Genomic DNA, 53,739 nt, shown 5'->3' with positions numbered 1-53,739 from the left:
CTGCTGGCCGGCGACCCAGCGCAGGCTCAGGCGGTCACGCTGCTGTTCGAACAGTTCGCGCGCGGTGATGCTGGTATTCATGCGGCACTCGCCGGCGGGGGAAATTCGATGACCCGACGCAGCTCGTCGCCGTCGCGCGCTTCGCGCAGCGCCTGGCGGATGGCCGGCTCGGAGAACAGCTCGGCCAGCTCGGAGAGCAGCATCAGGTGTTGATGGGTGTAGTGCGCGGGCACGGCAATCGCGAAAACCAGGTCGACCGGTTCATCGCCGCCGAATTCCACCGGCGATTCCAGCCGCAGCAGGGCGCCGCGGGGGCGTTCAAGCAGGGGGGCACGGCCGTGTGGAATGGCGATGCCGTGGCCGATGGCGGTGCTGCCCAGCGTCTCGCGCTGGCACAGGTTCTGGTACAGCAGCTCGGCGTTGGCTTCGCGGCAGGCCAGCAGACGGGCTGCGGCCTTCAGCACGCTGTCGCGATCGGCGGCCGGCAGCACTTGCGTGCGGACGGCCGCCAGAAGATCAGTCAGAGGCATGTCGGGGTGGAAACGAGGGCATCAGCCCTCATTGTCGCCCACCGGCAGCGGTTGCGGTGCGTGCTGCTGCTTTTTCTCTTTGTGCTTGATGACCAGGCGGTCGAGCTTGTCGGCCAGGATGTCGATCGCGGCATACATGGTGGGGCCGCTGGCGTCCGCGTGCAGAGTCTGCCCGGGAACATTCACACTCGCATCGGCATGGTGCTCCGGCTTGCGGATCGACAGTTGCACGCGAACCTCGCAGTGCTGGTCGAAGTGCTTCCTCAGCCGTTCCAGCTTGGTCTCCACGTACTCGTTCAGAGCCGGGGTGATCTCAAGGTGGTCCTTGCCAAACGTCTCGATGTGCATCGGGTTTCTCCTTTGTTCGGATGTGCCAATGAACCTTCCCGCCGGGCGCGGTGGAGCGTCAGACGATTCTTACCCTTTCGTGCGAGGCGGAAATGTTCATGGCTTCACGATACTTCGCCACGGTGCGTCGCGCCACCGGTATTCCCGAGGTTTTGAGCAGGTCAGCCAGCTTGGCGTCAGAAAGCGGCTTGCGCGGGTTCTCGTCATCGATCAGCCGGCGCAGCATCGCCTGGATGGCGGTGCTGGAGGCTTCGCCGCCGCTGTCGGTATCGATGCCGGAGGCGAAGAACGCGCGCAGCGGCAGGGTGCCGCGCGGGGTGCGCACGTACTTGCGGGCGATCGCGCGTGAAATGGTGGATTCGTGCAGGCCGAGCTCACCGGCCACTTCACGCAGGGTCAGTGGGCGCAGCGCCTGTTCGCCGAACTCCAGGAAGGCGGCCTGCTGGTCGAGCAGGCAGCGCATCACCCGCAGCAGGGTCTCGCCGCGGGCCTCCAGGCCCTTGAGCAGCCAGCGTGCTTCCTGCAGGTGGGCGCGCATGTAGCCGGCGTCGGCCTCCCCGCAGCGGCGGATCAGCTGCTCGTAGCCGCGGTGGATGACAACCTTGGGCCCGGCATGGCCGGCCAGGGCGGCACGCCAGACGCCGTTCTGGCGCCAGACCACGCAGTCGGGCACCACATAGCTGTCGTGGGAGAGCTCGCCGATCTGGGCGCCCGGGCGCGGGTCCAGCGAGCGCAGCAGCTGCACCGCGACCTCGACCTCGGCCAGTGGCTCGCGCAGCTCGTGGGCGATGCCGGCCACACCGCTGCGAGGCAGGCGCTCCAGCGGGCCATCGGCGATGCGCCGGGCCAGCGCCAGTCCCGGGGTCTGCGCGGGCAGTACCAGCAACTGCAGGTCCAGGCATTCGCCCAGGGAGCGCGCACCGACCCCGACCGGGTCGAAGCGCTGGATCTGGTGCAGCACGGTGAGGATTTCAGCCTCGTCGGCCTGGATGGCCGGGCGGAGGGTCTCGGCGATGGTCGCCAAGGGCTCGCGCAGGTAACCGTCTTCTTCGAAGGCATCGATCAGGGCCGCGCCGATGCTGCGGTCACGGGCCGACAAGTGCGACAGATGCAGCTGCCAGAGCAGATGGTCAGCCAACGATTCGGTCTCGGCCACGCGTTCGGCGGCGCTGCCGTTGTCGTCATCGTCGAAGGAGCCGCCACTGCTGCCGCTGGTCCAGTCGCCTTCGCCGGGCGACCAGTCATCGCTCGCCGAGACCTGATGCTCGCCATCGGCATGGGTATCGGTGGGGGCGGGCGGGGGCGTGTCCTCGCCGGGACCGGCCTCGAGCGCCGGTTCAGCGTTCTCGGCCCAGTCCAGCAGCGGGTTGGTCTCCACCGCCTCGTTGATTTCCAGCTCCAGTTCGGCGCTGGACATCTGCAACAGCTTGATCGCCTGACGCAGCTGCGGCGTCATGACCAGGTGTTGCCCCATCGATGTCTGCAGCCGTGCTTTCATGCCTGTGCCGAACGGAAGGAAGGCGTTGCGGCGGCCGCTGGATCAGAGCTTGAAGGTTTCCCCAAGGTAGACGCGGCGGACGTCGGCGTTGGCCAGGATCTCGTCCGGCGCGCCCTGTGCCAGCACGCTGCCCTCGTTGAGGATATACGCGCGGTCGCAGATTCCCAAGGTTTCGCGGACATTGTGGTCGGTGATCAGCACCCCGATCCCGCGCTGCTTGAGATGGGTGACGATGCGCTGGATTTCACCGACCGAGATCGGGTCGACACCGGCGAACGGTTCATCGAGCAGGATCAGGCGCGGTTTGGCGGCCAGCGCGCGGGCGATTTCACAGCGGCGGCGCTCACCACCGGAGAGGCTGGCACCGAGCTGGTCGGCCACGTGGTTGATCTGCAGTTCGTCCAGCAGGCTGGCCAGTTCCTTTTCGCGGCCGGCCTTGTCCAGATCGTCGCGCAGCTCCAGCACCAGGCGCAGGTTGTCGGCCACGGTCAGCTTGCGGAACACCGAGGGTTCCTGCGGCAGGTAGCCCACGCCCTGCTTGGCGCGGGTGTACATCGGGTCGCTGGTGATGTCCTTGCCGTCCAGCACGATGCTGCCCGCATCGGTCTCGACCAGGCCGACGATCATGTAGAAGCAGGTGGTCTTGCCGGCTCCGTTGGGGCCGAGCAGGCCGACCACTTCACCGGCCTCCAGGGTCAGCCCGAAATCCTTGACGACTTCACGCTGCTTGTAGCGCTTGCGCAGGCCTTTGGCGACGAGCATTACTTCTTGCTCCCGGCGGCGGGCTTGGCCGCAGGCGCCGCCGGCTTGGCGGCCGGGGTGGCCGGTGCTGCGCCCTTGGCCTTGGGCTGGATCACCGTGCGCACGCGCGTGCCGTCACCACCGCTCTGCATGTTGCCGGTGCGCGTGTTGTAGGTCATCTTCTGGCCGCTGTTGGTGCCGCGCGGCGACTCGACCTTGTAGTTGCCGGTGAGGATGATCACTTCGCTGTTGACGTTGTAATCCATGTTGTCGGCCCAGGCATTCATCTTGGAGCCGTCATCCATTTCCTGTTCCAGCGTGGCCTGCTTGCCGGTCAGCACGACGCGTTCGATATCGCCGTTCTTGCGGAACAGATCGGCGTTGGCGGCGTGGATCACCAGGGTGCCCTGGGTGATCACCACGTTGCCGGTGAACGTGCACTTGCCCGCATCATCGGTCAGGTTGCAGTCGTTGCTGTTGGATTCCAGATTCATCGGCTGGTTGCGGTCGGATGACTTGGCCAGCGCCATGCCGGGCAGCAGCAGGGCGAGCAGCGCGAGCTTAGCGGGCAGCGTTCGGTTCATAGCGGGTCTTGACCTGTGAAAGGAGTTTGTACTGCCGGGTTTTCATGTCGGCTTCGAAGCCGACCCCTGTCTGCGACAGGCCCGGGCGGGTCATGGTGACCCGGGCATCGGTCTTGGCACGGTTCTCTTTCGGGAACACGTCCAGGTGATCGGTGCGGAAGGTGGTGGGTGGTGCACCGGCGACCTTGGGGCTGTCGCCGCTGACGTTGCCGATGAGCTTGAGCTGGTCACCCGTGGCGCTGACCCAGCCGCTGTCGCCACGCATTTCCCAGTGATTGCCGTCCTGGTCGGGCAGCAGGAATACCGGTGTGGTCAGGGTCATCGTTTCATCGCTGCGCGCACGCTCCAGCAGCGGGGCGCGCAGGGTGGTGGATTCCTTGCCCTGTTCGTCCAACGCCACGATCTGGAAATCATGCAGCACGTAATCCTTGGTGGCATCCTCGCCTTCGGCCGCGGGGGCCTTGTCGCGATGGTGCAGGGCCAGCCAGCCGGTCAACAGTGCGGCGACCAGCAGCAGGCCCCCGATGGCGGTACGTACGTTCATGCGCCGAACCTCGCCAGCACCGCATCCACATGTCCCTGCGCGGCCAGCAGCACGTCGCACAGCTCCCGCGCCGCGCCCTTGCCGCCGTCACTGCGGGTCTGCCAGTGCACGCGCTCGGCGATCCAGGGGTGGGCATTGGCCGGCGCAACCGCCAGGCCGACCGCGCACAGCGGGCCGAGATCGGGCAGGTCGTCACCCATGAAGGCCACCTGGTCCAGGCCGATGCCGTGCTGACCGCACAGTGCCTTGACGCTGGCCAGCTTGTCGCCGACCGCGATCTGGGTATCGATGCCCAGGTCCGCGCCGCGCTTGAGCGCGGATTGGCTGTTGCGTGCGGTGATCAGCACCGGGTGGATACCGTGGTGTTGCAGCAGTTTCAGGCCGAGTCCGTCCTGCACGTAATACGCCTTGCTCTCGTTGCCGTCCTTGTCGTAGTAGAGCCGACCGTCGGTGAGCGTGCCGTCCACGTCGAAGCAGGCCAGCCGGATACGGCCGGCGGCGGCATGCAGGTGGGACGGGAAACCGGGCAACGGGGAGTAGGGCATCGTCTGGGGCAGCTCAACTGAATGGAGGAAGGCAACTGTGGTTTAAACCACCCGGGCCCGCAACAGGTCATGAATGTTGAGCGCGCCGACGAGATGTCCTTCGGCATCGACCACCATCAAGCCATTGATCTTGTGGGCTTCCATCAGCTGCGCCGCTTCGGCCGCGAGCTGATCGGCACCGATGGTGCGCGGGCCATGGGTCATCACATCGGCGATCCGCGCGCTGCGCACGTCCAGATCGGTATCCAGGGCGCGGCGCAGATCGCCGTCGGTGAACAGACCGATCAGGTGGTTGTCGGCATCCACGACGGCGGTCATGCCCAGGCGCTTGCGGCTCATCTCCACCAGGGCCTCGCTCAGGCTGGCGTTGACATCCACGCGCGGCAGTTCATCGCCGCTGTGCATCACATCGGTGATGTGCAGCAGCAGGCGGCGGCCCAGGCTGCCGGCCGGGTGCGAACGGGCGAAATCGTCGGCGGTGAAGCCGCGGGCATCGAGCAGGGCCACGGCCAGTGCGTCGCCCATGGCCAACGAGGCGGTGGTGCTGGAGGTCGGGGCCAGCGCCAGCGGGCAGGCCTCGGCCGGCACGCTGACATCCAGATGAACGTCGGCGGCGGTGGCCAGGCTGGACTGCGGGCGGCCGGTCATGGCGATCAGGCGGTTGCCCTGCCGCTTGAGCACCGGCAGCAGCATCAGCAGCTCATCGGACTCACCTGAATAGGACAGCGCCAGCACCACGTCGGCCTCGGTGATCATGCCCAGATCGCCATGCCCGGCTTCACCGGGGTGCACGTAGAAGGCCGGGGTGCCGGTCGAGGCCAGGGTGGCGGCGATCTTGCGGGCGACATGGCCGGACTTGCCCATGCCGGTGGCGACCACGCGGCCCTTGCTCTGCAGGACCAGCTGGCAGGCCTGGCTGAACGCTTCGCCCAGCCGCTCGGCGACCGCGCCCAGCGCATCGCGCTCGATCTCGAACACGCGGCGGCCGCTGGCGACCAGTGCCGCAGCGTCGGCCGGATGGGGGAGTTGGGGCGAGACAGCCATGCGAGCGCCACGTGGAAGAGTAGAATGAGCGCTCATTTTATTAGGAAAGCCCGTTGGACGCCGAGACCATCCGCAATCTGATCGAAACCGGCCTGCCTGGCGCCCGCGCGGACGTGCAGGGTGACGACGGCGTGCACTTCGAGGCCACCGTGGTCTGCGACGCCTTTGCCGGCAAAATGCCGCTGGCGCGCCACCGCATGGTCTATGCGACCCTGGGCGATCTGATGGGCGGGGCGATCCACGCGCTGGCGCTGAAGACCGTCACCCCGGCCGAAGCGGGTTAGTCAGCCCAATGATTGGATCAGCCGACCCACGGTCGGTTCTACCCCCGATTACATCCGCCGACCGACGGTCGGCTCTACCTCATTCCAAGTAGATTCCATGGCCAAGATCGTAGTGACCGGCGGCAAGCCGCTGCACGGTGAAGTGAACATTTCCGGCGCCAAGAACGCTGTCCTCCCCATCCTGTGCGCGACCCTGCTGGCCGATGCGCCGGTGGAGATCACCAACGTGCCGCACCTGCACGACGTGGTCACCACCGTGAAGCTGCTCGGTGAGCTGGGCGCCAAGGTCACCATCGACCAGGGCACCCTCTCGCGCGGCAGCGCGATCGTGGTCGACCCGCGTCCGGTCAATCAGCACGTGGCCCCGTACGAGCTGGTCAAGACCATGCGCGCCTCGATCCTGGTGCTCGGCCCGCTGCTGGCCCGCTTCGGTGCGGCTGAAGTGTCGCTGCCGGGCGGCTGCGCGATCGGCTCGCGTCCGGTCGACCAGCACATCAAGGGGCTGCAGGCCCTCGGGGCGGAAATCACCGTCGAGAACGGCTTCATCAAGGCCCAGGCCAAGCGCCTGAAGGGTGCCCACTTCACCTTCGACATGGTCAGCGTCACCGGCACCGAGAACGTGCTGATGGCCGCCGTGCTGGCCGAAGGCACCACCGTGCTGGACAACGCCGCAATGGAGCCGGAAGTCACCGACCTGGCGCACTGCCTGATCGCGCTCGGCGCGAAGATCGAAGGGCTGGGCACTGCCCGCCTGGTGATCGAAGGCGTGGAGAAGCTGTCCGGTGGCCGTCATGAAGTGCTGCCCGACCGCATCGAGACCGGCACCTTCCTGGTCGCCGCGGCGATGACCGGCGGCAAGGTCACGGTCAACCGTGCCCGCCCGAACACCATGGATGCGGTGCTGGCCAAGCTGGTGGAGGCCGGTGCGCACATCGAGACCACCGAAGACAGCATCACCCTGGACATGGGCGGCAAGCGCCCGCGCGCGGTCAACCTGACCACCGCGCCGTACCCGGCATTCCCCACCGACATGCAGGCGCAGTTCATGGCGCTCAACTGCGTGGCCGACGGCGTGGGCGTGATCAACGAAACGATCTTCGAGAACCGTTTCATGCACGTCAACGAGCTGCTGCGCCTGGGCGCGGACATCCAGGTCGAAGGCCACACCGCGATCGTGCGTGGTGCCGAGCAGCTCAGCGGCGCGCCGGTGATGGCGACCGATCTGCGCGCGTCGGCCTCGCTGATCCTGGCCGGCCTGATGGCCGAGGGTGACACCACCATCGACCGCATCTACCACCTGGACCGCGGCTACGAGAACATCGAAGAGAAGCTGTCCTCGCTGGGCGCCACCATCCGGCGTATCGCCGCATGATCCTGCGCGGCCGGTTCACCCGCCGCCGCAAGGCGCTGCTGGTGCTGGTACTGATCGTGCTGGCGTGGCTGGGCTACGCCTGGTACGCCGGCATCGCGATCACCCAGGGCATCCAGCAGGAAGACATGGACTGGAATGCGGACGGCACTGTCAGCCGGACCGAAGTGTTCCAGTCGTTCTATGCGGTCGGCGTGGACAAGACCGTCGACGGCAACCGGCATTGCAGCACGTACTACTGGCGCGACACGCGCCAGCAGATCCGGGTGGACTGCAAGACGGTATTCGGCGACGCCAAGCCGGAATGAAAAAACGCCCGCGGAAGCGGGCGTTTTTTTGGGTCAATTCATCCCTTTGATCGTCAGATCCAGCGCATCCTTGCCGCTCTCACGCTGCAGCAGACGCGCCGGCACCGGGAACTCCGGCACGATCCAGGCGATCAGCTCCTTGTTGCCGTCCACGCGCGAGACCTTGGTCGCGTCGTAGGACTTGCCCGCCACGGTGATCTTTTCCTTGCCGACCACCTTGTAGGACATCGGCTTGATCCGGCCTTCGTCGACCATGCGGTAGTTCAGCGGCTTGCCGGCGGCCAGATCACGCGCGATCGCCAGGTTGATCAGCAGGGCATCCATGTCGCCGGGCTTGAGCGCCACCGGGCCACGGCGGTCCGGCTTGACGTCGCCGGTCCAGGTGGCCTGGTTGCTGCTCCAGTTGTAGTTGGCATCCACGTTGCGCTTCTTGACCAGCAGCACCGAGCGGTCGTTGCTCGTCAGCGGCCGCAGGCGGCCGTTGGCTTCTTCGAACACGGTGGTCTGGCTGAGATCGGCCAGCTGGTTCTTCACGTTCAGGCTGTAGCGCCATTTGTTGGCGCCTTCGCTGGCCAGGGTCATGGTCCCGTTGGCCTGCATGCCCATGTAGCTGGCCTGGTAATCGGCCTTGAACGGCTGCAGGGCCATGGCGGGCAGGCTCACCACGGCAAGGGCGCCGGCGGCGATCCAGGTCAGCGGACGGTTCAGTGTGGTCATGCTCAGACTCCTTGATATTCGATCAGGCGCAGATCAATTCGATCTTCGCCGTCTTCGCGTTGCAGGATGCGCACCGGCGTGGGGACACCGTTGGCGATCCAGAGGATGGTTTCGTCATTGCCGCCGTTGGTGCGATACACCCGCAGCGCGTTGTAGGACAGATCGCCGACGGGCACGTTCTCGGTGTCCGGTGCGGCCTGGTAGTCGTGCTGGCGGACGCGGCCCACGTCCACGTAGCGGTAGTGCATCTGCCCGCCGGGGCGGGCGTCGCGCATGATCGCCAGGTTCAGCAGCAGCGCGCTCTGGTCGCCGGGCTGCAGCGGGATGGGCTGGCGGCGCTCCTTCTTCAGATCGCCCAGCCACTGCGCGGTGCCGGCCTGCCAGTCGTAGGTGCCGGTGACCTTCTTGCCGAGGAACAGCCCCTTGCGGACTGTGCTCTGGCTCAACGGCACATAGGTGCCGTTGCGGTTCTCGAACACCGTGCTCTGCTCCAGGTTCAGGCCAAGCACGCTGGCAAAACCGCTGCGCCCGATCACCTGCATGTCCACGCGCCACTGGTCACCGCCGGTATGGGTGACACGCATGGTCGCGTCGCCAGCCTGTTTGCCCTTGTAGAGGGCCTGGTAGGTCGCGGTGAACGGCTGCAGCGGCGGCGCTTCCCAGCTCATGGCAGGCAACGCGGGCAGCGGTGGGGTGACCGTCTCCTGCGCGTGGGCAAGGGCGGCGGTGCACAGCAGGGATGCCATCAGCAGCACGGGCTTGAACAAAGGCGTTCTCATGCGGGCCGGTCGGTAGAGGAGGGGAAAGGATGCCAGCGCCGGGATCAGCGGCGTGTGTGCGCGGCGCTTATCGGTTCAGCTGTCCGGCGCAATCTAGGCGCAGCGGGCTAAACAGGGGGTGACCATCGAGCTGGAGCTGACCTGCCTGTTCAGTTACGCGGCCGCTGACCAGCAGCGCCAGGCTGGCGATCAGCAGCGGATGCTCCACGGCCAGCACCCGCAGGGCCAGGGCTTCGGGGGTGTCGCCGGCCTGCACCGGCACCCGGGCCTGGGCCAGCACCGTGCCGGCATCCAGTTCGGACACCACGAAGTGCACGCTGGCGCCGTGCTCGGCATCGCCGGCCTGCAGTGCGCGCGCATGCGTGTGCAGCCCTTTGTAGAGCGGCAGCAGCGAGGGATGGATGTTGACCAGGCGGCCATCGAACCGGGCCACGAAGGCCGGGCCGAGGATGCGCATGTAACCGGCGCAGACGATCCAGTCCGGCGCGAAGGCATCCAGCGCATCGGCCATCGCTGCATCGAACGCGGCGCGGTCCGGGTAGCCCTTGGGCGAGCGTGCCCAGCGCTGTGCCGGGCTCACCTTGAGCAGGGCCGAGGCATCGGGCTTGTCCGAGAGCACGGCCACGACCTGCGCATCCAGCTGCTGCGCGGCGATGGCATCGAGGATGGCCTGCAGATTACTGCCCCGGCCAGAAGCGAGTACGGCGATACGGCTGCTCATGCGGTCTGGAAGGCCGCCTTGACCGCGGGGCGCGACAGCACCACCAGGGTGAACACCCCCAACGCAGTACCGAACGGCATGAAGATGCAGGCGATGCCGGCCACCACCATGCACAGCAGGTAACGCCGGCGCTGCGCCAGGCACCGCCCGGCATAGGCCATGTAACCGGCCAGCACCAGCCCGGCAGCGCAGCCCAGCCCGCCGATCAGCACGAACACCCAGCCGAGCAGGCGCGGATCGAACGGGGGCGGTGCCTCACCCGGCGCCAGCGGCGCCGGCGCGGCGAAGATCACCGCCACGCCCATCAGCAGGTAGATCAGCGGGAACAGCGAGAACAGGGCGGTCAGGCCAGCCACCACGTAGTGGAAGACCGACAGCAATTGCAGCTGCGAGGTATCCACCGCCGCGGCCGGTACGACCGGCGCCGCTGCGGTGGGCAGCGACGGCGGTTGGGCAGGGAACTCCGGGCCGGGCTCCGTCACCTGGCTCAACCGATCTTGACGCGTTCGGCGCCGTCGGCGCGGGTCACTTCACCGATGGTCCAGTGCTCCAGGCCCTGCGCGGTCACCGCGGCACCGACCGAGGCGGCTTCGTTGGCAGCCACGATCAGTACGAAGCCGATGCCGCAGTTGAAGGTGCGCCACATCTCGCTGTCGGCCACGGCGCCTTCCTTCTGCAGCCACTGGAACACCGGCGGCAGGGTCCAGGCGTCGGCCTTGATGTCCAGGCCCAGGCCGTCGGGTACCACGCGGATGATGTTTTCCGTCAGGCCGCCACCGGTGATGTGGGCCATGCCGTGGATCGCCGCGCCGTGGGTCTTCAACAGCGCCAGGATCGGCTTGACGTACAGGCGGGTCGGCGCCATCAGCGCATCGACCAGCTTGACCCCGCCGTCCAGCTCCAGATCGGCCGGCTGCCCGGCGCGGTCATAGATGCGGCGCACCAGCGAGTAGCCGTTGGAATGCGGGCCGGAGGAGGCGATGCCGATCAGCACGTCGCCGGCGGCCACGCTGGCGCCGTCCTTCATGTCACTCTTCTCGACACCGGCAACGGTGAAGCCGGCCAGGTCGTACTCGCCCGGGGCATACATGTCGGGCATTTCAGCGGTTTCACCGCCGATCAGCGCGCAACCGGCCTCGGTGCAGCCGTTGGCGATGCCGCCCACGACCGCCGCAGCGGTATCGATGTCCAGCTTGCCGGTGGCGAAATAATCCAGGAAGAACAGCGGCTCGGCACCCTGGACCAGCACGTCGTTCACGCACATGGCGACCAGATCGATGCCGATCGTGTCGTGGCGGCCCAGCTGTTGTGCGAGCTTCAGCTTGGTGCCCACGCCGTCCGTGCCCGAGACCAGGACCGGCTCGCGGTACTTGTTGGAGAGGTCGAACAGGGCGCCGAAGCCACCCAGTCCGCCCATGACTTCCGGGCGGAAACTGCGCTTCACCAGCGGCTTGATGCGCTCGACCAGCTCATTGCCCGCGTCGATATCGACACCGGCGTCGCGGTAGGTCAGGGGAGAGGGGTTGGACGGGGAATTGGTCACGGGCGTCGGCGCTGCGCTGGGGTGAAAGCGCGATTTTAACAGGCCACGTTGGCGCGCAGGCCCTATTCGGGCAACAATTCCCCCCGGATACGCTCAATGGAAGTCCTGATGCGCCGCAGCCTCTTTTTCATGATGTTCCTCGCGCTTTGCCTGCCGGTGGCCTCGATGGCCCAGAGCGGCCTGCGCACCGAAGGCGATGTGGCCAGTGCCAGTGGCGCTTACGAGGCCGAGGTCCCGGTCAACAGCCAGGCCGATTCGGACCGCAACGGTGCCCTGGCCAGGGCGCTGGGCAATGTGCTGGCCAAGCTCTCGGGCGACCGCAGCGTGATGAGCCGCCCCGGCGTGATGCAGGCCCTGCGCAATGCCAAGGATTACGTGGCCAGCTATGACTACCGCCAGGACCAGAGCACCTCGGCCGGTGGCGCGCCGAGCTACCGCACCATCCTGGTGGCGCGCTTCCGCGAGGATGACGTCGATGGCCTGATCTCGGCCCTCGGTCTGCCGCTGTGGCCGCAGCCCCGCCCGAAGCCGGTGATCTGGCTGGCCATCGACGATGGTTCCGGCCCGCGCCTGGTGACCGTCCAGCAGGCCAATGCGGCCCGCCCGCTGCTCAACCGCGCCATCGAACGTGGCTACAAGCTGGGCCTGCCCTCGGGCAGCGCCGCCGAGCAGGCACTGGTGGGCGCGATCTGGCGCCAGGACACGGCCGCCGTGGCGCGAGCCTCCGCGCGCTATGCCCCGCCGATGCAGCTGATCGGCAAGCTCTACCGCGATGGCAGCGGCTGGGTGGCCGATTGGGTGTTCGTCGATGGCGGCAAAGAACTGAACAAGTGGACCACCAAGGACAGCGACGCCCGCCGCGCGATGGCCAGCGGTGCCGATGGTGCCGCCGATGCGCTGGTGCGCCGGTACGCCAAGGCCGGGGCCGCCACCGGTGCCGCCGGGACCTACACGATCGTGGTGCTGGGCCTGAACAGTGCCGAGGATTACATGCGCCTGGCCGCCGGCCTGCGTGAGACTGCCGTGGTCCGCAACGTCACTCCGGTGCGTGCTTCGGGCGACCGCCTGGAGCTGTCGCTGGAGATGACTACCGGGCTGGCCGGCCTGAACCGCATGCTCGGCGACAACGGCGTGATCGCGCCGACCGCGCCGCTGGCACTGCCGGTGCCGATCGATGAAACCAACCCCTCGGCCCTCCCGCCGCCCGCCAGCAACGAGTACCGCCTGCGATGATCCTCACCCCCGAAGCGGAAATCGCACAGTTCCTCAGGCGGTTGAAATACGTCCTGGTGGCGCTCGCCGCCGGCTGGGTGATCTGGCTGCTCGGCCCGATCCTGACCCCGTTCGTGCTGGCCCTGGCACTGGCCTGGCTGGGCGACCCGCTGGTCGACCGGATCGAGGCCACCGGCCGCTCGCGCAACACCGGCGTGGTGCTGGTGTTCGTGGCGATGATCCTGTTGATCACTGCCGCGCTGCTGATCCTGGTGCCGATGATCGAGCGTCAGGTCGCCACCCTGGTGGCGGCGATCCCGCAGGCACAGCAGTGGCTGATGGAAAAAGGCATCCCGTGGTTCGAGCAGAAGACCGGGCTGGAGATCATGCAGTGGATGGACCCGGACCGCTTGATTGAATGGGTGCGCAGCCACTGGCAGCAGGCCGGCGGCTTCGCCAAGACCTTCTTCGGCTACGTGCAGCGCTCGGGCTTCACCATGGTGACCTGGGTGGTCAACATCCTGCTGCTGCCGATCCTGGCGTTCTACTTCCTGCGCGACTGGGACAAGCTGGTCGAGCGCGTGGCCTCGATGATTCCGCGCAACCACGTCGGCACCATCACCAAGCTGGCGCGTGAATCGGACGAAGTGCTCGGTGCGTTCATCCGTGGCCAGTTCCTGGTGATGATCGCGCTGGGCGTGGTGTACGCCGCCGGCCTGTCGCTGGTCGGCCTGAAGCTGGGCCTGTTGATCGGCCTGGTGGCTGGCCTGATCAGCTTCATTCCGTACCTCGGCGCGACCACCGGCATCGTCATGGCGGTCGCAGCGGCGCTGGTGCAGGCGCAGGGCTTCGATCTGAAGCTGTTGATCCTGGTCGGCATCGTGTTCACCGTGGGCCAGCTGCTGGAAAGCTACGTGCTGACCCCGCGCATCGTCGGCGACAAGATCGGCCTGCACCCGGTGGCGGTGATCTTCGCGGTGATGGCCGGTGGCCAGCTGTTCGGCTTCCTCGGCATGCTGCTGGCCCTGCCGGTGGCGGCGGTCAGCAACGTGCTGCTGCGCTATGCGCATCAGCGCTATCGCCAGAGCGACCTGTATGCCGGTGAGAAATCGGCGATCGTTCTCGATGCCTACGTCGACACGCCCGGGATCGTGGTCGTGGGCAATCCGAAGGGGCCGGACGCGCAGTGAGTGTCGTTCCGCAGTTGCCGCTTGCCCTGCGCTACCCGCAGGACGAGCGGTTGGAGACGTTCATCGGTGCGCCGGATGGCGCGCTGGCGCAGCTGCGCGCCATTGCCGTGGGCGCCGCGCACGACTGGGTGTATCTGGAGGGCGCGCCGGGCACCGGCAAGACCCATCAGGCGCTGGCGATGTGCTCGCTGGCCGAACAGGCCGGCCGCCAGCCGACCTACCTGCCGCTGAAGGCGGTGGTGGGGCGCACGCGCGCCGCGCTGGAATCGCTGGAAGGCCGCGACCTGGTCGCGCTGGATGGGCTGGACGCCGTGGCCGGGCAGCGCGAAGACGAAGTGGCGCTGTTCGATTTCCACAACCGTGCGCGCGCGGCGGGCATCACCCTGCTGTACACCGCGCAGCACGCACCGGACCAGCTCGGGCTGGTGTTGCCGGACCTGCGCTCCCGCCTGCAGCAGTGCGTGCGCGTGGTGCTGCAGCCGCTGGACGATGAAGGCCGCGCGGCGGTGCTGCGCGAACGCGCGGCGCGACGCGGCCTGGCGATCGATGAAGCGGCGATCGAATGGTTGCTGACCCGTACCGGCCGTGAGCTGGGCAATCTGGTCAGCCTGCTGGACTGGCTGGACCGCGAATCGCTGGCGGCACAGCGCCGCATCACCGTGCCGTTCCTGCGCCAGGTCCTGGAAGACGGCCCCCACCTGTTGTAGAGCCGACCGTTGGTCGGCTGCTCTGGTGGGCTCGGGCGGAGAGCAGCCGACCAACGGTCGGCTCTACCACCGGGTCGCCCAAGGGGGGCGCGGTGTTTTATCCGTGCGGGGATTGCAACTGGGCGTCCAGCTGCGCCAGACGCTCCGGCGTGCCTACATCGGTCCATCGCCCGCGATGGTGCTGGCCGGTCACGCGGCCCTGCGCCATCGCATGCCGCAGCAGCGGGGCGAGACCGAACTGTGGCGGTGTCGCGCTGGCACCGTCGGTTTCGCCGATCACCGCGCGCCAACCGTCGATGATCGCCGGGCGGTACACGCCGATACCGGCATAGGTGAGCCGCGCGCTGTCACCGTCATCGCTGACGCGACCATCGGCGTGCAGGATGAAATCGCCACGCGGGTGCTGCGCCGGATTGTCCACCAGCACCAGATGCGCATCGCCGGTGGGTGTGCGTGGCAGGGTAGCGACATCCGCATCCGTCCACACATCGCCGTTGATCACCAGGAACGGTGCCTCGCCAAGGATCGGCAGCGCGTTGAGAATGCCGCCGCCGGTTTCCAGCGGCACGTCGCCTTCGTGGATGAAGTGCAGCCGCAGCCCCCAGCGCGCACCGTCGCCGAGTGCGGGCGCGAACTGATCGCCGAGCCAGGCGGTGTTGATCACCACCTCATCGATACCGGCGGCGGCCAGCCGTTCCAGATGCCACACGATCAGCGGCCTGCCACCGGCGACCAGCAGCGGCTTGGGCGTGTGCAGGGTCAGCGGGCGCATGCGCTCGCCTTTGCCGGCCGAGAAAATCATCGCCTTCATGGGCGGGCCAGGACCGGTTCGGCGATACGGGCCAGGGCCGGTTTGATGCGCAGCTCGAACAGATCGTGCAGGGGGGCCAGCGCGGGATGGCGCGGCAGCACTTCATCCAGATAGCGGATGAAGCGCGGCGCATCCTCGAAGTAGTGTCCCTTGCCGTCGCGGTCGCGCAGGCGCACGAACAGGCCGAGGATTTTCAGGTGGCGCTGCACGCCCATCCAGTCCGCGTCGCGCAGGAACTGCGGCCATGGCCGTACCGGCAGACCGGCCGCCAGCGCTTGTGCGTGATAGCGCGCCAACCAGGTATCCACGCGCTCGATCGGCCAGCTCAGGAACGCATCCTTGAACAGGCTGACCGGGTCGTAGGCGATCGGTCCACGCACCAGGTCCTGGAAATCCAGCACGGCCGGCCCGCCGTCGATCGGCATCAGGTTGCGCGGCATGAAATCGCGGTGGGTCAGCACCTGCGGCTGCTGCAGTGCGTTGTCCATCAGCAGGCGATGCATGCGCTGCAGGTTCTCGATCTCGCCACAGTCCAGTTCAAGGCCGAGGTGACGTTGCAGGAACCATTCCTCGAACAGCCCGGCATCGCGCTGCAGCAGTGCCTCGCCGAAGCTGCCCATGCCTTCGGGCACCGGGATGGACTGCAGCCGGATCAGCTGCGCGAAGGCAGCGTCGAACCAGGCATCGGCGTTGTCGGTGTCGATATGGCGGGCCAAGGTCGGGCCGCCCAGGTCTTCCAGCAGCAGGAAGCCGTTGTCTTCATCGCGCGCCAGCACCTGCGGCACGCGCACGCCGTTGGGCTCGAGCAGGTCATGCATGCGCAGCCACGGCCGCACATCCTCCAGCCCGGGCGGGGAGTCCATCACGATGTGGCTGCCGCGCGCGCTGGTGGCGCGCCAGTAGCTGCGGAAACCGGCATCGACCGAGGCACGGTCGAGGGCGGTGGCCGGATCGCCGAGGGCGGCGCAGGTCCACTGCCGGCGGTGTTCGGCGCGCAGCGGATCGGAAGCAGGATCGTTCATGGACGGGTACGTCGAAGCGGCGCCGGACGGCGCGCGGGAAAGAAAAGAGCGGCGATGCTCAGCGCTTGCTGCTGAACAGCCGAAGCACGGCCAGGACCGCGACCGCACCGAGGATCGCGCCGATGAACCCAGCGGGCTCGCCGCGGGCATACCAGCCCATGTACTGGCCGAACCAGCCGGCCAGCAGGGCACCGACGATGCCGAGCACGATGGTCAGCAGACAGCCCATGCGGTTGTTGCCGGGCATGAAGAAGCGCCCGAGCAGACCGACGACGAAGCCGACCAGGATGATGTAGAGCCAGCTGGTGCTGCCAAACAGTCCGTTCATGCCAAAGACGTCAGTAGAGGGTGGACGCAGCCTAGCAAGGCCAGGCTGCGTCCGCCAACGTCAGCAGCAGCCGTGGCCGCCGTGACGGGTGCCGCTGTCGGCGGCGACCGGCGACCCGCTGGTCTCGCCGCGCAGGCTGGCGGCGTAGTGCTCGCTGATCACCTTGGACACGCACGAGGTCACGCGCTTGCCCATCGGGATGTGGAGGAACTCGTTCGGGCCGTGTGCATTGGAGTGCGGGCCGAGCACGCCGGTGATCATGAACTGCGCGCCCGGGAACTTCTCGCCGAGCATGCCCATGAACGGGATCGAGCCGCCTTCGCCCATGTACATCGCCGGCTTGCCGAAGAAGGTCTGGCTGGCATCGTCGATCGCCTGGGTCAGCCACGGCGCCATCGCCGGGGCATTCCAGCCGCTGGAGGCTTTTTCCAGGTCCAGCTTCACTTCCGCACCGTTCGGCGGATCGCGCAGCAGGGCTTCCTTCAGCAGCTCGCCACAGGCTTTGCCGTCAGCGGTCGGGGGCAGGCGCAGCGACAGCTTCACCGCGGTATGCGGGCGCAGCACGTTGCCGGCCGAGGCCAGCGGCGGCAGGCCGTCCACGCCGGTGACCGACAGCGCCGGGCGCCAGGTGCGGTTGAGCACCAGTTCGGCCAGGTCGTCGTTCATCGGGCGCAGGCCGTCGACCATCGGGAATTTCTCGAAGATCGCGGTGTCCACCACTTCGGCGGCACGCTTGGCCTGCTCCTGGCGCTCGGCCGGGATCTCGACATTCATGCCGTCGATCAGGATGCGGCCGGTGTTCTCGTCCTCGATGCGCGAGATCAGCTGGCGCAGCAGGCGGAAGCTGGACGGGATCACGCCGGAGGCATCGCCGGAATGCACGCCTTCGTTGAGTACCTTGACCGAGAAGTTGCCGCCGGTCAGGCCGCGCAGCGAGGTGGTGCACCACAGCTGGTCGTAGTTGGCGCAGCCCGAATCCAGGCACACCACCAGCGAGGGCTTGCCGATGCGGTCGGCCAGGTGGTCGACATAGGCGGGCAGGTCGTAGCTGCCGGATTCTTCGCAGGCCTCGATCAGGATCACGCAGCGCGCGTGCGGCAGGCCCTGTTCCTGCAGCGCCAGCACGGCGGCCAGCGAACCGAACATCGCATAGCCGTCATCGGCGCCGCCGCGGCCGTACAGCTTGTCGCCGCGCAGCACCGGGATCCACGGGCCCAGATCATCGTCCCAGCCGGTCATTTCCGGCTGCTTGTCCAGGTGGCCGTAGAGCAGGATGGTGTCGTCGCCGGTCTCGGCGCCGGAGGCCGGAACTTCCAGCAGCAGCAGCGGGGTGCGGCCCTCCAGGCGCACGACCTCGACGGTCAGGCCGGGCAGGTTCTGCGCCTTGGCCCAGGTTTCCATCAGGGTGACGGCCTGTTCCATGTAGCCGTTGGCGACCCAATCGGCGTCGAACATCGGCGATTTGTTGGGGATACGGATGTAATCGACCAATTGCGGGACGATTTCGTTGTCCCACTTTTCACTGACGAATTGGCCGAGCTTGGCGCTGTCCATCTGAACTCCGGAGTGCTTTTGACAAGTCCCGCCATTCTACGCCTGCGCTGGGGTAGGTATTTCCCTACACCACGTCGGGTGTTAGGCCTGCTGTGTGAAGGTGCCGTGGACGATAGGCTGTGTGTATGTGGCGAGGGACGCTGGAACCTTCGACAGGATTGCCGGCAGGGGCCGGTTCCGAGCCACAAGGAGTGACACAGTGGGACCTTGGTTTTCGTGCAGGGCGCTGGTGCTGGGACTGCTGTTGAGCGGAATGGCCTTCGCGGCCGATCGGATCAACATCAATACGGCGGACGCGTCGACGCTGCAGCAGGGATTGGCGAACGTGGGGCCGATGAAGGCCGAAGCGATCGTCGCGTACCGGCGACAACACGGCCCCTTCGAACACGTCGAGGATCTGGCGCGGGTGAAGGGGATAGGGACAGCTACCGTCGAACGGAATCGACAACGGATGACGACCGGGGCCAGGCAGGCGCCGGCCGAGGCACCGCCCAGGAGGGCAGCGCCGGCCTCCGTACCAAGGCGCTGAACAACAGGACAGGTCGGGACCGGCAGGAGGCCAGTCACTGGTTGCCACGGCAGGATGCCGTGGCGGCACCGACAGCTGCAGGAGGCAGCACGCACGGAAGCGGCGCGGAAGGATTGGCGCGGACCCACCATTACGGTGGCATCCAGACCCCGGGAAGGGCTGAGATGGCGGAAGCATATACGGCCGAGTGCAGGATGCATGGCCGGCACCCAGACTGGGCAGGATGCACAGGGGGAAGGCGGGATGCCGACAAGGATGTATCGATTGCCCGGTTCGCACAGGATGTGTGGCCGGGCAATTACTTTTTGGGGCGGACGAAAACCGGCAGCAGGGCTGCGCGTGGTTTTCGCGAACGCATGCAGGCAGTTCGTGTAGCGTGGCGGCATCTCTTCGAATGGATGCACGACATGGCAGTACGCAGCACGCTGTTGAGTCTGGCACTCGGGACGCTGCTGGCGACCGGGATGCTTCCCGCCACCGCCGCCAACAGTGCGCCGACGGCCAACAAGACGACCGAGGCCCCGCGTGGCCCGACCGATCTCAAGCCCGGTGAATTCCTCTGGCATCCGGAGATCTCCCCCGCCGGCCCGATCGTGCTGGTGGTCAGCCTCGATGAGCAGCGCGCCTACGTGTACCGAAACGGCATCGCGATCGGCATGAGCACGATCAGCTCGGGCAAGACCGGGCATGAAACCCCGACGGGTGTGTTCACGATCCTGCAGAAGGACAAGGACCACAAGTCCAACCTCTACAACAGCGCGCCGATGCCCTACATGCAGCGCCTGACCTGGGATGGCATCGCGCTGCACGGCGGCAGCCTGCCGGGCCACCCGGCCTCGCACGGTTGCGTGCGGCTGCCACAGGCGTTCGCGCAGAAGCTGTTCGGTGAAACCCACCGTGGCGATACCGTGGTGGTGGCCGATGCCAAGAGCGCGCCGATGACGCTGGCCTATCCGGCCGTGCTGGCGCCGGTCAGCAGCACCGGCACGCCGCTGGTGGAGAGCACCGACGCACCCGCGCACTACTGGAATGATGCGGCGGCACCGGCCGGCCAGGTCGGCATCCTGGTCAGCCTGCACGACCAGCGCCTGTACGTGCTGCGCGATGGCGTGCTGATCGGCGAGTCGCGGTTGGAGGCCAAGGCCTTGCCGGCGTTCGAGGGCACCACGTTGTTCGTGATGGGCCAGGGCTACCAGGACAACCCCAGCCCGCTGGACCCGCACCGCCCGCTGCACCGCTGGACCGCCTACCCGCTGCTGGGCCAGACTGCCGCCAATGCCACCCCGGACCTGCTCGCCACGCCGAGCCTGCCGATGGCGCTGCCGCCGGAATTCGCCGAACAGCTGTACAGCGTGCTGGTGCCCGGCACCACGCTGCTGGTGACCAGCCTGCCGGCCGTTCGCCCGGTGGCCGATGAACAGAACCTGCAGCCTGTCTTGGAATCCGATGCCGGTGGGTCCACGTTGTAAGGGTTGCCTGCGCCTGGTGAGCTGCCCATGCCCGTTGTGAAATTGCTGCCTGCCGCCTTCTGCGGCCTGATCGCGTCCGCCACGGCGGGCGCGGCCAGCCCCGCGCCGGCCCCGGAGGCGAGTCCGGTGCAGATGGCCGAGATGCTGGCCAAAGCCGCCCCTGCGGCGGACAAGCACGTCCTGCAGCTGGCGGCCCGCGCGATGCGCTGTGCGTTGCGCCGGCCGGAGCTTGGCGTGGACCCGGGCAAGTTGAGCGTGATCGATTACTCGCGGCCGTCGACCGAACCGCGCATGTGGATTTTCGATCTCACGCGCCAGCGGCTGCTGTTCGAAGAGTGGGTCGCGCATGGCCGCAACAGCGGTGACAACCGCACCCAGCATTTCTCCAACAAGGACGGCAGCTTCATGTCCAGCCTGGGCGCGTTCACCGCCAAGGAAACCTACATGGGCGGCAACGGCTATTCGCTGCGCCTGGAAGGGCTGGAGCCGGGTTTCAACGACCATGCCCGCGACCGCGCGATCGTGATCCACGGTGCGCCCTACGTCAATCCGGCGATCGCGCGCCTGCAGGGCCGGCTGGGCCGCAGCCTGGGGTGCCCCGCCGTGCGGCTGTCCGTGGCGCGGCCCCTGATCGACAGCCTGCGCGGCGGCACGATGGTGTTCGCGTATTACCCCGACAAGGACTGGCTGGCGCGTTCGCGCCTGCTGGAACCCGATTGCGGCGGCGTGTCCTGACAGGACTGCGGTACGTCGGCTCAGGCACACTAGCGCCATGTCGACCGATACTGTCCTGAGCGCGACCAGCCGCGTCATTCCGTCCTTCCAATACCGCCGCGAACGCTGGCGAAACGGCCTGGGCTGGACCCGCGAGATCCTGCGGCTGCCCGACAACGACGACTGGCAGGTGCGCCTGTCGATCGCCGAGATCGAGCAGGACGCCGCGTTCTCGGCCTTTCCCGGCATCGACCGCGAACTGGTGCTGCTGCGTGGCGAAGGCCTGCACCTGCGCTTCGCCGATGGCACGCTGCATACGCTGATGCCGCCGCACGACCGCCTGGGGTTTGCGGGCGAAGCGCAGGTGACCGGCGAACTGATCGACGGGGTGACCCACGATTTCAATCTGATGTGGCGGCGCGATGCCGTGCAGGCCGAGCTGCTGCACCGGCCGCTGGTGGGCAGCATGTTCTTCTTCACCGAACCTGCGGCGGCGTGGGCGATTCACCTGCTGGCCGGCCAAGCCGAGTTTGAGGGCGAGCCGTCGCTGGCACCGCTGGCCGCCGGTGATACCGCCTGGTTGGCGGCCGGTGAGCGCCGCCGGTTCGCGTTGCACGGCGGCGGCGAGTTGCTGGCGATCCGTATCAGTGCGGGTGGCCGCACCGCCTGAGGGCCTGCAGGCAACCCTCAGTACACGTCGCGCCGGTAGCGCCCGGCCACGATCAACGCTTCTTTTCCGTCGCGTCCCAGCGCCTGCTCGATCACCGCATCCACCGCCGGGGCCATCCCCTGCAGGCTGCCGCAGACCAGGATCGTGGCACCGTCGTGCACCCACTGCTGCAGCGTGTGGATCTGCGCCTGCAGCCGGTCCTGCACGTAATGGTGTTGGCCACCGTCTCGACTGAACACCGTATCCAGGCGCGCGATCCAGCCGTCGCGCTGCCAGGCGCGCAGGTCGTCGCCGAAGAAGAAATCGTGCGCGGCCGTGCGCTCGCCGAACAGCAGCCAGTTGCGGCGCGCCCCGGCGCTGATGCGCTCGCGCAGGTGGGCACGCAGGCCGCCGATGCCGGTGCCGTTGCCGATCAGGATCAGCGGCGTTGCCGGCGGCACACCGTGGAAATTGGGATTGCTGCGGAAGCGCAGATCGATGCGGCCCTCCAGCGCAGCGTGATCGCACAGCCAACCACTGCCCAGCCCCGGGGTGCCATCAGGACGCAGCTGCCGGCGCAGCAGCAACTGTACCTGGCCTTCGGCAGGCAGGCTGGCGATGGAGTACTCGCGGTGCGGCAGCGGACGTAACGCGGCGACCAGTGCGTCTGCGTCGGCAAACGTCGGGAGTTCCCCATCACCGGGCAGATGCGCCCGCGCGAGATGTGCGCGCAGCGGCCGTCCATCGATGAGCATATCGCCCTTCCACGGGGTATTTCGCAGCCACGCCTCGACGTCGGCCGGTGCATGCTGCGGCCCGATCTCGACCACGTCGCCGGCCTGCCACGCCGGGAGCACGCCATCGGAGGGCACCAGCGTGATGCGGTACGTCGGTGCGCCCGGGCTGCCCGGGTTTTCCAGATGCCGCGCCTGCAGTTGCCACGGCAGATACTCGGCCGGGGCCCAGTCCGGCAGTTCGGTGGCGTCACCGCCGAGCTGGCCGAGCAGCTGCTGCCAGTGGCGCAGTGCGCCGGGGTCGGCGTTGTCTGCCTCCACGGTATCGAACAGCGGATGCGCGCCGTGCTGGCGGAGCCAGGCATCCAGCTGGTGACCGAAGGCGCAGAAATGCCCGTAGCTGCGATCCCCCAGCGCCAGCACGCCGTACTGCAGTTGTGGCAGTTCCAGCGCCTGTGGCATCACCTTGCGCAGGAAGGGCAGGGCATGATCCGGCGCATCGCCTTCGCCGGTGGTGCTGACCATGAACAGCACCTGCCCGCTGCGCTGCAGAAGCTCGGCGGTCACCGCATGCAGCGCGCGGATGCGGACCGGCAAGCCGGCAGCGCGCAACGCCTCCGCACTGCGTTCGCACAGCTGCTGGGCGAAGCCGGTCTGGCTCGCCCAGACCAGCAGGATCGGTGCGGATCCGGGATCGGCGACGTGGTCTTCGCGCGCGCGCCCGCGCCACCAGATCAGCGTGCAGAACGCCGCATACAGCACCAGGCTGCCGGCGGCCCAGCGCCACTGCGAGGCCAAGGGGGCGCTTTGCCACCACGCCTCACCCAGATGCAGGCGCAGCAGCGCCCAGGCGATGACCGCCAGCAACAGCATGACCGCCAGGTTGCCCAGCCACGCACGGGAAGGACGCAGGCTCATGCCGCGCCCACGCGGTCATCGGCAAGCAACTGCTCGAATGCGGGACTCATCTGTTCCTCGATACCGTGCGCACCCCGGCTGACAACGCGGGCGGCCAGTGCATGGGTGCGCGCAAATGCGATGCCCTCGCCGGGGCCCATCACCGTCAATGCGGTGGCCCAGGCATCGGCCTGCATGGCGCTGGCGGCGACCACGGTGACCGCGGCCGCAGCGCGCGTGACCGGTGCACCGGTGCGCGGATCCAGCGTGTGGCTGAACTGCTCGCCGCCCTGTTCGAAGTGATGCCAGCGATCACCGGAGGTGGCCACCGCCCGATCCCTCAGCGCGAGCACGCGCGGCGGATGCTCTGCCTGTGCATCGTCTTCCGGGGCCGATTCCACCAGCACGCGCCACGGCTGACCGTCGGGCTTTTGGCCGAACCCGTGCAGCTCGCCGCCGACTTCCACCAGCGCTGCGCGCACGCCGTTCTGGCGCAGCCACGCGCTGACCTGGTCGACACCAAATCCCTTGGCGATCGCCGAGAGATCCAGCGCCAACCCGCCGGGTTGCAGCAGGCGGCCGGGCTGCCACTGCAGCCGTTCCCAGCCACACCGCGCACGGGTCGCGGCGAGGGCGGCCGCATCGGGAATGCGCCGGGCCTGCGCCTGCGCGCCGAATCCCCACAAGGCCACCAACGGGCCGATGGTCGGATCGAAGGCGCCGCCGCTGCGCTGTGCGATGTCCAGCGCGCACTGCATCACGGTGTCGAACAATGGCGGCAGCGCCTGCCACTCACCGGCGGAGGCGCGGTTGAACCGCGCGATATCGCTGTCGGCTTCCCACGTGCTCATCTGCGCCACGATGGCGTCCAGCTGCGTCTGGATGCCGGCGTGCAGCGGGTGCAGGTCGCGGCTGCGCGCCACGGCCAGCCTTACCTGCCAGGTGGTGCCCATGGTGTGGCCGCCGAGGCTGGCGATGTCGAGATCCGGGTTGTTCATGGGGGTGGGCACGTCGGGCCTAGTAAGCCCGATGGCCGGACTGCGTCGGGTGAAAAGCCCCCGTCGTGTCGACGGGGGCGCGATGAGGTGGACGGCGCGTGCAGCGGCCGCGCCGAAGGCCGTTACTCGGGCAGCACTTCCAGCGTGGCCACGTAGCTCAGGCGACGCTTCTTGGCCTCCTTGATCGAGGTCCTGCTGTCTTCGGTGCCGGTTTCCAGCCAGTACATGCCCGCTTCCGGCCAGGTGACGGCGAACTCGCCCTTGGCATCGGTGCTGACCTTGATCTCGTCCTGCGCGTTGCGGTACCGGGTGCCGCCGCGGGTGATCTCGAACGCCAGGCCGGCGGTCGGCTTGCCGTCGACCAGCACGCGGAAGCGCGCGGCTTCACCGGCGACCAGATCGTTCGGGTGGGCCAGCGCGATCATCTCGATGCCCTGGTTGGTCGGCTTGAGCGCGGTGTCGTTCGGCGTGCCGTTGGTGACGAAGGTTTCCACGCGACCGACCGACTGCGAGACCTGCAGGTTCCTGGCGTTCTTCGGCACTTCGGTGGCGAAGGTGGCGGGGGTGCCGCGCCAGCGCTTGGGCTTGCCGTCTTCTTCCCAGCTGGCCGACAGGCCGTTGTTGATCGTGGCCAGGCGGTAGGTGCCCTGCTGGGTCAGCTCGACATCGAACACGCTGCGGAACTTGCCGGTCGCCGCGTTCTGCGGCTGCACGGTGCTGCCGTCCGGCGCGGTGATGACCAGATTGTCCAGGCGCAGCGGCACGTGGTTGAAGTAGAACAGGTCGTTGGAGACCGCAGCATCGACGGTGATCCACGGGTTGGTACCCGCGATCACGGTCTGCGAGGGCTGCAGCCAGGCCTTGTGGGCCAGGGCGGAGAACGGAAGTGCGGCGGCCATGGCGGCGGCGAGGACGAGCGTGCGCTTCATCGAAAAACTCCAGGTGGATGGGGGGATCAGGGCTTGGCGGACAGGGTGACCAGACCGAGTTCGGTCGCGCCCTGGGCCTTGCCGGACTGGGCGGACGTGGCCGGCCAGGTGAAGGGGATCTTGAGCAGTTCGCGGCCGCCGACTTCGCGCACCGCTTCCACCACGAGGGTGTAGTTGCCCGGGGCGAGCGCCTTGAGCGCCGGCTGCTTGTCGCTGAAGGAGAGCGCGTGCTTGCCGACCGGGCGGGTCGGGCCGGTGACGCCGTCCACCGGCACCTCCAGCGTACGGCCGCTCTTGCGCCACCACTGGCGCAGGTCGGGCAGCCACTTGGTGCCATGGCCTTCGGCGTTGCCGGTCTGCTGGTACCAGACGGAGAGGTTGGCGGCGACCTTCTGGTCGGCCCCTTCCAGCCACACGGCCACATACGGGCGGTGGTACTCGGCCACGTTGAGCTTGGGCACCTCGACGTTGATGTCCAGGGTGGTGGCATAGGCCGGCGAGGTGGCCAGCAGGCCGCTCAGGGCGATGGTCAGGGTGACGCGCATGGTGCGGCTCCGGAAGGGACGGTCAGTGGATGAGGATCAGGGCGATCAGCAGCGGGATCAGCAGGCCCAGGCCGACCAGCGGCCAGGTCATGCGGCGCTGGCGGGCATGCAGGTGCAGCAGGAACAGGCCGGTGATGCAGAACACCAGGCAGGCCACGGCGAAGATATCCAGGAACCAGCCCCAGGCTGGCCCGGCGTTGCGCCCTTTGTGCAGATCGTTGAAATAGGACACCCAGCCGCGCGCGGTGGATTCGTACTCCACGTCGCCCGTTTCGCGGTCGATGCTCAGCCAGGCGTCGGCCCCCGGGCTGGGCATGGAGAGATAGATTTCGCCATCGGACCATTCGGCCGGGCGGCGACCGATCGAGATGCCCAGCTGCGCATCCAGCCAGCGGCTGGCCACGCGGGGCAGGGGGGCATTGCCGTCGGCGCGGTCGCCGAGCTTGCCGAGCAGCTCGGCAGGCAGCGCCAGCTGGCGGCTGACCACCTCCGGCTTGGCTTCGATCCTGGCCGCGTGGTTCAAGGTGATGCCGGTCGCGGCAAACAGCAGCATGCCGATCAGGCACACCGCCGAGCTGATCCAGTGCCACTGGTGCAGCGTGCGCAGCCAGAAGCCGCGGCGTTGTTGTTGCACGCTGGAAGAGGGAGCGCTGGTGGCCACGGTCGGGAGAGAGAGAGTACCGAGGGGCGAATTACACCATTGATGAGAATGATTCGCAATTTGTGCAAAAAGAAGGCAGCGTTCCGTTGCCGGCGCGCTGCCCGAGGTCAAGGCCAGCGGCGGCGTCACCAGGACGCCGCCGCGGTGTGCCTCAGAACTTGGCGTTCAATGAGATCCAGTAGCTGCGGCGCTGATCCTTGGTGGAATAGTCATCCACACAGCTGTAGTCGCTCTCGCTGATCAGCACGCAGGACTGCGAGACGAAGTTCTTGTCGAACAGGTTGTTGACCCGCGCGTTGACGGTCAGCCACTTGTTGATATCCCAGCTGCCGCCGAGGTGGAAGATGGTGTAGTCCTCGTAATAGCGGGTCTGCGAGCTGCTCACGCCGCCCACGTTGCTGACCAGCGTGTCGCGGTAGCGGTCGTAGCGGCCTTCGCCGATCAGCGACAGGCTCACCGCCTCGCTGATCTGCCAGTTCAGGCTGGCATTGGCCATGTGCCTGGCCGGGTTGCCGGTGATCGGCAGGCCCTTGCCGGTGCCACTGGTCTGCTCGCTCTTGGTCCAGGTGTAGTTGCCGCGCAGTTGCAGGTTGTCCAGCAGATCCACCTGGGCCGCCGCTTCCACGCCGCGGGTCTCGGCCTTGTCGATGTTCACGCTCTGGCCGAAGGTGCTGTAGCCCAGCTCGGCCCAGCCCGGGCCGATATCCACGCAGTAGCTGCCATCGTTCGGAGCGACTTCGCAGTTGGCGAAGGTGCCGCCGCTGGCGATCTTGTCGTCGAACTTGTTGAGGAAGCCGGTGAGGTTGAAGCCCCAGCGATCACCTTCGTAGTACGCGGCGATTTCGTAGTTGGTGCTGGTCTCCGGCTTGAGATTCGGCGAGCCGACCAGCGGGATCACGCCCTGGCCGCCGAAGCCGACGATGCCGGGGAACAGCTGGTCCGGACGCGGGGTCTTGTAGCCCGTGCTGACGCCGCCCTTGACGGTCCAGGCATCGTTGGCATTCCACACCAGGTAGGCGCGCGGGCTGACGTGACTGCCGAAGATGTTGTGGTCGTCATAGCGCACGCCGACCGTGGCGGTCAGGGTGTCGGTCAGCGACCAGTTGTCCTCGGCGAACAGCGCCCACATGCGGTGCTGCTGCTTCACGTTGTTCTTGTAGCCGGCGCCGTCCATGCCGAACACGCCGTCGATCATGTCGGTATCGTTGTACTGGCCGCCGACGGTCAGCTTGTGCGCGCCGAAGGTGAGATCGAGCATGGTGTCCAGCACGTTGCCCTTCAGTTCCATCGTGCGCAGCGGGCGCGGCAGGAAGGCCTGCAGGCGCGCCATCTCGGCCGGGTTCAGCGCAGCCAGACCGTTGCGTGCGCTGGCGGCGCAGTTGGCGGCGGCGCCGGTGCGGCGGCAGACGTCGTTCCACAGGCCCTGCAGATCGGCGCGCTCATCCAGCGTCAGCGGCAGCGAGCGGCCGAGGTTGTTGCTGGTGATGTGGGTCAGCGTGGTCTGCCAGGTGCCGAATTCATAGCGGCCCTGGTGGGTCAGTGCCAGCTGGTCGCGCTCATAGCGCTGGTAGGCGGTGTAACCCACGCGCGGCTGCACCACGCGGCGGGTAACGTTGCCGGTGCCGTTCGGGTTGGGGATAGTGGCATTGCCCACGCGCCACAGGCTGGCCAGGCTGTCCAGGGTGCCGGTCTGGCCTTCGCTGTTGTCGTACTTCTGGCGCGACACGTCGTAGTCCAGCCACAGCTCGTGGTCGTCATTGACGATGAAGTTCAGGCGCAGGCCGGTGTTCCAGTTGGTGTTGGCCACCGCCTTGCCGCCGGCACCGAAGCCGATGCTGCGCGACCATAGCGTGCCGTCCGGCAGCGGCAGATCGTCCCATTCAGGGTTGGAGGCTTTGGCGTCGTAGTAGCTGCCGCGCACCGACAGGCCCAGGCGGTCCTTGATCAGCGGGCCGCTCAGGTAGACATCGGTGCTGCGTGCATCACCGAACTGGTCGTCCTGCTGCACCGTGAAACCCTGGGTGACCGCGCCATGCCACTCGGTCTGGTTGCGGCGGGTGATGATGTTGATCACCCCGCCCATCGCATCGGAGCCGTACAGCGTGGACATCGGGCCGCGCACCACCTCGATGCGTTCGATCGCATCCAGTGGCGGCATGTAGGAGAACTGGCCACCGCCGAAGTTGTTCGGGTACAGGTTGCCGGCGTTGCTCTGGCGGCGACCGTCGATCAGCACCAAGGTGTAGTCCGACGGCATGCCGCGCATGGAAATGGTGGCGCGGCCGTTCTTGTCGGTCGGCTCCATGCCCACGTCGATGCCTTCCACGTCGCGCAGCGCATCCACCAGGCTGGTGTACGGGCGCTTGCTCAGCTCTTCGCGGCTGATCACGCTGATGCTGGCCGGGGCATCGGCGATCTTCTGCTCGAAGCCGGCGGCCGTGACGACCACCTTGTCCAGCGTGGTCGGGCCGGCCGCGTCGCCGTGGGCGAAGGCCGGGGCGCTCAGCGCACCGAGCAGGGCGATGGACAGGGTGCAGCGGGACAGGGACGTGCGACGACGATGGCGCTGGGCCATGGGGGTAACCTCGAAAAGGAGAACGCGGACGCGACATGGCAGGCCGCAGGGCGGCAGCACGCGCAGGAATCAGGAAGGCCCGGAACGGGCAGAACGTGCGTGACCAGGCGGGGCGCAATGGCGCCGCCGGCCGTGTGGATCAGCCCTGCGGTGGGGCTTGGCCGCGCTGGACGCGCAGGCCGGGTGCGGCAGGCAGCGGCGTGGCCGGTGCCGAATCAATGGCGGGCACGACCCGCGGCGGCTGTGCCACCAGGGTGGCCATCAGCGCATCCAGCGATTCCACGACCGGTGGCAGCGACGGCTGCGGCGGTGGCGTGGAAGCAGGGCGTGCGCTGGCGACCCGGCGCGGCTTGGCCGGGGCTTCTTCCTGCGGGGTGGTCTCGCCACCGCCGGCCGGGCGCTCGTCCATCGGCATCTGCAGGACCATCACGGTGCTGCCGGGGGCAACGCGCTCCAGTACCGGCAGGCCGGCCAGCAGCAGCGACAACAGGCCCAACCACGCCAGCACGGTCGACAACGCCTGCTGCCGCCCGCGCATGGCGGGAGCAAAGCTGCGATGGCGGTGTGGATGGCGCAAGACGAGCCCCTGTCGAAGCGGCCAGTCGATCAGCCGACCGGCAACGCGGCGGGATTGTAGGTGAGATTCGTTAGCGGACGCAAATGAGAATGATTAATGATTCTGCGCCTGCAGGTACGTCAGCCTTTGCAATCAGGCAACCAGCGCCCGGATCGAGGGATGGGGCGAGGCCGCCAAGGTGGGGCGCAGGTGAGCCAGAAACGACGGACTGCCGTGGGCAAGTGCGCGTCGCAGCCACTGCGCCGCAGCGTCGATATCCCCGGCGGCGAGCAGCAACGAGGCATGGCTGGCCTGGCCGCGGAAGTCGCCGGCCTCGGCCGCGCGCCGATACCAGGCCGGTGCCGCAGCCGGATCGGCCGCCACGCCGATCCCGTCCTCCAGGCAGCGACCGACCAGATTCATCGATTTGGCATGGCCGAGCCGCGCGGCGCGCAGGTACAGCGCGAACGCGGCGCGTTCATCGCGTGGTACCCCACGGCCGGTGCCCAGCAGGTTGGCCAGGTTGTACAGGCCCCAGTCCAGCCCGGCATCGGCCGCCTTGCGATACCAGACCGCGGCCAGGGCCAGGTTGACCGGCGTCCCGGTGCCGAGCTCGTGGCAACGGCCAAGCATGTTCATGGCGATGGCCAGGCCACCATTGGCGGCGCGCTCGAACCAGAGCACGGCGGCGGCGGCATCGGGCGCGATCCCGCGTCCTTCCATCCGCGCCTGGCCGAGCAGGCACTGCGCCTGCGGATCGCCGCGCTGTGCGGTAGCTTCCAGGGTGGCGAGTGCGGCGGCCGGATCGTGCCGCAGCTGCTCGGCCAGTGCCGCCACGTCGAGCGCAGCCAAGGGGGCCTCAGACATCGGCCCACTGCCGCAGCAGGTTGTGATACACGCCGGTCAGGTTCACCAGCGCGGGGTGTTCGGGGTGGTCATGGGTGAGACGGCGGATCGAGACATCCAGATCCCACATCAGGCGCCGCTGGCCGTCATCGCGCAGCATGCTCTGGATCCAGAAGAACGAGGCCAGCCGCGTGCCGGCGGTGACCGGGGTGACCTGGTGCAGGCTGGTGCCCGGGTACAGCACCATGTGGCCGGCTGGCAGTTTGACCCGCTGGTTGCCGTAGGTGTCTTCGATCACCAGTTCGCCGCCCTCGTACTCGTCCGGATCGCTCAGGAACAACGTGGCCGAGAGATCGGTGCGCACCGGCTGCGGTTGGCCCGGGGCGGTGTAGTCGTAGCGCACTGCATTGTCGACATGGAACCCGAAGGTCTGCCCCGGCTGATAGCAGTTGAACAGCGGCGGGAAGATGCGACGCGGCAGCGCGGCCGAGAAGAAGGTGCTGTTGCGGCCCAGCGCATCGAGGATGGCCGAGCCGACCGCACGTGCGGCCGGATCCGATTCGGGCAACTGCAGGTTGTGCTTGGCCTGCGCGGACTGGTAGCCCGCGGTCAGGCGGCCGTCGGTCCAGCCGGCCGTGGCCAGCTGCTGGCGGGCCTGGGTGACCTGCTCGGCGGTGAGGACGTCGGGGATGTGCAGCAGCATGGAGGGCTCCAGCCCCTCCCGCACGAGCGCGCGGGAAGGGGTGTATCGGTTAGAACGTGAAGTTGAAGGCCAGCGTGGCCGAACGACCCGGCGCGATGGCGGCGTAGTGCGAAGCGTACGCCTTGGTGAAGTAGGTTTTGTTGGTCAGGTTCTGCACGTTCAACTGCAGGCTGTAGCGCTCGCTGAAGGCGTAGCCGACCATCGCATCCCAACGGGTGTAGGAGGGCACCCACTTGGTGTTGTTGACGTTGCCGTAGACCTTGTCCACGTAGTTGGCACCCGCGCCCAGGCTCAGGCCCGGCACGAACGACGGCGCCCACGTGGTCCACAGGCTGGCGCTGTGCTTGGCGGTGTTGGGGAACGCGTTGCCGTTGAACGGCGAGGGCACGTAGACGCCGTTGACCAGCGCGAAGCCGTTGTCCTCGACCACCGCATCCAGGTAGGTGTAACCCCCGAAGACCTGCCAACCCTCCACGATCGTGCCGCTGAAGCCCAGCTCGGCGCCCTTGACCTTCTTGGTGCCTGCGTTCTGCGTGGTGCCTGCATCGCTGGTCACGCGCGCGTTGCTCATTTCGGTCTGGAAGATCGCACCGGTCAGCGACAGGCGGGCATCGAACAGATCCCACTTGGTGCCCAGCTCGATGTTGCGGCTGCGCTGCGGCTTGAGATCCTGGATGGTGGCACTGATGCCGTCGGCGCCGTCGCCGCCGTCCACGCCGACCGGGGTGGAGGAGGTGCCCCAGGAGACGTAGATGCTGCCGTTTTCCACCGGCTTGAACACCAGGCCGGCCTGGCCGTTCCAGAACGAGGTGTCGTTGCGCAGGTGCTGCAGGTTGGCCGCCGCAGTGGGGTTGAACTGGTGGGTGTTGTAGTCGTCCAAGCGCGCGCCCAGGTTCAGCATCCATTGCTCGCTGAAGCTGATCGTGTCGAACACATACGCCGATTTGGTGCGGGTGGTCTGGCGCACATCGCGGGCCGGATCGCTGCGGGTGACGGTATGGGTGGCCGACCACGGATCGTTCGGATTCGGATTGGTCAGATCGGTGCAGTTGTAGCCGGTGGCGGCGCCGGTGGTCGGGCAGCTCTGGTTGCCGGTCAGCGGATTGTTGGTGCCTGCGGTGGTCTGGCCATTGGGGCGGCGCACATCGGCGATCGCGTAGGTGCCGCGCACGGTCTTTTCGCTGCTGTACTCGACGCCGGCGTTGAAGCTGTGGCGCAGCGGGCCGGTTTCCAGCTCACCGGTCACGCTGGTCTGGTTGACGAAGCTGTCGGTCTGCGTGGCGCGTGCATTGGTACGGCGCCAGACGGTGCCGAACAGGTTCGGGTTGCCCTTGCTGTCGTCCGGCTGGGTCCACAGGTAATCGTTGCGGGTATCGCCGTAGCGGATGATGTTGCGCAGCACGATGCCGCCAAAATCATGCGACAGATTCAAGGTGGTGATGTCCGCCTTGGTTTTCTGGAAGTCGCGGTCGACCAGGCCATAGAACGCATCGCGGTTGGTCACGATCGGGCTGCCGTCACCGTTGAGGGCCACGTTGGGGCCGCTGGTGAACGGGTTGTTGTACGGGAAGCCGCCGGCATCGGGCAGGTCGTCGGTTTCCATGTGGTAGTGGCTGATCACCGCCTGGGTCGGGCCGTTCAGGCCGAATGCCAGCGACGGCGCGATGCCCCAACGGCTGCTGTTCACTTCATCGCGGCCGGCCACGTCGGCATCGTGCTTCATGATGTTCAAACGGGCGGCGATGCCGTCGCCGATCACCTGGTTCGCATCCAGCGTGCCGCGGCGGTAGCTGTCGGTGCCGGCGGCCAGGCTGCCGGACACGAAGTCCTCCAGCTTGGGCGTCTTGCTGACCAGGCTGATGGTGCCGCCGGCCGAACCGCGGCCGGAGTAGGCCGAGCTCGGGCCCTTGACCACATCGATCTGCTCGATGGCGAACACTTCACGGGTCTGGCTGCCGGCATCGCGGATGCCATCCACATAGATGTCCGAGGCCGAATCGAAGCCGCGGATGAAGGGCCGGTCGCCGGTCGGGTTGCCGCCTTCGCCGGCACCGAAGGTGATGCCCGGCACGGTGCGCAGCGCATCGAGCAGGGTGGTGGCCGCGGTCTGCTCGATCACCTGCTGGGAGATCACGCTGACCGACTTGGGCGTATCCAGCAGCGGTGCGGTGAACTTGGAAGACTGCGCGCGGACGCGCTCGCCGTGGACATCCACGCCGTCCAGTTCGGTGGCGCGCTGCGGATCGGCGGCAGCGTCGGTCTCTGCATGGGCGATGGCGGGGGCGGCGATGGCCAGCAGCAGGGCGGACGACAACGGAGTCGGGCGGACGGTCATGGTGATTCCTGGGAAGACGGACGAAGGCCGGACGGCACGCGGCGGTCACGGCGGAGCGGAGGCAGGTGGGGAAAACGGACAGGCGGCCGACGGCGGCGCGGTGACGCAGGCGTGGCGGGCATCGACGCGCAGCAGCGTCGACGCCGGGATCAGGCGTAGGGAGGCGCGTGGCCGGGGTTGAGCCGCAGCGAGGGTTCCAGCCGCTGCCAACGCAGCGCGTCGGCGCGCCACAGCGGCACCCGCGCGACCCACGGCCCGCGGCTCAGGCGAGGCAGCACCGCCGGGTGGCCGGCCTCGGGGTCTGGGCCGGTCTCGGCTGTCAGGCTGGGCTCGGCGAACGGCAGCTCCGGCGCAGGCGCGGTGGGCGCGGTGACCCGAAGCGTGCTGCCGGCGTCCACTATCGCCGGGGTCTGGCCCTTCGCCGGGGAGCGCCCGGCGTTACCGGAACTGCCGGCGCTCAGCCAGCCGCAGGCCAGCAGCACCACGCAGAACGTGGCCCACAGGGCGGCGATACCAAGGACGGAGCGGTTGGCGGACACGGCTTACCGGGCAGGAGCGGCCGGGTGGCCGCAATGCCTATGGTAATAGGAACAATTCGCGTTTTCAAAACGCCGGCGTTCAGCCCGGGTCAGTCGCGGTCGTCGCGGGCCCAGACGGCGTCGTGTTCCCGCTTGACCGGGAACTTCGCGACCGGCGAGTAGGCCGGGGCGCACAGCGCGGCCCCGTCGCGGATGTCGAAGCGGGCCCCGTGCAGGACGCACTCGATGCTGGCCTCGGTGGTATCGAAGGTGCCCGAGGACAGCTCGAACTCGTCGTGGGTGCACTGGTCTTCCAGCGCGTACAGCTCGCCGTCCAGGTTGAACACCACGATCGGCGTGCCGGTCACCTCATCGAAAGTGCTCTTCATCTCGCCGGGCAGCAGCTCGGCGCTGGCGCAGACGAAGGTCCAGGTGTCGCTCACGCCGGCACCGCCAGCGGCTTTTCCAGGATCTCGAAGCGCAGATCGTCGCGTTTGGGGATGCCGAAGCGTTCATCGCCGTACGGGAAGGGCTTTTTGATGCCGGTGCGCTGGTAGCCGCGGCGCTCGTAGAAGGCGATCAGCTCGTCGCGGATGTCGATCACCGTCATCTGCATGACCGGCACGCCCCACTCGCGCGCGGCGTGGGCTTCGGCGGCCAGCATCACCTGCTTGCCGATGCCGCCGCCCTGCTGGGTCGGGTCCACCGAGAACATGCCGAAGTAGCCTTTGCCCTGGTCATCGGCGATATGGGCGCAGGCCAGCAGCTGACCCTCGCGCTCGGCCAGCAGGATGGTACTGCGCGGGCGCTCGATGTCGGCCTGAAGACCCTGCGGGTCGATGCGGGCGCCATCGAGGATGTCGGCCTCGGTGGTCCAGCCGGCGCGGCTGGCATCGCCCCGATAGGCGGAGGTGACCAGGGTGACGAGGGCGGGGATGTCGGCCAACGTGGCGGCGCGGTAGGTGAGTGTGCTCATGCGGCCATTTTAGGCTGGCCGGGGCCGGGACGGAAACGACCGCAGCCGGGAACGAAAAACGCCGTGGCAGGCCACGGCGTTCCGGTGAGGCACAGACGGGGGCGGACTCAGCCCAGCAGCTTGCGCACCTTGTTCAGCGCCACGATGAAGCGCTCGATTTCGTCATGCGTGTTGTAGAACGCCAGCGAGGCGCGGCAGGTCGCGGCGACGCCGTAGTACTGCAGCAGCGGGTGCGCGCAATGCTGGCCCGAGCGGACGGCGACGCCTTCCAGGTCGAGCAGGGTGGCCAGATCGTGCGAATGCGCGCCGTCCACCAGGAAGGAGACCACCGCCGCCTTGTCCGGCGTGGTGCCGAAGATGCGCAGGCCGTCGATCTTGTTCAGCTCTTCGGTGAAGTGCGCCAACAGCTCGCCTTCGCGGGCTTCCACGTGCTCCAGGCCCAATGACTCGAGGTAATCCACCGCCACGCCCAGGCCGATGAAGCCGGCGATGTTCGGGGTGCCGGCCTCGAACTTGTGCGGGGCATCGTTGAACACGGTGCCCTCGAAGCTGACTTCCTTGATCATCTCGCCTCCGCCGAGGAACGGCGGCATGGCATCGAGATGCTCGCGCCTGGCCCACAGCGCGCCGGTGCCGGTCGGGCCGCACATCTTGTGGCCGGTGATGGCATAGAAGTCGCAGCCGATCGCGGGGATGTCGACCTTGCGGTGCGGCACCGCCTGCGAGCCGTCCACCACGGTGATGATGCCGCGCTTGCGGGCTTCGCGGCAGATCTCGCGGACCGGGTTGACCGTGCCCAGCACGTTGGAGACGTGGGCAACCGCGAGCAGCTTGACCTCGGGGGTCATGGCCGCGCGCAGCGCATCCAGATCCAATGCGCCCTCCGGGGTGATCTCGGCCACGCGGATCGTCGCGCCGGTGCGCTGGGCGACCAGCTGCCACGGCACGATGTTGGCGTGGTGTTCCATGCGCGAGACCAGGATGACATCGCCGGCCTTCAGCCGCGGCAGTGCCCACGAATAGGCGACCAGGTTGATCGCGAAGGTGGTGCCGCTGCACAGCACCAGCTCGCTGGCGCGCACGTTGAGGAAGCGCGCCAGTTTGTTGCGTGCGCCTTCGTAGGCATCGGTCGCTTCGGTGCCGAGCGCATGCACCGCACGGCTGACGTTGGCGTTGTAGCGGCGGTAGAACTCGTCCACCGCGCCGATCACCTGCACCGGCTTCTGCCCGGTGTTGGCGTTGTCGAAATACACCAGCGGCTTGCCGTGCACTTCGCGCATCAACAGCGGGAAGTCCAGGCGCACGCGGTCCCAATCGGGTGCGGCGCCGGTATCGGCGACCGGGCGCGGCGTGGACAGGTTCATGCCACGCCCGCCAAGGCCAGCGCACGGTCGAGCTGGGCGGTGAGCTGCTCGGTCAGGCGCGCGTCGAGGGCGTTCAGTGGTTCATGGCAGAACGCCGCGCTCAGCAGCTGCTGCGCGCGATCGGCCGGCAGGCCACGCGAGCGCAGGTAGAACAGCGCGTTGGCATCGAGCTGACCGACCGTGGCACCGTGGGCGGCCTTCACTTCGTCGGCATCGATCACCAGCGTGGGCTGGGTATCGATCTCGGCATCGGCGGAGAGCAGCAGGTTCTTGTTGGACAGGTTGGCGTCAGTGCCATCGGCGCCTTCGCGGATGTGGATGCCACCGTGGAAGACCACGCGGCTGCGGTTGGCCGCCACGCCTCGCCAGACCATTTCCGAGGCGGTATCACGCGCGATGTGCTCGATGCCCAGGCGGGTATCGATATGGCGGCGGCCGTTGCCAAGCAGCACGCCGTTGGCGGTCAGCAGGGCGTTGTCGCCTTCCAGGCGGACGTTGAGCTCATGGCGGCTCAGCGCGGCGCCCAGCTCCAGATCGATGCGGCGGTACTGCGCGTTACGGGCCAGCACGGCGTCGGTGCGCAGCAGCGAGGTGGCGCGGGTGGCATCGGCCTGCACGCGGGCGTGCGAGAGCACCGCATCCTGCGCCAGATGGACGTGCACCAGGGTGTTGTCCAGGTGCGCGGCATCACCGACATGCAGGTGGTGCTCGACCACGCCCAGCGCAGCGCCAGCACGAAGCTGGATCAGGTGGCGGTGGTGCCAGGACAGGTCGGTATCGCCGGCCACGCTGATGAACACCAGCTGCAGCGGCGCCTCGACCTGCACGCCTGCTTCCACGCGCAGCAGCACGCCCTCATCGGCGAGCGCGGCGTTGAGGCGGGCGAACACTTCCTCGCTGCGCTCGAAGCGGCGGCCGAGGAAACGAGCGGCTTCATCGCCCGCGGCCAGTGCCGAGGACAGGGTGGCCAGCTGCACACCGGCCGGCACTGCAGCGACATCGCTCAGCGCGCCGGACGGGCGACCATTGACGAACACCAGCCGCGGCGACGGGATGTCGGCCAGCAGGGCGGCATCGACCATGGCCGGGGCGAGCGGGGCGGGCTGGAAGCTGCGACGCTCCAGCTGGCGCAGGGAGGTGTATTTCCAGGCTTCGGTGCGCGGGCCGGGCAGGCCGGCCTGCAGGGCGGCATCCAGCTCGGCGCGACGTGCATCGCTGCCGCAGAAGCCGCTGGCGAGGGAATCGAGCAGGGCGCTCATCAGACCGCTGCCTCCGGCACCACGCGGTCCTTCAGGAAGTGGTAGCCATGGGCTTCCAGTTCCAGGGCCAGTTCCGGGCCGCCGCTCTGCACGATCTTGCCATCGGCCAGCACATGCACCACGTCCGGCTTGATGTAATCGAGCAGGCGCTGGTAATGGGTGATCACGATGAAGGAACGGTCCGGCGAACGCAGCGCGTTCACGCCGTCGGCCACGCTTTTGAGCGCGTCGATATCCAGGCCGGAGTCGGTTTCATCCAGGATCGCCAGCTTCGGCTCGAGCACGGCCAGCTGGAAGATCTCGTTGCGCTTCTTCTCGCCACCGGAGAAGCCTTCGTTGACGCCGCGGTGCAGCAGCTCGTCCTTCAGGTGCAGCACGGCCAGCTTCTGGCGGACCAGCTTGAGGAACTGCATCGAGTCCAGTTCTTCCTCGCCGCGCGCCTTGCGCTGGGCGTTGAGCGCGGCGCGCAGGAAGTAGGTGTTGTTCACGCCCGGGATTTCCACCGGGTACTGGAAGGCCAGGAACAGGCCGGCGGCGGCGCGTTCTTCCGGCGCCAGCTCGAGCAGATCACGGCCTTCGAACTGCACACTGCCTTCGCTCACCTCATAGCCGTCGCGGCCGGCCAGGACGTTGCCCAAGGTGGACTTGCCGGCGCCGTTGGGGCCCATGATGGCGTGCACCTGGCCGGGCTTCACGTCCAGCGAGAGGCCCTTGAGGATGTCTTTGTCGCCGATGCGTGCGTGGAGGTTGTCGATCTTCAACATGTCGATAATCGTCTTGTCAGATAGGGGAACTGGAGGCAGCGCGACTCAGAGGTCGTATTCGCTGCGCTCGAGGAATTCGTTGCGCAGGTAAGTGACCCGCGCGGTGGTCAAGGCCGCCTTGGCGCCGGAATACAGCATCGGGTACATCGAGCCGTACAGCAGGCGAGGGTTCTCGTCATCGCCCACCGGGTAGCGCGCGTCCAGATCGGCGTCGCGCAGCTGGACCCACAGGCGCTGCGCGGCTTTCATCTTTGCCAGTGCGACCGGCTCGCCGGCCAGCTTGGCCACGATCTGGCGGTACACCGCGTTCAGTTCGGCATCGGCCTGCTTGAACTCGCCGTCAGCGCAGGCATTGAGCTCGAGCTGGTTGCCACCCGGATCGCATTTCACGTCCTGCGCGGCCGCCGGCGCCACCGCGCCCAGCAGCAGACCCAGGCTGATCAGGATGCGGATCATCCGACCGAGCCTTCCAGGCTGACGTCCAGCAGCTTCTTGGCTTCCACGGCGAACTCCATCGGCAGCTCGCGGAAGACCTGCTTGCAGAAGCCGTCGACGATCATCGACACCGCATTTTCCTGATCGATGCCGCGGGCGCGGCAATAGAACAGCTGGTCGTCGGAGATCTTGGAGGTGGTCGCTTCGTGCTCGACCGTCGCGCTGGGGTTCTTCACCTCGATGTAGGGGAAGGTATGCGCGCCGGACTTCTTGCCGATCAGCAGGGAATCGCACTGGGTGTAATTGCGCGCGCCCTCGGCGCCGCGATCGATCTTCACCAGGCCACGGTAGGTGTTCTGGCCATGGCCGGCGCTGATGCCCTTGCTGACGATCTTGCTCTTGGTGCGCTTGCCGATGTGGATCATCTTGGTGCCGGTGTCGGCCTGCTGACGATGGTGGGTCAGCGCAACCGAGTGGAACTCGCCGACCGAATCATCGCCAAGCAGCACGCAGGACGGGTATTTCCAGGTGATCGCCGAGCCGGTCTCGACCTGGGTCCAGGTGACCTTGCTGCGCGCACCACGGCATTCGGCACGCTTGGTGACGAAGTTGTAGATGCCGCCCACGCCGTTCTCATCGCCCGGGTACCAGTTCTGCACCGTGGAGTACTTGATCTCGGCATCGTCCAGCGCGACCAGCTCGACCACCGCGGCATGCAGCTGGTTCTCATCACGCATCGGCGCGGTGCAGCCTTCCAGGTAGGACACGTACGCCTTGTCCTCGCAGATGATCAGCGTGCGCTCGAACTGGCCGGTGTGGCCGGCGTTGATGCGGAAGTAGGTGCTCAGTTCCATCGGGCAACGCACGCCCTTGGGGATGAACACGAAGCTGCCGTCGGAGAACACCGCCGAGTTGAGCGCGGCGAAGTAGTTGTCGCCGACCGGCACCACGGTGCCCAGGTACTGCTTGACCAGTTCCGGGTGTTCCTTGATCGCTTCGGACATGGAGCAGAAGATCACGCCCTTCTCGGCCAGTTCCTTGCGGAAGGTGGTGCCGACCGAGACCGAATCGAACACCGCATCCACGGCGACGCCGGCCAGCCTGGCGCGCTCATGCAGCGGCACGCCGAGCTTGTCGTAGGTGTCCAGCAGTTCCTTGGGCACATCGTCCAGCGAGGCGTACTTCGGGCCCTTTGGCGCGGAGTAGTAGCTCAACGCCTGCAGGTCGATCTGCGCGATCTGCAGCTTGGCCCAGTCCGGCATCGGCATGGTCAGGAAGTGGCGGTAGGCGTCCAGGCGCCACTGCGTCATCCACTCCGGCTCGTCCTTCTTGGCGGACAGGGCACGGATGGTGTCCTCGTCCAGGCCGGGCGGCAACGAGTCCGATTCGATGTCCGTGATGAAGCCTGCCGAGTACTTGCGGCCGAGCTGCTCATGGATCTCGCGGTTGGGGGTATCGCCGGTGGCGACGGTATCGAGGGTATCGGTGGCCATGGGGGCTGCCTGATCAGGAGACGACATCCGCCGCGATCGCGCGGCGGTGGGCGTCAACAAGGGGAAGAGGGGGCAGGATCTGCGCCAGGGTGACCGCGCGCAGCGCTTCGGACACCACGTCGTTGATCATCCGCCAGCTGCTGCGCGCGCCACACTGCAGCTCGCGGCCGCACTGGCTGTGGTCATGGGCGCACTCGGTCAGGCCCAGCGGCCCTTCCATGGCTTCCACGATCTCGAACAGCGTGATCTGGTCTGCCGCGCGGGTCAGCCGGTAGCCGCCGCGGACGCCGCGCAGGCCTTCGACCAGCCCGGCCTGGGCCAGCGGCTTGAGCAGCTTGCTGACGGTGGGCGGTTCCAGACGGGCGAACTCGGCCAGTTCAGTGGCACTGAGCACCTCGCCCGGGCGGGCAGCGAGCACGGTCAGCACGACGGTGGCGTAATCGGTGAGCTTGGTGACGCGGAGCATGTGGGGTGCAGAACCATAAAGCGGACTGAAATTGTACGCTTTTCTCCGGCGGCATCCAACCCGCCCGTTCAGGCGCCCGCAGGGCGGCCTTGGGCGTGTATTGGACCGCATCGCTTTGGCAATCACAAAGATTAAGCGAGAATCGGGGCTTCCCACCGCAACGGTCAGCCAGATGCCCAAGAAGATCCAGGCCCGCAAGTCCACCATCCATGGCAATGGCGTGTTCGCGCTGGCGCCGATCAAGAAGGGCGAGCGGGTCATCCAGTACAAGGGTCTGCTGCGCAGCCACGCCGACGTGGACGCCGACGACACCGGGGATGTGGAGAGCGGTCATACCTTCCTGTTCACCCTCAACGACGACTACGTCATCGATGCTAACTACAAGGGCAACGACGCGCGCTGGCTCAACCACAGCTGCGATCCGAACTGCGAAGCAGTGATCGAGGAAGCCGAGGGTGACAACCGCCGCGAGGACAAGGTATTCATCGAGGCGATCAAGGACATCAAGCCGGGCGATGAATTGACCTACAACTACGGCATCACCCTGGCCGAGCGTCACACCGCGCGCCTGAAGAAGATCTGGGAGTGCCGCTGCGGTTCGAAGCAGTGCACCGGCACGATGCTGCAGCCCAAGCGCTGATCCCTCCGGTCGCCACCGGCCATGGGCCGGTGGCTGTCCCGACACGATGTGCACATCGTGGTCACCGCCGCCCAATGCGCCCGCGGCCACACTGAGCGCTCCTACTTACTGGAGCCGCTCCATGGCACACGCACTCAACGGCAAGCACATCGCAATCCTCGCCACCGATGGCTTCGAACAGTCCGAGCTGCAGGAACCCAAGCGCCTGCTGGAATCCTGGGGCGCCTCGGTCAAGGTGATCGCCCCCGGTGACGCCCGCACGATCCGCGGCTGGAAAGACAAGGACTGGGGCGAGGACGTCACGGTCGATGCACCGCTGAAAGGCGCGAAGGCCGGCGATTACGACGCACTGGTACTGCCCGGCGGCGTGATCAATCCCGACAAACTGCGCATCGACACCGACGCGGTCGCGCTGATCAAGGCCTTCGGCGCGGCGGGCAAGCCGGTCGCCGCGATCTGCCACGGGCCGTGGCTGCTGGTCGAGTCCGGCTTGGCCAAGGGCCGCAAGGTCACCTCGTGGCCGTCGCTGAAAACCGATCTGGGCAATGCGGGTGCCGAGTGGACCGATGCCGAAGTGGTGGTGGATGGTGGCCTGATCACCAGCCGCAAGCCGGGGGATATTCCCGCCTTCGCCGATGCGGTGGCCAAGGCATTGGCCGGTTGATCGTGTGGGCACCGACCCAGGGTCGGTGCCCACAATCGCGTTACTTGCTCAGCAACCCGGCCGGCACCAGCGCGCCGAGATCCTGGTTGAAGGTGACCACCAGCTTGCCGTTCTCCACTTGGGCCGACTGCACCTGCAGCGTGCCGAGCACCGCGGCCACGCTCGGGTCGATCTTGTAGATCGGTTCGCGCTGGGCGTAATCGGTGAGCCAGGCATTGAGCAGGCCGCGCGTACGTGAATCCAGCTTGCCGCCGTTGTTGGCCGGGGTGAAATCATCGACCGTCGGCTCCTGCAGGTGGAAGCCCTGTGTCTGCGCGTCGTAGCGCAGGCCGCTGCTCAGCTTCACTTTGCCCAGCGGCGCCGGGTTGCCGCCGGCGGTCGCCATGGCGACATCGAAGCCCAGGTCCAGCCGGCTGCCCTGCGGAAGGGTCAGCTGCGGATGGCTCATCGTCATTGCGATCAGGCCCCCCAGCGCGTTCTGCGTGCGCGGGAAGCTGCCGTCGAGGTACTGCTGCACATCGGTAGCGCCGACGGACAGCTGGCGGCCGGATACGCTGGGCGCGGCCTGCGCGCCGATGGCGGCGGCCAGCAGCACGGTGCAGGCGGCGAGGCGGGACAACAGCGGGCGAACGTTCATGGCGGCAGGCCGTGGGGAATGAGATGCCAACAATAGCGCGCGCGGCTGAATCCAGCTTTGACGTGCGCGGTCAGGATGCGATGGCGCGCCCTGCGATGCAGTCAGTTCAGCACCGGCTGGATCGAGGCGCCGTGGATTTCCCACCCGCTCCCATCCGCGCGGGGTTGCAGCCGATACCAGCCCTCGAAACGAAGTGTGCGTGTGTCGGTGCTGACCCGGATCTGGACCGGCACTTCGCGCAGCCGGGAGGGCTGGGCGGTGTCGCGTGCGATGGGCGCGCCGGTCTTGATGCGCAGCCCGCGGAAGTCGGGCAGTGCGCGAAGGGCGGCATCGTCCGGGTGGCCGCCCGGGCCGCCGCCGGTCCACTGCGCGTCGGCGGTGGCGACGTCGCCCTGCGCCAATGCACTCAGATAGCGATGCACCAGCGAAGGCTCATCCAGTGCGTCCGCGGCCACTGCGCTGAGCGCGGTCGGTGCCGCGGCGGTGGGTGGGGGCGTCGGTGCACTGTGCCGAGGCGGCACGTCATCGGCGTCCGCTGCGCCTTCGGGCGCCGCAGGTGACTCGGTCATGGGCGGCTGCTGCTGGCAGGAGCAGCCCTGCAGGAACAGCAGCGGAAGCAACAGGACGGCGCGGCGCATGCAGGACTCTCCCCGGAGAGCGCCGAGTGTAGCGCCACGCCCGGCGCTTGGCTCAGGGCGCGCCCTGGATCGACTCCAACGCGGCGAGCACCTCGTCCAGCTGCGGTTGCAGCACGGTGAGCGGATGGCCGGGTTCCTCGGCGTGGCGCTGGGCGAGGTCGCGCAGCAGCTGGGTGGCCACGATGGCCGCGGCACGTTCGTCACCGCTGAGCCCGGTGTTGCGCCGCGCGATTTCCAGCAGGCGCATCCAATCCTGCTGCGCACGGTGCTCCAGCTCGATGGTGCAGCGCCCGCTGCACTGAAGGCCGTCCTTTTCGATCGGGGTGACGGTGATGCGGTAACGCTGGGAAGAAGAGCTGGCCATGGCTGCCTGCGCGGTGGGGGACAAGGCCACCATAGGGCGCGAGGCGTACCGCGACGACAGGCGCGGTCGCACGCAGTGTTCCACCCTGTGCGTTCCGGTCGGTTCTGCTATGCCCTGGATCACGGCAGGGCAGGCATCTGCGCAGGAAGCAGGCGGCGCGAACGTCTTTGGAAACGCTGTGTTTCGCTAGGCACGCCGAGCCCGCAGCGACCGGCACGCCTTCGGCAACTGTCCCCAGGCCGCCGCCTGGAGATGACCAAAAAAAACGGGACGGCTTATGCCGTCCCGTTTAGGTGCTGCAGGAAGCGCGCAGATTAGAGCGCGGCGTCCTTGAGCTTCTTGAGCGGACGCACCTTCAGCTTGGTCGACGCCGGCTTGGCGGCAAACCACTGCTCTTCCTTGGTGAACGGGTTGATGCCCTTGCGCTTCGGCTTGGCCGGCACGCTGACGGTGGAGATCTTCAGCAGGCCCGGCAGGGTGAAGCTGCCCGCGCCCTTCTTGTGCACCGAAGCGGCGACGGCGCCTTCCAGCGAGGCGAGCACGGCGCGCACGTCCTTGGCGACAACGCCGGACGCTTCAACGATGTGTGCAACCAGACCAGACTTGCTCAGCACTTCCTTGATCGGCTTGGGAGCGGCCGGCTTCGCGGCTGCCTTCGTAGCGACTTTCTTTACTGCCTTCTTCGGGGCAGCCTTCTTAGCGGTCTTTGCCATGGTTTCCTGTTCCGTGAACGGTTGGTTGTTTGGTCGCGCCGAACCCCGTCGGCAAGCGAAATGTAGGGCAACTATGGGGCGCCGCCAATAGGCAGACGCATAAAAATTCGTGATTTCCACGCCCTTCGTTACCGCAGTGCATCAGGTCATAGCCAAAAAACAGGGTCCGCCCTCGCGGCGGGTGCCATCGGTCATGGACCGTCGCACCCCGACTGTCGCACGAAAACCACTTGAAAACAGCATCGATCTTGAGGGCCGATTCAGCTGGGAGCGCCACCTGCCATGCCGCTGACGGCAGCCAGACATGGCACTAACGCGGCACGGTCTAGGCTGGTCTGGTCATTCACGCCGCAGGAGATCTCACGATGGGTATTTCACGCCACGCCACCGCGCATTGGGAAGGTGACCTCAAGAGAGGCAAGGGACAATTGAGCACGCCCCAGAGCGGCTTGATGGACAAAACACGCTATGCCTTCAGCAGCCGCTTCGGCGATGAGAAGGGCACCAACCCGGAAGAGCTGATCGCCGCTGCACATGCCGGCTGCTTCACGATGGCGCTGTCGGCCAAGCTCACCGAGGCCGGTTTCGTGCCCACCTCGCTGGATACCGAAGCCAAGGTGGACCTTTCGATGGAAGGTGGCCCGCAGCTGTCGCAGATCACGTTGAAGGTGAAGGCCGTGGTGCCGAACATCGAGGCCACCCAGTTCCGTGCCATCGCCGATGACGCCAAGCAGAACTGCCCGGTCTCCAAGGCGCTCAGTGCAGTGCCGATCAGCCTGGAGGCCGAGCTGGCCGGCTGATCCGCGCCAGCGATTGGTGCACAGCAGATTGTGATGGGAAAGCGGCGGCCGCATAGTCGCCGCTTTCCTGTTGTGGGGTATCTGCATGCGTCCGACCGCTCTTGCCACCCTGATGGCCTGCCTGCTGGCCGGCACCGCGCAGGCCGATGTGCGCCTGCTGACCGCCGCGACCATCCATACCGGGGATCCCGACGCGCCCGTCGCCACTGCGCTGGCGTGGGATACCGACACCGGGCGCGTGCTCGCCGTTGGTGATCGGCAGGCACTGTTGACGCTGTATCCACTGGCAGCGCTGACCGACGTCGGCGAGGCCACCGTGATCCCGGGGCTCATCGATGCGCATGCACACCTGATGTTCCTGGGCGGCACGCTGATGCAGGCCGATCTCACCGGTGCGACCAGTACCCAGGACATCGTGGCGCGCCTGCAGCGCTTTGCGGCCGACAACCCCGAGGGCTGGCTGCTGGGCAGCGGCTGGGACCAGAACCGGTGGCCGGACAAGCAGTTCCCGAGCGCGGCCGATCTCGACACGGCGTTCCCGGACCGACCGGTCTGGTTGGGTCGCATCGATGGTCACGCGGGCTGGGGCAACAGCGCGGCATTGCGCGCGGTCGCACGGCAGCCCGGCCAACGCGCGCTGAAGGGCAGCTGGCAGCCGGCCGGTGGTCGCATCGTGCGCGATGCGAAGGGGCAGCCGAGCGGGGTGTTCGTCGATGAAGCGATGACCCTGGTGCAGGCGGCGATCCCGGCGCCCAGCGACGCAGCCCGCGAGCAGATGCTGACCCGCGCACTGGATAAAGCGGTCAGCCACGGCCTGACCGGTGTGCACGACATGGGCGTATCGCGCGCCGATCTGGCTCTGATGCGCCGCTTCGCCGATGCCGGCACGCTGCCGCTGCGTATCGATGCGTATGCCGATGGTAATGGCGATGCGCTGGCTGATCTGTGTGCACAGGGCGCGTACCAGCATCCCGGTGGCCGCCTTGAAATGCGCGGGGTCAAGCTGTTCATGGATGGCGCGCTGGGCAGCCGCGGCGCCGCGCTGCTGGCTGACTACAGCGACGACCCGCACAACCGCGGCTTGCTGGTGACCTCGCCGGCCGAGTTTGAAACGGCGGTGCGCAAAGCCGATACCTGTCATGTCCAGGTCGCCACCCATGCGATCGGCGATCGAGGCAACCGGATCGCGCTGGACACCTACGCCAGGGTGCTGGGCGAGCGTCGCAGCAGCGATCATCGCTGGCGGATCGAGCATGCGCAGGTGGTGGCGCTGGAGGACATTCCGCGCTTTGCCCAGCTCGGCGTGATCGCCTCGATGCAACCTGCCCACGCCACCTCGGACATGGGCTGGGCGCAGGATCGGGTCGGTCCCGAGCGCATCCTCGGGGCCTATGCGTGGCGGCGGATGCTGAGCTCCGGTGCCCGGCTCGCGCTTGGTTCGGACTTCCCGGTGGAACAGGTGGATCCGCGCCTGGGCCTGTATGCCGCGGTCACCCGCCAGGACCGTGCGGGCCAACCGCCGGGCGGCTGGCAGCCCGATCAGCGCCTGACCGCGGCCGAAGCGCTGCGGGGGTTCACCGCCGATGCCGCGTGGGCAGGCCATGACGAGGCCCAGGTCGGCCGGTTGCAGCCCGGCCTGCACGCGGATTTCGTCGTGCTTGATCGCGATCCGCTCAGCATCGCCCCGGCCGCCCTGGCCGACCTGCAGGTGCGTTCGACCTGGGTCGATGGCGCACCGGTGTACGACACGGCGCGTTGACGCGCCGCCGCCGGGATCACCAGTCCAGCGTGCCGCGGATGACGGTCTGCACCTGGCCGCCGGACCAGACATCGCCATGGTCATCGATGCGCAGGGTCAGGCGCGCATCGTGGCCCACTTCACGGCCCTGGCTGACGACGTAGCCGTGCGCGGTGCCGGGCAGCGCATCGCGGCTGTCCAGCCACGCGGCCAGTACCGCATTGGCCGCACCGGAGGCGGCATCTTCAAAGCGACGGCCATTGCCGACGAACGCACGCACCGCCAGATCCCACGCCTGGCCCTGGCTGCGTGCATAGGCGAATACCCCCATGCTGTCGGTGGCCTCGGCCAAGGTGGCCACGGCATCCCAATCGGGGGTGAGCGCGCGCAGGGCGGCCTCGTCAGCGAGTTCCACCACCCACCAGCTGCGGCCACCGGCCATGCGCGCCGGCGGCAGATTGCCCAGCGGCCAGCCCGCCAGCGCGGCCTGCAGGCGCGGGTCGGCGGCAGTGGTCACTTCGGCCACTGCGGCGCGCGGGGTACGGATCGCGATGGTGCGGGCGTCACCGCTGCCATCCACCCGCAGCGGCAGGGCACCGGCGATGCCGTCCTGGACCAGCACGCCCTCGACCGGTGCGGCCACGCCCAGCTCCAGCACGGCATGCGCGGTGCCCACGCTGGGGTGGCCGGCGAACGGAACTTCCTTCTGCGGGCTGAACATCCGGATGCCGTAGCTCGCGCTCGGGGCGGCGGGTGGGAACACGAAGGTGGTCTCCGGCAGGCGGGTCCAGCGGGCGATGGCCTGCATCGCCGTCTCGTCCAGGCCCTGTGCATCGAGCACGACGGCCAGCGGGTTGCCGGCGCCGGGGTAGGGCGAGAACACATCCAGCTGCAGGAAACGACGGGAGGTCATGGCGGGGCGCTCAACGAAAAACGGGCGGGCAGCTTACCAACCGGGGCCGCATTGCGGGCCCGGCCCCTGCAACGGGCAGGCTTGGCATAGAATCGGGGGTTCGGCCCGGCGTGCCGGGCGATCCCCCTCACTACCCAAACCTCCACCTCCATGTCAGCTTCCCCCCTTGTCGATCGCTGGATCGTACTGAAGTTCGGCGGCACCTCCGTGTCGCGTCGTCACCGCTGGGACACCATCGGCAAACTGGCGAAAAAACGGGCGGAAGAAACGGGCTCGCGCGTGCTGGTGGTGGTATCGGCGCTGTCCGGGGTGACCAACGAACTCACCGCGATCGCCGATGGCGCCGCCGACAGCCGCGACCGTGTCGCCGCGCTGGTCGCGCGCCACCGCGAATTCCTGACCGAGCTGGCGCTGGACGCCACCGCGCTGGACGTGCGTCTGGACGCGCTGGCCGGGCTGCTGGACGATCCGCGTGCCGCCGCTCGGCCGCTGGAGTGGCAGGCCGAGGTGCTGGGCCAGGGCGAACTGCTGTCCTCGACCGTCGGTGCGGCCTATCTGCGCGCCAGTGGCCTGGATTTCGGCTGGATGGATGCACGCGAGTGGCTCGATGCACTGCCGCCGCAACCCAGCCAGAGCGAGTGGTCGCAGCGCCTGTCGGTGAACTGCCAGTGGCGTGCCGAGGCCGATTGGGCCGCGCGTTTCCGCGCCCAGCCGACCCGCATGCTGATCACCCAGGGCTTCATCTCCCGCCATGCCGATGGGGGCACCGCCATCCTCGGTCGCGGCGGTTCGGATACCTCGGCGGCGTACTTCGGTGCGCTGCTCGGCGCCAGCCGCGTGGAGATCTGGACCGATGTGCCGGGCATGTTCAGCGCCAACCCGAAGGACGTGCCCGACGCGCGCCTGCTGACCCGCCTGGACTATTACGAAGCGCAGGAAATCGCGACGACCGGCGCCAAGGTGCTGCACCCGCGTTCGATCAAGCCGTGCCGCGATGCCGGCGTGCCGATGGCGATCCTGGATACCGAGCGCCCCGAGCTGCCGGGCACCAGCATCGATGGCAATGCCGCGGCGGTGCCGGGTGTGAAGGCGATCAGCCGCCGCAACGGCATCGTGCTGGTCTCGATGGAAGGCATCGGCATGTGGCAGCAGGTCGGCTTCCTGGCCGACGTGTTCGGGCTGTTCAAGAAGCACGGCCTCTCCGTGGACCTGATCGGTTCGGCCGAAACCAACGTGACCGTCTCGCTGGACCCGTCCGAAAACCTGGTCAGCACCGATGTGCTGGCCGCGCTGTCGGCCGACCTCTCGCAGATCTGCAAGGTCAAGATCATCGTGCCGTGCGCGGCAATCACGCTGGTCGGCCGCGGCATGCGCTCGATGCTGCACAAGCTCTCGGACGTGTGGGCCACCTTCGGCCGCGAACGCGTGCACATGATTTCGCAGTCGTCCAATGACTTGAACCTGACCTTCGTCATCGACGAGGCGGACGCGGACGGCCTGCTGCCGATCCTGCACGCCGAACTGATCGACAGCGGCGCGATGCCGGTGGAAGAGGGCGAAGTGTTCGGCCCGCGCTGGCGCGAAATCGCCGGCACCATCCGCCCGCGCGAAACCGCCTGGTGGCGGGGCCAGCGCGAGCATCTGCTGACGCTCGCCCAGGCCGGGACGCCGCGCTACGTCTATAACCTGCCAACGGTGCGGGCGCGTGCGCGCGCGCTGAACGCGATCAAGGCGATCGACCAGCGTTACTACGCGATCAAGGCCAACTCGCACCCGGCCATCCTGGAAGTGCTGGAGCAGGAAGGCTTCGGCCTGGAGTGCGTGTCGCACGGCGAGCTCAAGCACGTGTTCAACACCCTGCCGACGCTGTCGCCCAAGCGCGTGCTGTTCACCCCCAGCTTCGCGCCGCATGCCGAGTACGATGCCGCGTTCGCGCTGGGTGTCACCGTCACGCTGGACAACGTGGAAGCCCTGCAGCGCTGGCCGGAACTGTTCAGCAACCGCGAGCTCTGGCTGCGCGTGGATCTGGGCCGTGGCGAAGGCCACCATGCCAAGGTCCGCACCGGCGGCAAGGACTCCAAGTTCGGCCTGCCGATCGCCCGCGTGGATGAGTTCGTCCGCATCGCCGGCGAGCTGGGCACCCGCGTGGTCGGCCTGCATGCGCACCTGGGCAGCGGCGTGGAAACCGCGCAGCACTGGCGCCTGATGTGCGATGAACTGGCCGGGTTCGCCCGCCGCATCGGCAGCATCGAGACCATCGATATCGGCGGTGGCCTGCCGATCCCGTACAGCGCCGACGACGAGCCGTTCGATCTGGAGGCCTGGGCGATCGGCCTGGCCGAAGTGAAGGCCGTGCACCCGGCGTTCCGCCTGGCGATCGAACCGGGCCGCTACCTGGTGGCCGAGTCCGGCGTGCTGCTGACGCGGGCCACCCAGGTGGTGGAAAAGGACGGCATCCGCCGCGTCGGTCTGGATGCGGGCATGAACACGCTGATGCGCCCGGCGCTGTACGACGCCTGGCATGACATCGAGAACCTCAGCCGCCTGAGTGGCTACTCCGAAGCGATGTTCGATGTGGTCGGCCCGATCTGCGAATCCAGCGACGTGTTCGGCAAGCGCCGCCGCCTGCCGGCCTCGACCGCGCCGGACGATGTGATGCTGATCGCCGACGCCGGCGCGTATGGCTACGTCATGGCCAACACTTACAACCAGCGCGAGCTGCCGCGTGAGGACGTCATCGATGATGGCCATTGACCGCTGCCTGCCGCCATTCAAACCGGATACACCATGACTGCTTTTGATAAACACCAGGTTGCCGTTTTCCGCTTCGTCCGCTGCGAATTCGCCGCGGGCACCGGCGTGGCGCAGCTGGTCTACGCCTTCGATGACGGCCCGGAGCTGATCGAGACGGTGACCATCCCGGGCGCGCCGTTCGTGCTCGACGGTGACCGCGCCGAGGCGGTGCAGCGCGCCCTGCGCCTGCTGCACCTGATGGCCGGGGTGAGCTACTACAAAGCCGGCGTGCCCGAGCAGGTGCGCATCGACAGCTACACCATTGACGCGGCCACCGCGGCACTGGTCGAGACGGTGTACCTCAACGGCCTGGGCGAATTCGCCTACCGCAATGGCCTGAACCTGCGTGGCCGCTTCCGCCTGCCGGTCGAGGGCGAAGCCTTCGCCGCACCGGCGCTGGGCCTGCGCGAACACGCGCTGGTCGCCATCGGCGGCGGCAAGGATTCGCTGGTCAGCATCGAAGCGCTGCGCAGCCTGGGTATCGCCGAAACGGTCACGTGGATTGGCGGCTCGCAGCTGATCCGCGCCTGCGCCGAGCGCACCGGCCTGCCGATCCTCAACATCGGCCGCACGCTGGCCCCGGAGCTGTTCGAGCTCAACCGTCAGGGCGCCTGGAACGGCCATATCCCGGTCACCGCGGTGAACTCGGCGATCCTGGTGCTGGCCGCGCTGCTGCAGGGCGTGGACCAGGTGGTGTTCTCCAACGAGCGCTCGGCCAGCTATGGCAGCCAGATTCCGGGCACCGGCGAGGTCAATCACCAGTGGTCGAAGGGCTGGGCGTTCGAACAGGCCTTCGGTGAGCATCTGGAACGCCACGTCGCCGCGGACCTGCACTATTACTCGCTGCTGCGCCCGCTCTCGGAGCTGGCGGTGGCGCGTCAGTTCGCCAAGAGCGATGTCTACGACGCGCATTTCTCCAGCTGCAACCGCAATTTCCACATCCTGGGCGAGCGCCCGGTGAACCGCTGGTGCGGCGTCTGCCCGAAGTGCCACTTCGTGTTCCTGGCGCTGGCCCCGTTCATGCCCAAGATGCGCCTGGTCGGCATCTTCGGCCGCAACCTGCTCGACGATATCGAGCAGGCCCCGGGCTTTGATGCGCTGCTGGAGTTCCAGGACCACAAGCCGTTCGAGTGCGTGGGCGAAGGCCGCGAATCGCGCGCTGCGATGGCGACCCTGGCCGCGCGCCCGGAATGGAATGAAGACGCGCTGGTGAAGCGCTTCGTCCACGAGATCCGCCCGCAGCTGGATGCCACTGAACTGCAGATCGAACCGCTGCTGGCACTGGAAGGCCAGCACCGCATTCCGCCGGCGATCTGGGAGCGTCTGCGTGCGAATTTCGCAGCTTGAAGGCAAGCGCGTTGCGTTGTGGGGCTGGGGACGTGAGGGGCGCGCCGCGTTCCGCGTCCTGCAGCAGCGGTTGCCGTCGCTGCCGCTGACGTTGTTCTGCCCGGAGGCCGAGGCCGCCGGTGCGCGTGAGGAAACCCAGGGGGCGCTGACGGTTCGTTCGGATGTCACCGGCCTGGCGCTGGCCGCCTTCGAGGTGGTGATCAAATCGCCGGGCATCAGCCCATATGGGGAGGCAGCGCTGCACGCCACCGCGCAGGGCACGCAGTTCATCGGCGGTACCTCGCTGTGGTTCGCCGAGCACGCCGCTGCCGACGGCATCGTGCACGACACCGTGTGCGTGACCGGTACCAAGGGCAAGAGCACCACCACCGCGCTGCTGGCACATCTGCTGCGTGCTTCGGGCGCGCGCACCGGGCTGATCGGCAACATCGGCCTGCCGCTGCTGGAAGTGCTGGCCCCGCAGCCGGTGCCGCAGTACTGGGCAGTGGAACTGTCCAGCTACCAGACCGGCGAGGTCGCGCGCAGTGGCGCGCACCCGCAGGTCGCCATCGTGCTGAACCTGTTCCCCGAGCACCTGGATTGGCACGGCAGCGAAGCACGCTACATCGATGACAAGCTGCAGCTGGTCACCGGGGCCGCGCCGCGGACCGCGGTGCTCAACGCGGCCGACCCGCACCTGGCGGGGTTGTCGTTGCCGGAGAGCGAGGTCATCTGGTTCAACCAGCCGTTGGGCTGGCACATGCGCGGCGATGTCGTGCATCGCGGCGAGGAGGCCGTGTTCGACACCTCACACACGCCGCTGCCCGGCCGACACAACCGCGGCAACCTGTGCGCGGTGCTGGCGGCGATCGAGGCGCTGGGCCTGGACGCGGTGGCACTGGCCCCGGCGGTGCAGGACTTCCGCCCGCTCCCCAACCGCCTGCAGACCATCGGTACGCGCGAGGGGATCACCTTCGTCAACGATTCGATCAGCACCACGCCGCACGCAAGTCTGGCGGCGCTGGAGTGCTTCGCCGATCGCCGCATCGCGCTGCTGGTGGGCGGGCATGATCGTGGCCTGGACTGGCACGACTTCGTCGCGCACATGGCGCACGACGTGCCTCCGGTGGAGATCGTCACGATGGGCGCCAACGGCCCGCGCATCCACGCGCTGCTGCAGCCGTTGGCCGATGCAGGCCGTTTCGGTCTGCATGCCGCCGCCGATCTGCCCGAGGCCATGCGGCTGGCGCAGGTCGCGCTTGGCGGGCAGGGCGGGGTGGTGCTGTTGTCGCCGGGTGCGCCGAGCTACGGCGTGTACCGCGACTACGTCGCCCGTGGCCGCCATTTCGCCGAACTGGCCGGCTTTGATCCGGACCAGATCACCGCGATTCCGGGCATCGGGATCGCCTGATCTGCTCTACCCCGGGGCGACGCGGGATACGTCATCCACCCTGGTTACGCCGGTGATGCAGGCATCAGGCTTCTTCTTCATCGATGAACGCGTAGTCCCCGTCGATGAGCTGCTGCAGATAGACATCGAAGCTCGGCGCGATCACCCGGTAGCTGTCCGGGTCGTGCAGGTAGCGCACCACCTGGCCGGCCGTGCCGCCCGGTGCGGGATCGAAATCCAGATACAGCACCGAGGTGCCACCGTTGTTCATGCAGTGCGAGAAGCACAGGCGCTTGCCCATCGGCAGATCCGCGTCAATGCCCTCGCCG

General features: G+C 67.7%; 60 protein-coding genes (2 of these 60 cut by a window edge). 17 read left to right on the top strand and 43 right to left on the bottom strand.

Annotated features, from left to right (window positions below; genetic code table 11):
- The 9 genes in view from hprK to ACW6W5_RS04345 are tightly spaced (at most 58 nt apart) and all read right to left on the bottom strand, a layout consistent with a single transcriptional unit that may run on beyond the window.
- On the bottom strand, positions 1–81 hold the 5' end (the start) of the coding sequence (gene hprK, locus ACW6W5_RS04385) for an HPr(Ser) kinase/phosphatase (RefSeq protein ID WP_019185403.1). The gene continues 870 nt to the left of window position 1, outside the view; the window shows 81 of its 951 coding nt (coding positions 1–81); the start codon lies at positions 79–81; the stop codon falls past the left edge of the window.
- On the bottom strand, positions 78–530 hold the full coding sequence (locus ACW6W5_RS04380; protein WP_121043141.1) for a PTS sugar transporter subunit IIA: 453 nt from the start codon (positions 528–530) through the stop codon (positions 78–80). Before ACW6W5_RS04380 ends, hprK begins: the two co-directional genes overlap by 4 nt.
- A gap of 21 nt (positions 531–551) precedes the next feature.
- The gene (gene hpf, locus ACW6W5_RS04375) at positions 552–878 is read right to left on the bottom strand and encodes a ribosome hibernation-promoting factor, HPF/YfiA family (RefSeq protein ID WP_046274055.1); all 327 of its coding nucleotides are present in this window, start codon (positions 876–878) and stop codon (positions 552–554) included.
- Positions 879–936: 58 nt separating this feature from the next.
- Positions 937–2,376 carry an RNA polymerase factor sigma-54 gene (locus ACW6W5_RS04370; RefSeq protein ID WP_152153545.1) on the bottom strand — a complete coding sequence of 480 codons (1,440 nt, stop codon included), beginning with the start codon at positions 2,374–2,376 and terminating at the stop codon, positions 937–939.
- Between the two features lie 42 nt (positions 2,377–2,418).
- Positions 2,419–3,138, bottom strand: coding sequence for an LPS export ABC transporter ATP-binding protein (gene lptB / locus ACW6W5_RS04365; protein ID WP_121043145.1), 720 nt, complete (start codon positions 3,136–3,138; stop codon positions 2,419–2,421).
- A complete protein-coding gene (gene lptA / locus ACW6W5_RS04360) occupies positions 3,138–3,701 on the bottom strand; it encodes a lipopolysaccharide transport periplasmic protein LptA (RefSeq protein ID WP_121043147.1) in 564 nt (187 codons plus the stop codon). Before lptA ends, lptB begins: the two co-directional genes overlap by 1 nt.
- Positions 3,679–4,245 (bottom strand): LPS export ABC transporter periplasmic protein LptC, encoded by a 567-nt coding sequence (gene lptC / locus ACW6W5_RS04355; protein WP_152153544.1) that lies wholly within the window; start codon positions 4,243–4,245, stop codon positions 3,679–3,681. Before lptC ends, lptA begins: the two co-directional genes overlap by 23 nt.
- Positions 4,242–4,790, bottom strand: a complete 549-nt coding sequence (locus ACW6W5_RS04350; RefSeq protein ID WP_152153542.1) for a KdsC family phosphatase — start codon at positions 4,788–4,790, stop codon at positions 4,242–4,244. Before ACW6W5_RS04350 ends, lptC begins: the two co-directional genes overlap by 4 nt.
- 42 nt (positions 4,791–4,832) lie before the next feature.
- The gene (locus tag ACW6W5_RS04345) at positions 4,833–5,834 is read right to left on the bottom strand and encodes a KpsF/GutQ family sugar-phosphate isomerase (RefSeq protein WP_121043154.1); all 1,002 of its coding nucleotides are present in this window, start codon (positions 5,832–5,834) and stop codon (positions 4,833–4,835) included.
- Between the two features lie 53 nt (positions 5,835–5,887).
- On the opposite strand from ACW6W5_RS04345, the gene ACW6W5_RS04340 reads away from it, so the two are divergent.
- The 3 genes from ACW6W5_RS04340 to ACW6W5_RS04330 all read left to right on the top strand — a co-directional run bounded on the left by ACW6W5_RS04340 (position 5,888) and on the right by ACW6W5_RS04330 (position 7,795).
- Positions 5,888–6,118 carry a BolA family protein gene (locus ACW6W5_RS04340; RefSeq protein WP_088432818.1) on the top strand — a complete coding sequence of 77 codons (231 nt, stop codon included), beginning with the start codon at positions 5,888–5,890 and terminating at the stop codon, positions 6,116–6,118.
- A 97-nt stretch (positions 6,119–6,215) separates the two neighbouring features.
- Positions 6,216–7,490 carry a UDP-N-acetylglucosamine 1-carboxyvinyltransferase gene (gene murA / locus ACW6W5_RS04335; protein WP_152153540.1) on the top strand — a complete coding sequence of 425 codons (1,275 nt, stop codon included), beginning with the start codon at positions 6,216–6,218 and terminating at the stop codon, positions 7,488–7,490.
- Positions 7,487–7,795, top strand: a complete 309-nt coding sequence (locus tag ACW6W5_RS04330; RefSeq protein WP_152153538.1) for an EF-hand domain-containing protein — start codon at positions 7,487–7,489, stop codon at positions 7,793–7,795. Before murA ends, ACW6W5_RS04330 begins: the two co-directional genes overlap by 4 nt.
- Before the next feature lie 33 nt (positions 7,796–7,828).
- On the opposite strand, the gene ACW6W5_RS04325 is transcribed toward ACW6W5_RS04330, so the two are convergent.
- The 5 genes from ACW6W5_RS04325 to purM all read right to left on the bottom strand — a co-directional run bounded on the left by ACW6W5_RS04325 (position 7,829) and on the right by purM (position 11,525).
- Positions 7,829–8,512 (bottom strand): DUF3108 domain-containing protein, encoded by a 684-nt coding sequence (locus ACW6W5_RS04325; protein WP_121043160.1) that lies wholly within the window; start codon positions 8,510–8,512, stop codon positions 7,829–7,831.
- 2 nt (positions 8,513–8,514) lie between these two features.
- On the bottom strand, positions 8,515–9,291 hold the full coding sequence (locus ACW6W5_RS04320) for a DUF3108 domain-containing protein (protein ID WP_183073812.1): 777 nt from the start codon (positions 9,289–9,291) through the stop codon (positions 8,515–8,517).
- Between the two features lie 67 nt (positions 9,292–9,358).
- Positions 9,359–10,012, bottom strand: a complete 654-nt coding sequence (gene purN / locus ACW6W5_RS04315; protein ID WP_152153536.1) for a phosphoribosylglycinamide formyltransferase — start codon at positions 10,010–10,012, stop codon at positions 9,359–9,361.
- A complete protein-coding gene (locus ACW6W5_RS04310; protein ID WP_428999473.1) occupies positions 10,009–10,494 on the bottom strand; it encodes a hypothetical protein in 486 nt (161 codons plus the stop codon). Before ACW6W5_RS04310 ends, purN begins: the two co-directional genes overlap by 4 nt.
- A gap of 5 nt (positions 10,495–10,499) precedes the next feature.
- The gene (gene purM / locus ACW6W5_RS04305) at positions 10,500–11,525 is read right to left on the bottom strand and encodes a phosphoribosylformylglycinamidine cyclo-ligase (RefSeq protein WP_183073822.1); all 1,026 of its coding nucleotides are present in this window, start codon (positions 11,523–11,525) and stop codon (positions 10,500–10,502) included.
- Positions 11,526–11,663: 138 nt separating this feature from the next.
- On the opposite strand from purM, the gene ACW6W5_RS04300 reads away from it, so the two are divergent.
- The 3 genes from ACW6W5_RS04300 to hda are packed head-to-tail and all read left to right on the top strand — an operon-like array spanning position 11,664 to position 14,664.
- Positions 11,664–12,788, top strand: a complete 1,125-nt coding sequence (locus ACW6W5_RS04300; RefSeq protein ID WP_226956679.1) for a DUF2066 domain-containing protein — start codon at positions 11,664–11,666, stop codon at positions 12,786–12,788.
- On the top strand, positions 12,785–13,957 hold the full coding sequence (locus ACW6W5_RS04295; protein ID WP_121043170.1) for an AI-2E family transporter: 1,173 nt from the start codon (positions 12,785–12,787) through the stop codon (positions 13,955–13,957). Before ACW6W5_RS04300 ends, ACW6W5_RS04295 begins: the two co-directional genes overlap by 4 nt.
- A complete protein-coding gene (gene hda / locus ACW6W5_RS04290) occupies positions 13,954–14,664 on the top strand; it encodes a DnaA regulatory inactivator Hda (RefSeq protein ID WP_121043172.1) in 711 nt (236 codons plus the stop codon). The genes ACW6W5_RS04295 and hda overlap by 4 nt, the downstream gene beginning before the upstream one ends.
- Before the next feature lie 97 nt (positions 14,665–14,761).
- Here the strand turns inward: hda and murU are convergent, their stop codons facing one another.
- Genes murU through ACW6W5_RS04270 form a run of 4 tightly spaced genes read right to left on the bottom strand, consistent with a single transcriptional unit; the run spans position 14,762 to position 18,379 of the window.
- Positions 14,762–15,475: an N-acetylmuramate alpha-1-phosphate uridylyltransferase MurU gene (murU, locus tag ACW6W5_RS04285; protein WP_152153534.1), complete on the bottom strand. Its 714-nt coding sequence runs from the start codon at positions 15,473–15,475 to the stop codon at positions 14,762–14,764.
- Entirely contained in the window at positions 15,472–16,497 is a 1,026-nt protein-coding gene (locus ACW6W5_RS04280) for an aminoglycoside phosphotransferase family protein (RefSeq protein ID WP_152153532.1), read from the bottom strand. The genes murU and ACW6W5_RS04280 overlap by 4 nt, the downstream gene beginning before the upstream one ends.
- 58 nt (positions 16,498–16,555) lie before the next feature.
- Positions 16,556–16,825: a GlsB/YeaQ/YmgE family stress response membrane protein gene (locus ACW6W5_RS04275; protein WP_019185648.1), complete on the bottom strand. Its 270-nt coding sequence runs from the start codon at positions 16,823–16,825 to the stop codon at positions 16,556–16,558.
- 60 nt (positions 16,826–16,885) lie between these two features.
- Positions 16,886–18,379, bottom strand: coding sequence for a M20 family metallopeptidase (locus ACW6W5_RS04270; RefSeq protein WP_152153530.1), 1,494 nt, complete (start codon positions 18,377–18,379; stop codon positions 16,886–16,888).
- Between the two features lie 253 nt (positions 18,380–18,632).
- On the opposite strand from ACW6W5_RS04270, the gene ACW6W5_RS04265 reads away from it, so the two are divergent.
- From ACW6W5_RS04265 to ACW6W5_RS04250, 4 genes are all read left to right on the top strand, one after another.
- Positions 18,633–18,908 carry a ComEA family DNA-binding protein gene (locus ACW6W5_RS04265; protein WP_121043558.1) on the top strand — a complete coding sequence of 92 codons (276 nt, stop codon included), beginning with the start codon at positions 18,633–18,635 and terminating at the stop codon, positions 18,906–18,908.
- 407 nt (positions 18,909–19,315) lie between these two features.
- The gene (locus ACW6W5_RS04260) at positions 19,316–20,377 is read left to right on the top strand and encodes a L,D-transpeptidase (protein WP_152153528.1); all 1,062 of its coding nucleotides are present in this window, start codon (positions 19,316–19,318) and stop codon (positions 20,375–20,377) included.
- Positions 20,378–20,404: 27 nt separating this feature from the next.
- The gene (locus ACW6W5_RS04255; RefSeq protein ID WP_121043182.1) at positions 20,405–21,112 is read left to right on the top strand and encodes a murein L,D-transpeptidase catalytic domain family protein; all 708 of its coding nucleotides are present in this window, start codon (positions 20,405–20,407) and stop codon (positions 21,110–21,112) included.
- Between the two features lie 37 nt (positions 21,113–21,149).
- Positions 21,150–21,761: a HutD/Ves family protein gene (locus tag ACW6W5_RS04250; protein ID WP_152153526.1), complete on the top strand. Its 612-nt coding sequence runs from the start codon at positions 21,150–21,152 to the stop codon at positions 21,759–21,761.
- Between the two features lie 17 nt (positions 21,762–21,778).
- On the opposite strand, the gene ACW6W5_RS04245 is transcribed toward ACW6W5_RS04250, so the two are convergent.
- The 19 genes from ACW6W5_RS04245 to ACW6W5_RS04155 all read right to left on the bottom strand — a co-directional run bounded on the left by ACW6W5_RS04245 (position 21,779) and on the right by ACW6W5_RS04155 (position 40,794).
- On the bottom strand, positions 21,779–23,392 hold the full coding sequence (locus ACW6W5_RS04245; RefSeq protein WP_152153524.1) for a sulfite reductase subunit alpha: 1,614 nt from the start codon (positions 23,390–23,392) through the stop codon (positions 21,779–21,781).
- On the bottom strand, positions 23,389–24,369 hold the full coding sequence (locus ACW6W5_RS04240) for an FAD:protein FMN transferase (protein WP_152153522.1): 981 nt from the start codon (positions 24,367–24,369) through the stop codon (positions 23,389–23,391). Before ACW6W5_RS04240 ends, ACW6W5_RS04245 begins: the two co-directional genes overlap by 4 nt.
- Positions 24,370–24,491: 122 nt before the next feature.
- Positions 24,492–25,298: a DUF4198 domain-containing protein gene (locus tag ACW6W5_RS04235; protein ID WP_121043190.1), complete on the bottom strand. Its 807-nt coding sequence runs from the start codon at positions 25,296–25,298 to the stop codon at positions 24,492–24,494.
- A 26-nt stretch (positions 25,299–25,324) separates the two neighbouring features.
- On the bottom strand, positions 25,325–25,843 hold the full coding sequence (locus tag ACW6W5_RS04230) for a DUF2271 domain-containing protein (RefSeq protein ID WP_121043192.1): 519 nt from the start codon (positions 25,841–25,843) through the stop codon (positions 25,325–25,327).
- A gap of 22 nt (positions 25,844–25,865) precedes the next feature.
- Positions 25,866–26,504 carry a PepSY-associated TM helix domain-containing protein gene (locus ACW6W5_RS04225; RefSeq protein WP_152153521.1) on the bottom strand — a complete coding sequence of 213 codons (639 nt, stop codon included), beginning with the start codon at positions 26,502–26,504 and terminating at the stop codon, positions 25,866–25,868.
- A gap of 151 nt (positions 26,505–26,655) precedes the next feature.
- The gene (locus ACW6W5_RS04220) at positions 26,656–29,079 is read right to left on the bottom strand and encodes a TonB-dependent receptor domain-containing protein (protein ID WP_121043194.1); all 2,424 of its coding nucleotides are present in this window, start codon (positions 29,077–29,079) and stop codon (positions 26,656–26,658) included.
- Between the two features lie 139 nt (positions 29,080–29,218).
- Entirely contained in the window at positions 29,219–29,656 is a 438-nt protein-coding gene (locus ACW6W5_RS04215; protein WP_147433921.1) for a hypothetical protein, read from the bottom strand.
- A 132-nt stretch (positions 29,657–29,788) separates the two neighbouring features.
- Entirely contained in the window at positions 29,789–30,502 is a 714-nt protein-coding gene (locus ACW6W5_RS04210; protein ID WP_152153518.1) for a tetratricopeptide repeat protein, read from the bottom strand.
- The gene (locus tag ACW6W5_RS04205) at positions 30,495–31,184 is read right to left on the bottom strand and encodes a Fe2+-dependent dioxygenase (RefSeq protein ID WP_019185662.1); all 690 of its coding nucleotides are present in this window, start codon (positions 31,182–31,184) and stop codon (positions 30,495–30,497) included. Before ACW6W5_RS04205 ends, ACW6W5_RS04210 begins: the two co-directional genes overlap by 8 nt.
- Before the next feature lie 49 nt (positions 31,185–31,233).
- A complete protein-coding gene (locus ACW6W5_RS04200; RefSeq protein ID WP_152153517.1) occupies positions 31,234–33,519 on the bottom strand; it encodes a TonB-dependent receptor in 2,286 nt (761 codons plus the stop codon).
- Positions 33,520–33,668: 149 nt separating this feature from the next.
- Positions 33,669–34,058: a hypothetical protein gene (locus ACW6W5_RS04195; RefSeq protein WP_121043204.1), complete on the bottom strand. Its 390-nt coding sequence runs from the start codon at positions 34,056–34,058 to the stop codon at positions 33,669–33,671.
- Positions 34,059–34,147: 89 nt separating this feature from the next.
- Positions 34,148–34,480, bottom strand: a complete 333-nt coding sequence (locus ACW6W5_RS04190; RefSeq protein ID WP_121043206.1) for a non-heme iron oxygenase ferredoxin subunit — start codon at positions 34,478–34,480, stop codon at positions 34,148–34,150.
- Entirely contained in the window at positions 34,477–35,013 is a 537-nt protein-coding gene (locus tag ACW6W5_RS04185) for a GNAT family N-acetyltransferase (protein ID WP_152153515.1), read from the bottom strand. Before ACW6W5_RS04185 ends, ACW6W5_RS04190 begins: the two co-directional genes overlap by 4 nt.
- A 107-nt stretch (positions 35,014–35,120) precedes the next feature.
- On the bottom strand, positions 35,121–36,377 hold the full coding sequence (locus ACW6W5_RS04180) for a cysteine desulfurase (RefSeq protein WP_121043210.1): 1,257 nt from the start codon (positions 36,375–36,377) through the stop codon (positions 35,121–35,123).
- The gene (sufD, locus tag ACW6W5_RS04175; protein WP_152153513.1) at positions 36,374–37,636 is read right to left on the bottom strand and encodes a Fe-S cluster assembly protein SufD; all 1,263 of its coding nucleotides are present in this window, start codon (positions 37,634–37,636) and stop codon (positions 36,374–36,376) included. The genes ACW6W5_RS04180 and sufD overlap by 4 nt, the downstream gene beginning before the upstream one ends.
- Complete coding sequence (gene sufC / locus ACW6W5_RS04170) at positions 37,636–38,400, bottom strand: Fe-S cluster assembly ATPase SufC (RefSeq protein ID WP_121043214.1); 765 nt, start codon at positions 38,398–38,400, stop codon at positions 37,636–37,638. Before sufC ends, sufD begins: the two co-directional genes overlap by 1 nt.
- Before the next feature lie 45 nt (positions 38,401–38,445).
- Positions 38,446–38,856 carry a lysozyme inhibitor LprI family protein gene (locus tag ACW6W5_RS04165; RefSeq protein ID WP_226956678.1) on the bottom strand — a complete coding sequence of 137 codons (411 nt, stop codon included), beginning with the start codon at positions 38,854–38,856 and terminating at the stop codon, positions 38,446–38,448.
- Positions 38,853–40,328, bottom strand: coding sequence for a Fe-S cluster assembly protein SufB (gene sufB / locus ACW6W5_RS04160; RefSeq protein WP_121043216.1), 1,476 nt, complete (start codon positions 40,326–40,328; stop codon positions 38,853–38,855). The genes ACW6W5_RS04165 and sufB overlap by 4 nt, the downstream gene beginning before the upstream one ends.
- A 13-nt stretch (positions 40,329–40,341) precedes the next feature.
- The gene (locus tag ACW6W5_RS04155; protein WP_026070170.1) at positions 40,342–40,794 is read right to left on the bottom strand and encodes an SUF system Fe-S cluster assembly regulator; all 453 of its coding nucleotides are present in this window, start codon (positions 40,792–40,794) and stop codon (positions 40,342–40,344) included.
- Positions 40,795–40,966: 172 nt separating this feature from the next.
- Between ACW6W5_RS04155 and ACW6W5_RS04150 the strand changes: the two genes are divergently transcribed.
- Together ACW6W5_RS04150 and ACW6W5_RS04145 are read left to right on the top strand one after the other, a co-directional pair.
- On the top strand, positions 40,967–41,434 hold the full coding sequence (locus ACW6W5_RS04150; protein ID WP_121043218.1) for an SET domain-containing protein: 468 nt from the start codon (positions 40,967–40,969) through the stop codon (positions 41,432–41,434).
- Positions 41,435–41,555: 121 nt separating this feature from the next.
- Positions 41,556–42,098, top strand: coding sequence for a type 1 glutamine amidotransferase domain-containing protein (locus ACW6W5_RS04145; protein WP_121043220.1), 543 nt, complete (start codon positions 41,556–41,558; stop codon positions 42,096–42,098).
- 40 nt (positions 42,099–42,138) lie between these two features.
- On the opposite strand, the gene ACW6W5_RS04140 is transcribed toward ACW6W5_RS04145, so the two are convergent.
- The 4 genes from ACW6W5_RS04140 to ACW6W5_RS04125 form a co-directional block, all read right to left on the bottom strand.
- The gene (locus tag ACW6W5_RS04140) at positions 42,139–42,735 is read right to left on the bottom strand and encodes a DUF1439 domain-containing protein (RefSeq protein WP_088432783.1); all 597 of its coding nucleotides are present in this window, start codon (positions 42,733–42,735) and stop codon (positions 42,139–42,141) included.
- Positions 42,736–42,836: 101 nt separating this feature from the next.
- Positions 42,837–43,373 (bottom strand): hypothetical protein, encoded by a 537-nt coding sequence (locus ACW6W5_RS04135; RefSeq protein WP_152153511.1) that lies wholly within the window; start codon positions 43,371–43,373, stop codon positions 42,837–42,839.
- A gap of 52 nt (positions 43,374–43,425) precedes the next feature.
- On the bottom strand, positions 43,426–43,737 hold the full coding sequence (locus tag ACW6W5_RS04130; RefSeq protein WP_226956677.1) for a DUF3861 family protein: 312 nt from the start codon (positions 43,735–43,737) through the stop codon (positions 43,426–43,428).
- A 314-nt stretch (positions 43,738–44,051) separates the two neighbouring features.
- On the bottom strand, positions 44,052–44,450 hold the full coding sequence (locus ACW6W5_RS04125) for an HU family DNA-binding protein (protein ID WP_019185677.1): 399 nt from the start codon (positions 44,448–44,450) through the stop codon (positions 44,052–44,054).
- 365 nt (positions 44,451–44,815) lie between these two features.
- On the opposite strand from ACW6W5_RS04125, the gene ACW6W5_RS04120 reads away from it, so the two are divergent.
- Together ACW6W5_RS04120 and ACW6W5_RS04115 are read left to right on the top strand one after the other, a co-directional pair.
- On the top strand, positions 44,816–45,250 hold the full coding sequence (locus ACW6W5_RS04120) for an OsmC family protein (protein ID WP_152153509.1): 435 nt from the start codon (positions 44,816–44,818) through the stop codon (positions 45,248–45,250).
- An 85-nt stretch (positions 45,251–45,335) separates the two neighbouring features.
- Positions 45,336–47,009 (top strand): amidohydrolase, encoded by a 1,674-nt coding sequence (locus ACW6W5_RS04115; protein ID WP_226956676.1) that lies wholly within the window; start codon positions 45,336–45,338, stop codon positions 47,007–47,009.
- Between the two features lie 16 nt (positions 47,010–47,025).
- Here ACW6W5_RS04115 and ACW6W5_RS04110 read toward each other — a convergent pair whose 3' ends face one another.
- Positions 47,026–47,901, bottom strand: coding sequence for a PhzF family phenazine biosynthesis protein (locus ACW6W5_RS04110; RefSeq protein ID WP_152153507.1), 876 nt, complete (start codon positions 47,899–47,901; stop codon positions 47,026–47,028).
- 150 nt (positions 47,902–48,051) lie between these two features.
- Here ACW6W5_RS04110 and ACW6W5_RS04105 point away from each other — a divergent pair, with 150 nt between their 5' ends.
- Genes ACW6W5_RS04105 through murD form a run of 3 tightly spaced genes read left to right on the top strand, consistent with a single transcriptional unit; the run spans position 48,052 to position 53,431 of the window.
- A complete protein-coding gene (locus ACW6W5_RS04105) occupies positions 48,052–50,655 on the top strand; it encodes a bifunctional aspartate kinase/diaminopimelate decarboxylase (RefSeq protein WP_152153505.1) in 2,604 nt (867 codons plus the stop codon).
- Between the two features lie 33 nt (positions 50,656–50,688).
- Complete coding sequence (murL, locus tag ACW6W5_RS04100) at positions 50,689–52,041, top strand: UDP-N-acetyl-alpha-D-muramoyl-L-alanyl-L-glutamate epimerase (RefSeq protein ID WP_152153503.1); 1,353 nt, start codon at positions 50,689–50,691, stop codon at positions 52,039–52,041.
- Complete coding sequence (murD, locus tag ACW6W5_RS04095; protein ID WP_152153501.1) at positions 52,022–53,431, top strand: UDP-N-acetylmuramoyl-L-alanine--D-glutamate ligase; 1,410 nt, start codon at positions 52,022–52,024, stop codon at positions 53,429–53,431. Before murL ends, murD begins: the two co-directional genes overlap by 20 nt.
- Positions 53,432–53,495: 64 nt before the next feature.
- Here murD and ACW6W5_RS04090 read toward each other — a convergent pair whose 3' ends face one another.
- Positions 53,496–53,739, bottom strand: partial view of an SMI1/KNR4 family protein gene (locus ACW6W5_RS04090; protein WP_152153499.1) — the final stretch only. The gene runs 353 nt beyond the window's last position; only the last 244 of its 597 coding nucleotides appear in the window; the start codon falls outside the window, past its right edge; the stop codon is at positions 53,496–53,498.

The sequence above is a fragment of the Stenotrophomonas sp. IS26 genome (assembly GCF_054188265.1).
Note: the sequence above shows the minus strand (reverse complement) of the source record. Positions and strands in the feature narration are given on the sequence as shown.

What these genes read in the sequence shown, in the direction of transcription:
- ACW6W5_RS04320 (WP_183073812.1), bottom strand. Translation starts at nt 9,291, where the DNA reads ATGAGAACGCCTTTGTTCAAGCCCGTGCTGCTGATGGCATCCCTGCTG.
- ACW6W5_RS04250 (WP_152153526.1), top strand. Translation starts at nt 21,150, where the DNA reads ATGTCGACCGATACTGTCCTGAGCGCGACCAGCCGCGTCATTCCGTCC.
- ACW6W5_RS04265 (WP_121043558.1), top strand. Translation starts at nt 18,633, where the DNA reads ATGGCCTTCGCGGCCGATCGGATCAACATCAATACGGCGGACGCGTCG.
- murL (WP_152153503.1), top strand. Translation starts at nt 50,689, where the DNA reads ATGACTGCTTTTGATAAACACCAGGTTGCCGTTTTCCGCTTCGTCCGC.
- ACW6W5_RS04165 (WP_226956678.1), bottom strand. Translation starts at nt 38,856, where the DNA reads ATGATCCGCATCCTGATCAGCCTGGGTCTGCTGCTGGGCGCGGTGGCG.
- sufC (WP_121043214.1), bottom strand. Translation starts at nt 38,400, where the DNA reads ATGTTGAAGATCGACAACCTCCACGCACGCATCGGCGACAAAGACATC.
- ACW6W5_RS04350 (WP_152153542.1), bottom strand. Translation starts at nt 4,790, where the DNA reads ATGCCCTACTCCCCGTTGCCCGGTTTCCCGTCCCACCTGCATGCCGCC.
- ACW6W5_RS04140 (WP_088432783.1), bottom strand. Translation starts at nt 42,735, where the DNA reads ATGAACGTTCGCCCGCTGTTGTCCCGCCTCGCCGCCTGCACCGTGCTG.
- ACW6W5_RS04295 (WP_121043170.1), top strand. Translation starts at nt 12,785, where the DNA reads ATGATCCTCACCCCCGAAGCGGAAATCGCACAGTTCCTCAGGCGGTTG.
- ACW6W5_RS04135 (WP_152153511.1), bottom strand. Translation starts at nt 43,373, where the DNA reads ATGCGCCGCGCCGTCCTGTTGCTTCCGCTGCTGTTCCTGCAGGGCTGC.
- ACW6W5_RS04345 (WP_121043154.1), bottom strand. Translation starts at nt 5,834, where the DNA reads ATGGCTGTCTCGCCCCAACTCCCCCATCCGGCCGACGCTGCGGCACTG.
- ACW6W5_RS04130 (WP_226956677.1), bottom strand. Translation starts at nt 43,737, where the DNA reads ATGGCCAGCTCTTCTTCCCAGCGTTACCGCATCACCGTCACCCCGATC.
- ACW6W5_RS04115 (WP_226956676.1), top strand. Translation starts at nt 45,336, where the DNA reads ATGCGTCCGACCGCTCTTGCCACCCTGATGGCCTGCCTGCTGGCCGGC.
- sufB (WP_121043216.1), bottom strand. Translation starts at nt 40,328, where the DNA reads ATGGCCACCGATACCCTCGATACCGTCGCCACCGGCGATACCCCCAAC.
- ACW6W5_RS04240 (WP_152153522.1), bottom strand. Translation starts at nt 24,369, where the DNA reads ATGAACAACCCGGATCTCGACATCGCCAGCCTCGGCGGCCACACCATG.
- ACW6W5_RS04145 (WP_121043220.1), top strand. Translation starts at nt 41,556, where the DNA reads ATGGCACACGCACTCAACGGCAAGCACATCGCAATCCTCGCCACCGAT.
- ACW6W5_RS04110 (WP_152153507.1), bottom strand. Translation starts at nt 47,901, where the DNA reads ATGACCTCCCGTCGTTTCCTGCAGCTGGATGTGTTCTCGCCCTACCCC.
- ACW6W5_RS04270 (WP_152153530.1), bottom strand. Translation starts at nt 18,379, where the DNA reads ATGGACAGCGCCAAGCTCGGCCAATTCGTCAGTGAAAAGTGGGACAAC.
- murA (WP_152153540.1), top strand. Translation starts at nt 6,216, where the DNA reads ATGGCCAAGATCGTAGTGACCGGCGGCAAGCCGCTGCACGGTGAAGTG.
- ACW6W5_RS04185 (WP_152153515.1), bottom strand. Translation starts at nt 35,013, where the DNA reads ATGAGCACACTCACCTACCGCGCCGCCACGTTGGCCGACATCCCCGCC.
- ACW6W5_RS04125 (WP_019185677.1), bottom strand. Translation starts at nt 44,450, where the DNA reads ATGGCAAAGACCGCTAAGAAGGCTGCCCCGAAGAAGGCAGTAAAGAAA.
- ACW6W5_RS04230 (WP_121043192.1), bottom strand. Translation starts at nt 25,843, where the DNA reads ATGCGCGTCACCCTGACCATCGCCCTGAGCGGCCTGCTGGCCACCTCG.
- ACW6W5_RS04235 (WP_121043190.1), bottom strand. Translation starts at nt 25,298, where the DNA reads ATGAAGCGCACGCTCGTCCTCGCCGCCGCCATGGCCGCCGCACTTCCG.
- ACW6W5_RS04180 (WP_121043210.1), bottom strand. Translation starts at nt 36,377, where the DNA reads ATGAACCTGTCCACGCCGCGCCCGGTCGCCGATACCGGCGCCGCACCC.
- murU (WP_152153534.1), bottom strand. Translation starts at nt 15,475, where the DNA reads ATGAAGGCGATGATTTTCTCGGCCGGCAAAGGCGAGCGCATGCGCCCG.
- ACW6W5_RS04210 (WP_152153518.1), bottom strand. Translation starts at nt 30,502, where the DNA reads ATGTCTGAGGCCCCCTTGGCTGCGCTCGACGTGGCGGCACTGGCCGAG.
- lptC (WP_152153544.1), bottom strand. Translation starts at nt 4,245, where the DNA reads ATGAACGTACGTACCGCCATCGGGGGCCTGCTGCTGGTCGCCGCACTG.
- ACW6W5_RS04150 (WP_121043218.1), top strand. Translation starts at nt 40,967, where the DNA reads ATGCCCAAGAAGATCCAGGCCCGCAAGTCCACCATCCATGGCAATGGC.
- ACW6W5_RS04205 (WP_019185662.1), bottom strand. Translation starts at nt 31,184, where the DNA reads ATGCTGCTGCACATCCCCGACGTCCTCACCGCCGAGCAGGTCACCCAG.
- sufD (WP_152153513.1), bottom strand. Translation starts at nt 37,636, where the DNA reads ATGAGCGCCCTGCTCGATTCCCTCGCCAGCGGCTTCTGCGGCAGCGAT.
- ACW6W5_RS04380 (WP_121043141.1), bottom strand. Translation starts at nt 530, where the DNA reads ATGCCTCTGACTGATCTTCTGGCGGCCGTCCGCACGCAAGTGCTGCCG.
- ACW6W5_RS04325 (WP_121043160.1), bottom strand. Translation starts at nt 8,512, where the DNA reads ATGACCACACTGAACCGTCCGCTGACCTGGATCGCCGCCGGCGCCCTT.
- ACW6W5_RS04300 (WP_226956679.1), top strand. Translation starts at nt 11,664, where the DNA reads ATGCGCCGCAGCCTCTTTTTCATGATGTTCCTCGCGCTTTGCCTGCCG.
- hpf (WP_046274055.1), bottom strand. Translation starts at nt 878, where the DNA reads ATGCACATCGAGACGTTTGGCAAGGACCACCTTGAGATCACCCCGGCT.
- ACW6W5_RS04245 (WP_152153524.1), bottom strand. Translation starts at nt 23,392, where the DNA reads ATGAGCCTGCGTCCTTCCCGTGCGTGGCTGGGCAACCTGGCGGTCATG.
- ACW6W5_RS04155 (WP_026070170.1), bottom strand. Translation starts at nt 40,794, where the DNA reads ATGCTCCGCGTCACCAAGCTCACCGATTACGCCACCGTCGTGCTGACC.
- ACW6W5_RS04220 (WP_121043194.1), bottom strand. Translation starts at nt 29,079, where the DNA reads ATGGCCCAGCGCCATCGTCGTCGCACGTCCCTGTCCCGCTGCACCCTG.
- ACW6W5_RS04255 (WP_121043182.1), top strand. Translation starts at nt 20,405, where the DNA reads ATGCCCGTTGTGAAATTGCTGCCTGCCGCCTTCTGCGGCCTGATCGCG.
- ACW6W5_RS04260 (WP_152153528.1), top strand. Translation starts at nt 19,316, where the DNA reads ATGGCAGTACGCAGCACGCTGTTGAGTCTGGCACTCGGGACGCTGCTG.
- purN (WP_152153536.1), bottom strand. Translation starts at nt 10,012, where the DNA reads ATGAGCAGCCGTATCGCCGTACTCGCTTCTGGCCGGGGCAGTAATCTG.
- ACW6W5_RS04120 (WP_152153509.1), top strand. Translation starts at nt 44,816, where the DNA reads ATGGGTATTTCACGCCACGCCACCGCGCATTGGGAAGGTGACCTCAAG.
- lptA (WP_121043147.1), bottom strand. Translation starts at nt 3,701, where the DNA reads ATGAACCGAACGCTGCCCGCTAAGCTCGCGCTGCTCGCCCTGCTGCTG.
- ACW6W5_RS04370 (WP_152153545.1), bottom strand. Translation starts at nt 2,376, where the DNA reads ATGAAAGCACGGCTGCAGACATCGATGGGGCAACACCTGGTCATGACG.
- ACW6W5_RS04280 (WP_152153532.1), bottom strand. Translation starts at nt 16,497, where the DNA reads ATGAACGATCCTGCTTCCGATCCGCTGCGCGCCGAACACCGCCGGCAG.
- ACW6W5_RS04330 (WP_152153538.1), top strand. Translation starts at nt 7,487, where the DNA reads ATGATCCTGCGCGGCCGGTTCACCCGCCGCCGCAAGGCGCTGCTGGTG.
- ACW6W5_RS04105 (WP_152153505.1), top strand. Translation starts at nt 48,052, where the DNA reads ATGTCAGCTTCCCCCCTTGTCGATCGCTGGATCGTACTGAAGTTCGGC.
- lptB (WP_121043145.1), bottom strand. Translation starts at nt 3,138, where the DNA reads ATGCTCGTCGCCAAAGGCCTGCGCAAGCGCTACAAGCAGCGTGAAGTC.
- ACW6W5_RS04200 (WP_152153517.1), bottom strand. Translation starts at nt 33,519, where the DNA reads ATGACCGTCCGCCCGACTCCGTTGTCGTCCGCCCTGCTGCTGGCCATC.
- ACW6W5_RS04275 (WP_019185648.1), bottom strand. Translation starts at nt 16,825, where the DNA reads ATGAACGGACTGTTTGGCAGCACCAGCTGGCTCTACATCATCCTGGTC.